We start from the raw sequence: 56,298 nt of genomic DNA, 5'->3' as shown, positions 1-56,298 counted from the left end.
CGCCCCAGCTCCGGCGGCTCACCCGTCGGGTACGGCCTGGTGGGCCGCATCCGGCTCGGTCGTTCGAGGTCGAAGCGCGCCTCCGGGGCCTGCCTCGGCTGGTAGTCGTCGTCCTCCCACGGGTACCGCGTCGGCGGTTCCCGCCGGGGTGGTGGCTGCCGCCTCGGGGGCGGCGGTGGCGCTTGCCGGGGGGCGGCCTGGGGCGGCGGGCTCGGCGGCCACTCGGTGATGCCCGTCGGCTGCTCCGGCCCGCGGCGGGACCTGCGCCCGCCGCTCCAGCCGCGCCGGGCACGGGGTGTGCCGTGCGGGTCGTCCGAACCGGAGCGCTTCACGTGTCAATCCTGCCTCACGCGGAGGCCGGGCGTGCGCGAACGGACGAACGGCCGACCGGAATCACCCGCTCCGGGGCACCGCGCGGTGGCTCACTCGACGAACCGGACGCGGAACACGCTCGGCCAGTTCTTCCCGGTCACCAGGAACTCGTCCGTGCCCGGCACCGCCGCGATCCCGTTGAGCACGTTCGCCCTCGGCACGTCGGCGGGGCGCAGCGACCCGGCGTCGACGCCGGCCGTCACCTTCCCGCTGCCGGGGTCGATGCGGACGATCTCGTCGGTCTGCCACACGTTCGCCCACACGACGCCGTCGACGCACTCCAGCTCGTTGAGCATCGGCAGCGGCTGCCCGTCCCTCGTCACGCCGACCGTGCCGGTCTCGGCGAACGTGGTCGGGTCGCGGAACGTCAGCTCGGCCGTGCCGTCGCTCATCACGAGCCGCCCGCCGTCCAGGCAGAGGCCCCAGCCCTCGCCGTCGTAGGTGACCCGTTTCACCTCGGCCAGCGTCGTGCGGTCCCGCTCGATGGCGATCCCGTCCTGCCAGGTGATCTGCCAGACGCGGTCGCCCACGAGCGTGATGCCCTCGCCGAACAGGGGACCCGGCAGGTCGACCCGCTGCTGGACGGTGCCCGTGTCCGGGTCGACACGCCGCACCGAGGACTCGCCTTCGAGGCCGGTGCCCTCGTAGAGGACGCCGTCCCGCAGCTCCAGACCCTGCGTGAACGCGGTCGGGTCGTGCGGGATCGTGGCCAGCACCTCCACCTTCGACGGCCCCTTCGACGGGCCTCCCGAGGGGGCGGGCGCGGTCGAGCACGCGCCGACGAGGACCAGTCCTGCCAACGCCGCAAGCCTCCGCACGTCCAGAAGGGTGACACGAGTGCACGCGGCTGTGTAGTCGTGCGGCACAATTCACCTGTGACCCCAATGCCCACTCAGCAGCCGCAGCCGGTGCTCGCCGATTCCGAAGCCGTCGATCTCGCCCGCGCCGCCGCGCAGGAGGAAGCAGGCCAGGAACGCATCGGCGCGCACGTGGGTGTGCTCGGTGAGGACGAGGTCTCGGTCACCCACCTCTTCGAGGCCAACCACGCCGGGTACCACGGCTGGAACTGGGCCGTGACGGTCGCGTTCGCCGGGGAGGGCACGCCCCTCTCGGTGAGCGAGGTCGTCCTGCTGCCCGGCAACGAGGCCCTGGTCGCCCCGGACTGGGTGCCGTGGGAGGACCGCGTCCGCGCGGGCGACCTCGGTGTGGGCGACCTCATGCCCACCCGCCGCGACGACCCGCGGCTGGTGCCCGGCTACCTGGAGTCCGAGGACCCGGCGATCGAGGAGGTCTCGCGGGAGATCGGCCTCGGCCGCGTGCGCGTGCTCGGCCGCAACGGCCGCCTCGACGCCGCCGAGCGCTGGCACGGCGGCGACTTCGGCCCGCTCAGCGACATGGCCCGCAGCGCGCCGGCCACGTGCGGCAGCTGCGGCTTCTACCAGCAGATCAAGGGCTCGCTCGGTGCCGCGTTCGGCGTGTGCGCGAACGAGCTGACGCCCGCGGACGGCCGCGTGGTGCACGTGGAGTACGGCTGCGGCGCGCACTCCGAAGTCGAGATCGACATGAGCGTCGGCATCCCCGTCTCGGACGTGGTCTACGACGACGCCCAGCTCGACGTGGAGCCCAACGAGCAGCGCACCCCGGTCGCGGAGGCACCCGCACCCGCCGTGGACGAGGCACCTGAGGCCGAGGCACCCGTCGTGGACGAGGCGCCTGCCGTGGATGAGGCGCCCGTCGTGGACGAGGCGCCTGTCGTGGATGAGGCGCCTGCCGTGGACGAGGCGGCCGTCGTGGACGAGGCGCCCGCAGTGGACGAGGCGCCTGTCGTGGACGAGGCGCCTGTCGTGGACGAGACGCCCGTCGTGGACGAGACGCCCGCTGCCGAGGCGGCCGAGGCTCCCGAACCCGCTGCCGAGGTGTCCGAGGCTCCCGCGGTCGAAGCAGCCGACGTGCCGGCAGCCGAGGTCCCCGAGGACGGGACTCCCGCGGCCGACGTGGCGCAGGACGAGAACGAGACCACGACCCAGTGACCCAGGAGCCCGCCGTGCCCTCGGACCCCTTCGGCACGGAGGCGCTGCGCGACTCCGTGCTGGCCTCGTGGCGCGGTTCGCCCACCAGGTTCCGCGAGGACGCCAACGCCGAGGAGGACCTGCGCCTCGGGGGCTACCGCGACCGGCTGCTGGTCGAGCTGGCGCAGAACGCCTCCGACGCCGCGGGCGCCGAGCCCGGCGTGCTCCGCCTGTCCGTTGTGGACGGCGAGCTGCGCGCGGCGAACACCGGCGTGCCGCTGGACGCCGCCGGTGTGACGGCGCTCGCGTCGCTGCGCGCGTCGACCAAGAACTCCGGCACCATCGGCCAGTTCGGCGTCGGCTTCGCCGCGGTGCTGGCCGTGACCGACGCCCCCAGGGTCGTGTCGACCTCCGGCGCCGTCGCCTTCTCCGCCGAGCGCACCCGTGCCGCCGTGCCGGACTCGGCCGAGCAGCGCGGCGGCGACGTGCCGGTGCTGCGGCTGGTGTGGCCGAGCGACGAGACCGACGTGCCCGCGGGTTTCGCGACCGAGGTCCGGCTGCCGCTGAAGGTGGACGGGGCCGCGCTGCTGGCCGAGTTCGCCGACCAGGCGGGCGACCTGCTGCTGGCGCTGCCCGGCCTGAACCGCGTCGAGATCGCGGACCGGGTGTGGACCCGCGAGGACGTCGACGACGACGTGGTGGTCCTGCACGGCCCGGACGGCTCGACCCGCTGGGTCCTGCACCGCGTCTCCGGTGAGCTGCCCGCGTCGCTCGTGGCGGGTGTCGAGACCCGGCCGCAGTGGTCGATCTGCTGGGCGTGGCCGTCCGACGGCGTCCTGGCCGACGAGGTGCTGCACGCGCCGACCCCCACCGACGAACGCCTGTCGCTGCCCGCGAGGCTGCTCGCCACGCTGCCGGTCGAGCCGTCGCGCCGCCGCGTGCAGCCCGGCCCCGCCGTGGACGCCGTGCTCGCCGAGGCCGCCGCGCACTACCCGGCCCTGGTCGCGAAGCTGCCCGCCGTGCAACGGACGACGCTCGTCCCCCTGCCCGGCTTCCCTCTGTCCGAAGTGGACGGTGTGCTGCGCGCCGGCGTGCTGAAGGCCTTGCGCACGGCCGAATGGCTGCCGCTCGCGAGCGGCGAGTGGGCCTCGCCCGCGAAGGCGAAGGTGCTCGACGCGGGTTCCGAGGAACTGGTCGAACTCCTGGAAGAAGTGATCCCCGGCCTGCTCGACGCCGAGCTCACCCTGCCCGAGCACGCGAAGGCGTTGGCGGCGCTGGAGGTTCGCCGCCTGACCATGCGCGACGTCGTGGACGCGCTGGCGGGCCTGAGCGGCGACCCGGACTGGTGGCGTCGGCTCTACGCCGAGCTGGACCCGATCGCCGAGGTCGACTCGAAGGCCCGCGAGGACCTGGGCGGCCTCCCGGTCCCGCTGGCGGACGGCCGGACCGTCACGAGCCCGCGCGGCGTGCTGGTCCTCGACGCCGACCAGGAGACCCTGGACCTGCTGGCGGGCGTGGACGTGTCCGGGCTGCGGATCGCGCACCCCGAGGCCGTGCACCGGCTGCTGACCCGCCTCGGCGCGGTCGAGGCCGGGCCGGTGGAACTGCTGGACTCCGAGGCCATCCGCGAGGCCGTGCACCGCAGCGCCGACGAGGTCGACGCGGGCATGGACGGCCACGACCTCGTGCGCGCCGTGCTGCGCCTGGTCGACCGCTCCGGGATGCGCTCCGGCGACCGGCCGTGGCTCGCGGAACTCGTGCTGCCCGACGCCTCCGGCGACTGGCGCCGCGCGGACGAGCTGGTGCTGCCCGATTCGGCGCTGCTGGACGTGCTGGAGCCGGACGCCCCGATCGGCGTGCTGGACGCGAAGGTCGCCGAGCAGTGGCCCCGGTCGGTGCTGACCGCGATCGGCGTGGTCGACGGGTTCAGCGTGGTCGTGGACGAGGACCCGACCGAGCCCGACCACGACCTGGCCGACGAGGGCTACTGGTGGGCCGCGTCGCCGGAGCCGCCGACCCGCGTCGTCGGCATCCGCGACCTCGACCTGGTGGCCCGCGACGCGTGGCCCGCCGCGCTGGCGATGCTGGCCGCCGACCCGGTGGCGTGGCGGGCGGTGCGGGAGCCGGACGGCTACACCGGCTGGTGGCTCTCGCAGTACGCGACGCTCGACGGCGTGCCGCTGTGCGACTGGCGGCTGCCGACCGCCGAGTCCCTCGCCGGGCTCTACGACGTGGTGCCGGACGTCGGCCTGCCCGAGCACGTGCTCGTCGCGGTCGGCGTGCGCACCGAGCTGGACGTGCGCGGCGACGACGACGTGCGGGACCTGCTGCGGCGCCTGGGCGACCCGGAGCGGACGCCCGCCGACGCGCTGGTGTTCACGGCGCACGCGGCGCTGGCCGAGGTCGCGCACCTGCTCGACTCCGGCGGCATCACCCCGCCGGAGAGGGTGCGCGTGCTGACCGGCGCCGCCGTGCCCGCCGACGACGTGGTCGTGCTCGACCTGCCGTGGCTGCTCGGCGTGCTGCCCCCGGAGGGCGTGCTGGCCGCCGACGGTGGAGCCGACGCGCTGGCCGAGCTGCTCGCGCTGCCGCTGGCGTCCGAGGAGGTCGACGGGGTGCCGACGACCGGGGGCGACGCCGTCCCGTGGCACGAGCTGGGCGCCGTCCGGCTGGCCTGCGAGCTGCTCGGCGTCGACCTGCCGGACGGGTCCGTGGTCGTGCACGACGAGCTGCGCGTGAGCGTCGACGGGACCGAGCACGAGGTCTCGTGGTGGCTGGTCGACGACGTGGTGCACGCCGTCGACACCCCCGAGGGCCTGGCCCGCGCGCTGGCGTGGACCAGCGACCGCTGGGCGGACCGGCACGCGTTCGCCGCCCTGATCACCGACCCGACCCCGGTCACCCTGCTCGGTTAGGGACCGGCCGGTCAGAAACCGGTCTGCGCGCCCCGCGACCCGCGGCGCGCGGCCCGGCGCTGCCACGCGAACAGGCCGTACCCCAGGATCCCGAGCACCATGCCCGTGAAGCAGCACCACAGCCACAGGGTGTTGTCCACGTCGAAGACCAGGAAGTAGAGGAAGGCCAGAGCCCACACCGCCGTGCCGCCGAGGATGGTGGGCACGGGGTCGGCCAGCCTCGCGGGCAGCGGGGGAGGACTCGGCAGCGAGTCGTGTTCGGACTGTTCGGCCACGTCAGGCAGGCTACCTCCCGGAAACAAGGATCGGGCACGCTCACCGGGCACCGGTCCAGGTACCGATTGGGGTAGACATGGCCACCCGAGGGACGTCCGCGGAGTCGACGACGCCGCCACCTTCGAAGCTCGACGGTTTCTTCAAGATCTCCGAACGCGGCTCGACCGTTTCGCGGGAGCTGCGCGGCGGACTGGTCACGTTCGTGACGATGGCGTACATCGTGGTGCTGAACCCGTTGATCCTGGGCAGCTTCGCGGCCGACGACGCCGGGGCGAAGAAGGACGTGCTCGGCGCGATCCTGCCGGTCACCCAGGTCGCGGCGGTGACGGCGCTGGTCGCGGGCGTGATGACCATCCTCTTCGGCCTGGTCGCGAACCTGCCGTTCGCGATGGCCACCGGCCTGGGCATCAACACGTTCGTGGCGGTCACGATCGTGCCCCAGATGACCTGGCCCGAGGCGATGGGCCTGGTCGTGCTGAACGGCCTGGTCGTGCTGCTCCTGGTGGTGACCGGGGTGAGGCAGGCGGTGTTCAACGCCGTGCCGAACGAGCTGAAGGCGGCCATCGCGGTCGGCATCGGCCTGTTCATCTGCTTCATCGGCCTGGTCGACGCGGGCTTCGTGCGCAGGCTCCCCGACGCCGCGGGCACGACCGTCCCGGTGGGCCTCGGCATCAACGGCTCGATCGCGTCGTGGCCGACGCTGGTGTTCGTGGTCGGCCTGCTCGTCACCGGCATCCTGTTCGCCCGCAGGGTGAAGGGCGCGATCCTCATCGGCGTGCTGTCGGCGACGGTGCTGTCCATCGTGGTCGAGGCCGTCTTCCACGCGGGCCCGTCGAAGGGCGTCGACCCGCTCGGCTGGAACCTCGGCTACCCGGCCCTGCCGAGCGAGTTCCTCAGCCTCCCCGACCTGTCGCTCGTCGGTGAGGTCTCCTTCGGGGCGTGGACCCGCGTGCCCGCGATCACCTGCGCGCTGCTGGTGTTCACGCTCGTGCTGACCGACTTCTTCGACACCGTCGGCACGATGACGGGGCTCGGCAAGGAGGCCGGTCTGATCGACCGGGAGGGCCAGTTGCCGAACGTCAACAAGGCCCTGTTCGTCGACGGCGTCGGCGCGGTCGCGGGCGGTGCGGCGTCCTCGTCGTCGAACACGGTCTACATCGAGTCCGCCTCCGGCATCGCCGAGGGGGCGCGCACGGGCCTGGCGAACGTCGTGACGGGGCTGCTGTTCCTCGCCGCGATGTTCCTGACACCGCTGTACGCGGTGGTGCCGGTCGAGGCCGCCGCGCCCGCGCTGGTCATCGTCGGCGCGCTGATGATGATGCAGGTCAAGGAAATCGACTTCGGCGACTTCTCCATCGCGCTGCCCGCGTTCCTCACCATCGTCGTGATGCCGTTCACCTACTCGATCGCCAACGGCATCGGCGCGGGCTTCGTCAGCTACGTGCTGCTGCGGGCGCTGACGGGTCGGGCCAGGAGCGTGCACCCGCTCATGTGGGTGGTCGCGGCGGCGTTCGTCGTGTACTTCGCCATCGGCCCCATCCGGGCCCTGTTCGGGGCGTAAGTCCGATTCGGCCACTCGGACGGGCGCGGAGGTTCATATCGTGAGGTATGCTAACTACGTGACGGACATCGTGGGGGAGCAGGGACTGGCGAGCAGGTTGAGGCTCGCCGTCGTTCGGCTCAACCGCAGGCTCCGCGCCCAGCGCACCAATTCGTCGATCACCCTCACGCAGGTCTCGGCGCTGTCCACACTGCACAAGTGCGGGCCGCTGACGCCCGGCGAGCTGGCCGCCAAGGAAGGCGTCCAGCCCCCGTCGATGACCAGGGTGATAGCCGCGCTGGAGGAGTTCGGCTTCGCGACCCGCAGGCCTCACCCCACCGACGGCCGCCAGGCCATCGTGCAGCTCAGCGAGTCCGGTCTCGCGTTCGTGAACGAAGAGGTGGGGGCCAGGGAAGCCTGGCTCGACAAGCGCTTGGCTGAACTGACGGCGGAAGAGCGGGAACTCCTCTCCCGCGCGGCGGAGATCATCGACAGGATGGCGGGGCAGTAACAAGGTGCCGGCTTACGCGGGTGGTAGCGAGACGGATCGGATCGACCGGGACATCGCGCTACCTCCCCCGCGGGAGAAGGCACCGAAGCGCTCCGGCATGTTCGAGTCCCTCAAGGTCCGCAACTACCGGTTCTACGCGTCCGGCCAGGTCGTCTCCCTCATCGGCGTGTGGATGCAGCGCGTCGCCCAGGACTGGCTCGTGCTGGAGCTGTCCGGCGGCAGCCCGGTGGCGCTGGGCATCGCCGCCGCGCTCCAGTTCGCGCCCACCCTCGTGTTCTCGCTCTACGCGGGCGTCCTCGCGGACCGGATGGACAAGCGCAAGCTGCTGCTGGTGCTGGAGACCGGCCTGGCGCTGTGCGCGCTGACGCTGGGGCTGCTGGACGTCACGGGGCTCGCGGAGCTGTGGCACGTGTACCTGCTGTGCCTGCTGCTCGGCTGCGTCTCGGCGACGGAAACGCCGGTGCGGCAGTCGTTCGTGATCGAGATGGTCGGCAAGGACCAGCTGCCGAACGCCGTGGCGCTCAACTCGATGACCTTCAACCTGGCCCGCATGGTCGGCCCCGCCGTCGCGGGCGTCGGCATCACCCTCATCGGCACCGGCTGGATGTTCCTGATCAACGCGGCCTCGTTCGTCGCCGTGATCGGCGGGCTGCTGCTGATGGACGTCTCCCGCCTGCACCGCTCCGTGCCCGTGCCCCGCGAGCGCGGGCAGCTGCGCGAGGGGCTGCGGTACGTGAAGGGTCGGCCGGACCTGGTGATCCTGCTGGTGCTGGTCTTCTTCATCTCCACGTTCGGCCTGAACTTCTTCCTCACCCTGGCGGTGATGGCCCGCAACGTGTTCGGCGGCAACGCCGACGCGTACGGCCTGCTGACGACGCTGCTCGCCGTCGGCACCCTCGCCGGGGCGACGCTCGCGGCCAAGCGCAGCACGCGGGGCAAGCCCCGGCTCGGGCTGCTGATCGGCGGCGCGCTGGCGTTCGGCTTCCTGGAGGTCGCGGCAGGCCTGATGCCGAACCTCATCACCGTCGGCCTGATGCTGATCCCGGTCGGCATCGCGATGATGACGTTCACGACCACCGCCAACGCCACCGTGCAGATGTCGGTGGCACCGGCCATGCGCGGTCGGGTGATGGGCCTCTACATGCTGGTGTTCCTCGGCGGCACGCCGGTGGGCGGCCCGGTGATGGGCTGGCTGGCCGAGCACTTCACCGGCCGGGCCCCGCTGGTGGCGGGCGGCGTCATCTCGATCGTCACGGCGCTGGTCGGCTACGCCGTCCTGGTCCGCCGCGGCGGCCTGGTGCTGCCGAAGTTCCCGGTCCGCAACCGCCGCACGTAGATCCGCAGGCCTCCGAGGTGCGGGAACGAACTTCTCCCGCACACTTTCGGGCTACCCGCTTCCCAAGTGAGAGAGCTTAGGCTAACCTAAGTCTCGTCACTTCGTGGTGGGAGTGGCAGTCAGTTCGGGAACAGACGAGGCCCCGCCCCCGGTCGTACCGCCGGGGGCGGGGCCTCGTCGTTATGTGGTCCGGGAGTGCCGGGGCACCGCATTCCGCGCGGCACCCCGACGCTCCCGATCGGCAGCGTCGGCTTGTCGGAGCACCCACTGCCGAGTCCTGTCAGGCGGTGGGGAGCAGCAGCCCGTTCTGCCCGGCCCGCGCCGCCTCGAAGCGCGCGTTCACGTCGTCCCAGTCGACGATGTTCCACAGCGCGTTGATGTAGTCCACCTTCAGGTTGCGGTACTGGAGGTAGTACGCGTGCTCCCAGATGTCGAACGCCAGCAGCGGCGTGGTCGCGATCGACAGGTTGGAGTGGTGGTCCTTCAGCTGCTGCGTGATCAACCGCTGCCCGACCGGCTCCCAGGCGAGGATGCCCCAGCCCGACCCCTGGATCGAGCTCGCGGCGGCGTTGAGCTGGAGGCGCAGCTTGTCGAACGAGCCGAAGAACTCGTCCACCGCCGCCGCCAGCTCGCCGACCGGCTTGTCGCCGCCGTTCGGGCTGAGGTTCTTCCACCACACCTGGTGCAGCGCGTGCCCGGCGAGGTGGAACGCGAGCGTGGTCTCCAGGCCGACGATCGAGCCGAGGTTCTCCTTGTCGCGGGCCTCGTCGATCTGCTCCAGCGTGTCGTTCGCGCCCTTCACGTACGCGGCGTGGTGCTTGCCGTGGTGCAGCTCGTTGATCTCGCCGATGATCGCGGGCTCCAGATCGGCGTAGTCGTAGTCCAGATCCGGCAGCACGTACGGGGCCATCGCGGCTCTCCCCTTCAGCTTTTTGCAACTATCTATTAGTTGCAACTTACTGGCATCAAGCTCGGTGTGCGAGGGTGGGACCGATCCCGGGCGGAAACTCGGTTGCCCGGTGCACCCGCGGCTGGAACGGTCGACCCGTGTCCGTCCTGACGGCCCGCGGGGTCACGCTGTCGTTCGGTCCGAGGACGGTGCTCGTGGGGGTCGACCTCGACGTCCGCGCAGGCGAGCGCACCGGTCTGGTCGCTCCCAACGGCGTCGGCAAGTCGACGCTGCTGCGGGTGCTGGCCGGTGAACTGGTCCCGGACGGGGGTGTCGTCAGCAGGCACCCGCCGTCGGCCGTGGTGGCGTACCTCACGCAGGAGACCCGTCCCCGTCCCGGCGAATCGCTCCGCGCGCACCTGGCCCGCCGCACGGGCGTCGCCGAGGCGTCGGCCGACTTCGAGCGCGCCGCCGTCGCCCTGTCCGAGGGCGCTCCCGGTGCCGACGACCGGTACTCGGCCGCGTTCGACCGCTGGACGACCATCGGCGCCGCCGACTTCGACGAGCGCGCGGACGCCGTGTGCGACCGGCTCGGCCTCGCCGCCGACCTGCTCGACCGCCGCGCCGCGCACGAGCTGTCCGGCGGCCAGTCGGCTCGGCTGCGGCTGGCGTCGGTGCTGCTGACCAGGGCGGACGTGCTGCTGCTCGACGAGCCGACCAACGACCTGGACGCCGACGGGCTCGACCTGCTGGAGACCCACGTCGTGGGCAGCCCGGCCGCGGTCGTGCTCGTCAGCCACGACCGGGAGTTCCTGGCCCGCACCACCACGGCCATCGCCGAGCTGGACGAGTTCACCCGCACCACGACCCTCTTCCGCGGCGGCTGGGACGCCTACGTCGAGGAGAAGGCCGCGGCCGAACGGCGGGCGCGCGAGGAGTTCGAGGCGTACGCGACCAAGCGCGACTCGCTGACCGAGCGGGCGCGGCAGACCCGCGAGTGGTCCCGCCAGGGCGTGCGCAACGTGGCCAGGTCGGGTGAGAACGACCGCAACATCCGGCACCGGGAGAAGCAGCGCTCGCAGGCCACCGCCGCCAAGGCGTCCACCGTGGACCGCGCGCTGGACCGGCTGGAGGAGGTGGAGGAACCGCGCGAGGCGTGGGAACTCCGCCTCACGCTGCCCAGCGCGGGACGGGGGAGCCAGGTCGCGTTCACGTTGCGGCAGGCCGTCGTCCAGCGCGGTGACGTGACGCTCGGACCGGTCGACCTCACGATCGGCGCGGGCGAGCGCTGGCGGATCACCGGCCCGAACGGGTCGGGCAAGTCCACGCTCCTCGGCGCGCTGCTGGGCCGGGTCCCGCTGGTGTCCGGCGACCGGAGCCGGGGCGCGTCGGTCGTCGTCGGCGAGGTCGACCAGCTCCGCGAGGAGTTCGCCACCGACCGGTCCGTGCTCGACGTGGTGGTGTCGGCCACCGGGCTGGAACGGGTCGACGCGCGGACGCTGCTGGCGAAGTTCCGGGTCGGCGCGGACACCGTGCTGCGGGAGGCCAGGACCCTGTCGCCCGGCGAGCGCACCCGTGCCGGACTGGCCCTGTTGCAGGCCCGCGGCACCACCTGCCTCGTGCTCGACGAGCCGACCAACCACCTCGACCTCGCGGCGATCAACCAGCTGGAACAGGCGCTCGACACGTACGAGGGCACGTTGTTGCTGGTCACGCACGACCGCAGGCTCGCACGCGCGGTCTCCGTCGACCGCGAGCTGGACGTCCGCGGGCTGTTCGCCAGCCGACCCGCGAAGGGTGCAAGATAAGAGGATGAGCACCGAGGAGGACTGGCCTGTCGAACAGACCTGGTCCATGCGCAACACGCACTGGCACGCCTACGTCGAGCACACCTCGCTCGACCACGCCTCACCTCGGGCGGAACGGCTGGAACGCACCCCGGAAGAGGTGCTGAGCACGCCCGCGGAGGTCGCCGCCTGGCTGGAGGTGAACCTCCGCAGCGCCACCAAGCCGGAGGAGGCGGGCAAGAAGCGCGTCAAGGACGAGCGCGACTTCTCCGACTCCAACCGGGTGCACACCTCGCTGGCCTCCTGCGGCGAGTCCATCTACACCGGCGTCAAGGGGATGCTGACCCTCGCGGTCGAGGCCGTGACCCCGGACGACTGCCGCAGCTCCCACGACGGCGCCGACGTGGCGCCGCTGAAGTCGGGTCGCCGCCGCTAGCGGGCGGCGGCCCCGGCGTTCGAGGTCAGACCGGCCAGGTGTGCACGGGCCCTCCCCCGTGCATGAGTTCCACGTACCGCTCCAGCATCCCGGTGAGCGCGGTTCCGCGATCGGCGCCGCGCTCCTCCAAGCGCAGCACCGTGTCGCGCTGCCACGACGAGCCCGTGCGCCGGGCTAGGCAGCGCTGCTCGACCACGCCGAGGTACCGCTCGCGGGCCTCGTCGGACACGCCGCACGCGCGCAGCCCGTCGTGCGCCATCGGCAGGAGCCTGCGCAGCACCAGCTCGTCCGGCGGCACCCAGCCGATGCCCGGCCAGTACAGCTGCGCGTTCATGCCGTGCCGCGAACCGGTGTAGAGGTTCTCCTCCGCGGCGTGGAACGACATCTGGGTCCACAGTGGACGTTCCTGGTCGACCAGCGCCCGCTGGGCCCCGTAGAAGAACGCCGCGTTGGCCACGATGTCCAGCACGGTCGGGCCCGCGGGCAGCACGCGGTTCTCGATGCGCAGGTGCGGAACGCCGTCGACCACGTCGTACACCGGCCGGTTCCAGCGCCAGACCGTGCCGTTGTGCAGCCGCAGCTCCGCCAGCTCCGGCGTCCCGCCCGCCGCCAGCAGCTCGACGGGGTTCTCCTCGTCGGTCTCCGGCAGCAGCGCGGGGAAGTAGCGGGCGTTCTCCTCGAACAGGTCGAAGATCGAGGTGATCCAGCGCTCGCCGAACCACACCCTCGGCCGCACGCCCTGGTTCTTCAGCTCCTGCGACCGGGTGTCGGTCGACTGGAGGAACAGCGGGACGCGGGTCTCGTGCCACAGCGCCTTGCCCAGCAGGAACGGGGAGTTCGCGGCGATGGCGACCTGCACGCCCGCCAGGCACTGCGCCGCGTTCCAGTGCGCGGCGAAGTCCGAGGGCGCCACCTGGAGGTGCAGCTGCACCGACGTGCAGGCCGCCTCCGGCAGGATCGACTCCTGGTAGCTCATCAGCCTCTCCGGCGTGCGGCCGGTGAACGGCGAACCCTCCATGTGCAGCAGGGTTTCCTCGCCGCGCGCCGCGAAGATGCTGTCGTTCAGCACCTTGTACCGCGAGCTGTTGGACAGCCACCGCTGGTCGAAGTGCTCGTTGCGCAGGGTCGGCAGCACACCGATCATCACCAGGTTCGCGCCCGCGTCCTTCGCCTTGTCGTCGGCCGCGCCGAGCGACGCGCGCAGGTCCTCTTCCAGGCCAAGGGTCTCGTCGCCCGCCAGCGCGCGCGGCGGGACGTTGATCTCCAGGTTCTGCTGGCCGAGTTCGAGCGTGAACGACGGGTCGTCGATCTTCTCCAGCACTTCCGCGTTCGCCATCGCCGGTCTCATGGAGTCGTCGACGAGGGCCAGTTCGATCTCCAGGCCCATCTGCTGCCTCGGGAAGGAGAAGCTGTCCTCCGCCAGCATCGTCGCCAGTGCTTCGAGACACCTCTGGATCTTCTCCCGGTACCTCTGGCGATCGTCACGGGTGTACGTGCGGCTGGAGACATCCCTACCCATGCCGCCTCCCCTTCGGTCGTGCGACTCCGGCGGCGGAGCGGAGCGCCAACCGTGACACAGCCCGCAGGGGGCCGCCAGCGTCCAAATCGGTGCTCTCTGTCACATGGCCGTAACAGTCGGCGAGGATGTGCTGGTTGGCCGCGTGGATGTTGATCCCTCTGGTCTACGTGCCCGGCTCACATGGCGGGAGGTGCGAGAATTCCACCCGTGGTGATCGAGATCGACGACCCGGCCGACCCGCGACTGGATGATTTCCGCGACCTGTCCACCGCTGATCGCAGGCCTGACCGGCCGGGTGGCCGGGGTCTCGTGATCGCGGAGGGTGTCGTCGTGGTCGAACGGCTGCTCGCCTCGCCGTTCCCGGTCAGGGGGTTCCTCGGCGTGCGCAGGCGCATCGAGGCGCTCGGCGACCTCCCGGCCCCCGCGTACGTCGCGTCCGCCGACCTGATGGCCGAGGTGGTCGGCTTCCACCTCAACCGCGGCGTGCTCGCCGCCGCCGACCGCGCCGTCCAGCCGTCCGCGGCCGACATCGCCTCCACCGCACGCCGCCTGGCCGTGCTGGAAGGCGTGGGCGACCACGAGAACCTGGGGTCGATCTTCCGCAACGCCGCCGCCCTGGGTGTCGACGGCATCCTGCTGGGGCCGGGGTGCAGCGACCCGCTGTACCGGCGCAGCGTCCGGGTGTCGATGGGCCACGTGCTGCGGGTGCCGTTCGCCCCGCTCGACCCGTGGCCCGGCGGGTTGGACGTGCTGCGGGAGAAGGGCTTCCGGGTCGTGGCCCTCACGCCGAGGGAGGGTTCCGTCGGCCTGGCCGACGCGGGCCTGCGCGGCTCGCGCGTCGCCGTGCTGCTCGGCTCGGAGGGGCCGGGTCTCACCGAGGAGGCCATCGCCGCGGCGGACGTCGCGGTCCGCATCCCGATGGCACCGGGCGTCGACTCCCTCAACGTGGCCACCGCCGCGGCCGTGGTGTTCTACGCGACCGCGTGAGTGATGGCCGCGGTGCGCCGCGCACTCGGCTCGACCTGGTTGTCGCGGGGCGGCGGCAGCGGCCGGAGAGCTGTTGTCGCGGTGTGTGGCGGGTGCTGTGACCGCCGGGCTCCGGATGGTGGTGCGGAAGGTCGGAGCGGCCGTCGCGCTGTCGTGCTCCACGCGATCACCTGAAGGAGCGGCCGACACGATACGTTCTTCCCGGAAGCCGTGACCGTGGAAGGGACCGTTCGTGGAGTTGCGTGTGCAGGCGGGCCGCGCCGTGCTCGCGGGCGAGAGCGAGTCCGGGGAACTCGAAGTGGATCCGCACACCCTCCCCCTGGGCGCGGGTCTGGCTGAAGCGCTGCACGAGTGGGCCAAGGTCGCCGAAGCCGTGCAGCGCACCAACGCCCCCGCCGACGGTGCCGCGGGCGCGCTCGTCACCAGGCGCGGCCGTCAGCTGGCAGGCCGCCTGGCCGCCGACATGGGCACCCCGGTCGCCTTCGCCGACCCGGTCACCGGCGAACGCCACCTGGTCGACGCCTCGCAGTCCGGCGTCCGCCCGTCTCCCCGCCGCCCCGAGGTGGTCGTGCCCGAACCGGAAACCGAAGACCTCGAACCCACCCCGTGGGGAACAGGCCTGACGGTCAGCGTGTTCAGCGGCGCGGTAGCCGCCTTCCTGGTCGTCACCCTCTCCCTCGGCCTGGGTGAGACCAACCGCTGGCTGGCCCTGGTCGCCAACGTCCTGGTGGTGGGCGGCATCGCCCCCTCGGTCTGGCTGGCCCGCAAGGTGATCATCTGGCGCTGGGTCGCCTACGGCGTCACAACCGGCGTGGTCCTGGCCTGGATCGCCCTCATCCTGACCCTCTTGGAACCCTGAAAGCCGGGGGTTGTGACGGCTGGGTGAGGGCCAGCGCAAGCCGTTCTCACCTATAAACCCGCACCCCTCCCGAACGCAGCCTGGCTCGACGCAATCCGCCCCCGTGCGCAACCGGGCCTCTTTCTCTCGCCCGCGCCCTCTCGGAGCGCAACCTGGCCCGACCCAACCTGCTCCTGTGCGCAACCGGGCCTTTTGGTCTTACTCGCGCCCCTCCGAGCGCAACCTGGCCCAGCGCAACCCGCCCCGTGCTCAGCCGGCCTTTGGTCTTGCCCGTGCTCCTTCCCAGCGCAACCTGGCTCAACGCAACCCGCCCGCGTGCGCAACCGGGCCTCTTTGATCGCACCCCACCCCACCCCACCCAACCCGGCCCCAAAGAACCACCTACCCCGGCAACGCCATCCGGAACTCCCCCTCCACCACTAGCAACCCGGCCCGACACGCCCAATCCAGCGCCTCCCGAACCTCCCCCTCCGACACCAGCGTGCGCTCCGCCAACGCGGCCGCGGTCTGCTCACCCCCTCCCCACAGCGCGACCGTGATCAGGTCGGACGCGAACGAGGCGAAGCGGTTGTGCTCGTCCTGCTGCCGCAGCGCGGCCCGGCGGGCGGCGGGCAGGTCCAGCACGTCCTCCGCCCGCGGCGCGGGCAGGTGGGTGCGGTAGCCGCCGTCGTCCTCGTCGAGCACGCCCGCGGCGACGAACACGTCCAGCACCTCGTGCGCCGACCGCGGCTCAGGCAGGCCCAGTCGACGGGCCAGCGCGGCCGGGTCGAGGTCGCTGTCCGGCTTGTGCGGCAGCGGTTCCGCGAGCCAACCGGGACCGCCGAAGCGCGGCTCTCCCCAGCGCGCCAGCGCGTCGAGCGATGTCCGGCCGGTCTCGTCCCGCGCCATCGACACCACGGCGAGCAGCTCGGCGGCGGGGGAGTTCCTCAGCACCTCCCACCCGGCACCGCCGGAACGGACCGCGGGCTCGGAACGGCGCAGCCACCGGGGCGGGGTGGGGGTGGCGTCCGGCCAGAACCGCAGCACCCACAGGGCTTCCGGCCCCTCGGCCGACGCGGGGAGCGCCTTGGTCGCCACCCGGACCCGGTAGTCGCCGACACCGCCGAGGCGCAGGTGGTCCTCGGGAGGACTGCCCGTGACGTACGTCAGGTACACCGCGCCGCTCCGGCTCCGGTACGGCGTCTCCACGACCTCGGACCAGTCGTCCGACTCGGCGGGCGGCGCGGAGTCGTGCACCTCCAGCCGCACGACGAGCGGCCCGTCGCCCGCCGAACCCTCCAGCCAGCCGTAACCCGCGCGGGCCACCGTGCCGCACGGCTGACCGCCCAACCCCCACTGCTCGAACGGTCCGGCGTCCTCGTCGCCGTTGTCCGTGTCGTGGATCGTCAACGTCCCGAACTCCGGCCAGTGCTCGTCGTCCTGGTAGAACCCCAGCACCGCCATCACCACTCACCCCGCACGCACCGCGCCACCAGCGCGGCGTGGGTCAGCGGGCTGGACAGGTCGGTGACGTCCGCGCCGTCGAACACCTCCAGCGCCTGCCGGATCCCCTCCACCGACTCGCCGGTCGCCGAGGGCGAGAAGGGCACCGGGATGCCGCCGTGCGGGTGGAACGGGCTCAGCCGCAGCCACGGCGCGGGCCCCTTCGACGTCACGTCGACCACCGCGGCGCCCGGATGGTTCTTCGCCGCCCAAGCCGCTCCGCGCCTCTTGCCCACCACGTGCACCACCATGCTCAGCAGGGTGCCGGCAGGGTCTGACAATTGTGGGTGGAGGAACCGAAACCGCAGGTGGAACGTCTGATCGGCATGGGTGAAGCGCGGTGGTGGGTGCTGGTCGAGGAGGTCCGCGGCATGGGCGACGGGCGGGAGTGGAAGGTCTCGCACGTCGCCCCCGTCGGTGACGAGGAGGCGGCACGGGCGGAGGCGCTGCGCCTGGCGCGCGAGTTCACGCCCACCTACCCGTGGTCCCCGAAGTCGCGGAAGGTCCTGCGGGTCGGCGACGACTCCTACCTCGTGATCGTCGAGGGGCGGACGTCGTCGTTCCACTTCCGCACCCGCGTCGGCGAGCTGGTCGACTGACAGCACGACCGTGCCGCCCTCGGCGATCCGGACGGCACCGCCAGCCTGGCCCTCGTGCGCGGCAGCGAGGACCTGCGCGGTGTCGAGAGCGTCGAACTCGTGCGGGAGGAGCCGGTCGCCCTCCTGCCCCCACCACCAGCGCGGACCTCCGCCGCGAGGACGCGTGCACCGCGAGTGCCCGCCGATCCCGTTCGACGAGCTGGTGGGCCTGGTCGCGCTGGGGAGACTGGTCGTCGTCGCAGGTCACAGCGCCGCCGCCCGCCTCGGTCACGCGGTCGTCGCGGTTCCGGTCACCGACCTGCCCACGACCGCCCTCGTGGTCGGCTGGCCCCGCCACGACCCGTCCGCACCGCCCAGGACGTGACCGCCCGTCTCCTCAGCCGCACGGCTTCTTGAGGAGCATCCGGCCTGGTCACCGGCCGGTGACGGCTCGCGGCCCCGGTTCGGTCACCTTGCGAGCCCCGCTGGTTCCCAAAAGGGGCGATAATGGTCGGTCCACCTTGCGCTAGGGCGCACGGTGCCCACCGACCAGCGGAGAGGGGTGGCGAGCGATGAGCTGGAACGTGCTGCTGAGCGTGGTGCCCGAAGGCTTCGAGTCGATGGAGGACCTCCCGAGGGACTTCCGACCCCCGCCGATCGGTCCCCACGGCGCCGTCGAGGACGCGCTCCGCAGAGCCGTGCCCGCGATCGACCTGGCCGACGTGAACTGGGGCGTCATCGACGGCCCCGGCTGGTCGGTCGAGGTGAACATCGGCAGGGCCGACCCGGTCGACACGATCATGCTGCACATCAGGGGCGGCGGTGACGACGCGCTGCCCGTGGTGTTCCAGGTGGCGGGGGAGCTGGGGTGCCGTCCGCTGGACATGTCGACGGGCGAACTGCTGGAGTCGGACAGCGCCGCCGACGGTTGGTGGGGCTTCCAGGAGTACCGGGACGGGGTCGTGCGGGAAGACGAGCGGTGAGCCGGCCGGACGCGCGGGGGTGGAGGCCCCGGTGTGCCGGGGCCTCCACCACGACCCGCTCACGCCAGCGAGTCGGTCCAGGCGTTGTGCAGCGCCGCGAAGCGGCCGTCCTCGCCGATCAGGGCGGCCGGTGAGCCGTCCTCGACGATCCGGCCCGCGTCGACGACCAGGACGCGGTCGGCGATCATCACGGTGGACAGGCGGTGGGCAATGATGAACGCCGTCCGGTCCGCCAGCACCGTCTCCAGGGCCGCCTGCACGGCCCGTTCGGTGGGCACGTCGAGGCTCGACGTGGCCTCGTCCAGGACCAGCACCGCCGGGTCGGCGAGGAAGGCCCTGGCGAAGGCGATCATCTGGCGCTGGCCCGCCGACAGCCTGCCGCCCCGCTTGCGGACGTCCGTGTCGTAGCCGTCCGGGAGCGCGGCGATGAACTCGTGCGCACCGACCCCGGCCGCCGCGGCCTCCACCTCGGCGCGCGTGGCGTCGGGCTTGGCCAGGGCGATGTTGTCCGCGACCGAGCCCGCGAACAGGAAGTTCTCCTGCGTCACCATGACCACCGCGCGGCGCAGGTCGGCGTCGGCCAGGTCCCGCAGGTCCTCGCCGTCCAGCGTCACCGCCCCGCCGGTCGGGTCGTAGAAGCGGGCCACGAGCTTCGCCAACGTCGTCTTGCCCGCACCGGTCGCGCCGACGAGCGCCACCGTCTGCCCCGCCGGCACGTGCAGGTCGAACTCCGGCAGCACGAGCGCCGTGCCCGCGGAGTAGCGGAACTCCACGTCGGCGAACCGGACGTCGCCGGTCGCGCGCCCCAGCGGCTTCGGGTGCTCGGGCTCGGGCACCGACGGCACCTCCTCCAGGACGCCGGAGATCTTCTCCAGCGCGGCCTGCGCCGCCGAGTACGCGTTGGTGAACATCGCGATGTCGTCGAACGGGTCGTAGAACCGCCGCAGGTACAGGGTGAACGCCGCCAGCGCGCCGATCTCCAGCTGACCCTCCGCGACCCGCCACGCGCCGAACGCGAGGATGACCGCCAGCGACACGTTGCCGATCAGCCGCACCAGCGCCGTGAACGTCGCCATGACGCGGAACGCGTCGGCGTTCGCGTCGCGGAACGTCCCGTTCAGCTCACCGATGATCTTCTCGTTGCGGTCCTCGCGGCGGAACGCCTGGACCGCGCGGATGCCGTTCATCGTCTCGACGAACTGCACGATGATCTTCGCGATGGCGCCCCGCGTGCCCCGGTACGCGGTCGTCGAGCGGGCCCGGAACCACCGCACGAGCAGCAGCAGCGGCACGAACCCGAACAGCACGACCAGTGCCATCGGCACGTCGAGGTACAGCAGCACCACGGAGATGCCGACCACCGACAGCAGTGACGTCAGCAGCCCGTCCAGGCCCTCTTCGAGCAGGTCCTGCAACGTGTCCACGTCGCTGGTCATCCGCGAGATGACCTTGCCGGAGGTGTACTTCTCGTGGAACCCGATCGACAGGGTCTGCACGTGCCGGAACACCCGGCCGCGCAGGTCGAGCAGCAGGTCCTGGCCGACCCGGCCGGTGAGCCGGACGAACGAGTACCGCAGCACCGTCGCCAGCAGCCCGGTCGCCGCGTACGCGCCGACGCACCAGGCCAGCACCGTCGGGTCGCCGCCGACGGCCGCGGGCACACCGCGGTCGATGGCGGCGGCGATGATCAGCGGCCCGGCCAGGTTCGCCACGTTCTCCAGCACCACGACCACCAGCGCCAGCACCGCGAGCCCGGCGTGCGGGCGCAGCAGCGACCCGAGCAGCCTGCGCGACCGCGCCTGGAGCTTCAGGCCGGTGCGGTAGTCCAGCTCGTCGATCTCCTCGGCCGCGACGCCGCGCCACGACTCCTCGTCGGCCGGAACAGCCGTCGTCTCGGTGCTCACAGCGCCGCCACCTCCTCCTCTTCGTCCATCGTGGACAGCAGCCTGCGGTACTCCGCGTTGTCCGCCAGCAGGTCGTGGTGCCTGCCGACCGCCGCGATCCGGCCGTCGACCAGCATCGCCACCCGGTCCGCCAGCTGCACCGTGCTCGGCCGGTGCGCCACGACCAGCGCCGTCACGCCGTGCAGCACGCGCCGCAGCGCACCCTCCACCTCGGCCTCGGTGTGCACGTCGAGCGCGGACAGCGGGTCGTCCAGCACCAGCACCGCCGGGTGCCCGACGACCGCGCGCGCCAGCGCCAGCCGCTGCCGCTGACCGCCGGACAGGGACATGCCCTGCTCGCCGATCCGCGTCTCCAGGCCCCACGGCAGCGCCTCGACGAACTCCTCCGCCTTCGCCACCCGCAGCGCCTCGCGCACCTTGGCGTCGTCCAGCTCGTCGCTGCCCAGAGCCACGTTCTCCCGCACGCTCGCGGAGAACAGCACCGGCTCCTCGAACGCCGCGCCGATCGTGCCGCGCAGGTCCTCCAGGCTCAGGTCGCGCACGTCGACCCCGTCGATCGTCACGCGACCCGACGTCACGTCGTACAGCCTCGGCACGAGCGCCGTCAGCGTCGTCTTGCCCGAGCCCGTCGCCCCGACCAGCGCCACGGTCTCGCCGGGCACGAGGTCGAGGTCGATGCCGCGCAGCACCTCCTCGTCGGCACCCGGATAGGCGAAGCGCACGTCCTCGAACCGCACGTGGCCGCGCACCGGCTCGGCCAGCGCCCTCGGCTCCGCCGGGCTGGTGATGGTGATCGGCGCGTCCAGCACCTCGTGGATCCGCTCCGTCGCCGACGACGTCTGGTTCGTCTCGGCCAGCAGCCAGCCGATCGAGTCGACCGGCCACCGCAGGTACGCGCTCACCGCGACCGCCGCGACCAGCGTGCCGATCGTCGTCGTGCCGTTGGTGATCCCGATCGTGCCCACGGCGAGCTGCGCGGCGATGCCCAGCTCGGGCATCACGATCAGCACGGCCCACAGCAGCGCGAAGATCTTCACCTTCGCCAGCTCGGTGTCCCGCAGCTCCCGCGCCCGCGCGGAGAACCGCTCGCTCAGGGCCGGTCCGCGCCCGAACGCCTTGAGCACGCGGATCCCGAGCACGGACTCCTCGACGGTCGTGGTCAGGTCGCCCGCCTGGTCCTGCGCGCGCCGGGCCACGACCTTGAACCGGGACTCGAACAGGTACGACATGAGCACCAGCGGCAGCGTGCAGCACAGCGCGACCGCCCCCAGCAGCGGTGACAGCCAGAACAGCACGCCGAGGCCGATCACGACGATCGTCGTGTTCACCACCAGGAAGATCACCGCGAACGCCACCCAGCGCCGCACCGTGGCGACGTCGGTGGAGGCCCGCGACAGCAGCTGACCCGACTGGTAGCGGTCGTGGAACGACACCGGGAGCCGCTGGAGCTTCCGGTAGATGTCCGCGCGCAGGTGCGCCTCGACCTCGGCGGCCGGGCGCGCGATCAGCCTGCGCCGCGCGTAGAACAGCGCCGCCTCCGCGCAGCCCAGCACGAGGACGAGCAGCACGAGCCAGGGCAGCGACGACAGGTCGCGCTGGGCGATCGGCCCGTCCACGATCCGTTGGGTGATCAGCGGAATGCCGAGGCCGCACAGCATCGCCACCAGGGTGGCGCACATGCTGAGCAGCAGCGGCTTCCGCACCGGCTTGACGTACGGCCACAGCCTGCGCAAGGTGGCGGCCGTGGAAGTACTTTGGTCCTTCACGAGCTTGGTCCCCCTCTGATCCACCACGACAGTACGAAGGAGGACCGACACTCGGCATCCGCTTTTCCGCTCAGCCGTACTCTGCAAGCTCGACCAAGCTGGAGGTCAAGAGCCGATGACGAGCGTTGACGAGGTCCGCTACCTCAGAACTGAGCCGAGCATGGCTTTTCCGCACGGCAGGCTGCTGGCGCTGCGCGGCGAGACCCTGCACGTGCTGGCCCCGGACGGGTGGGACCGGGTCGCGCGCACGGCGGCGGGCGCGCGCTCGATCACCCGCGAGGAGGCGGAGGACTGGTGCGAGAGGGAGGGCTGGAACCCGGACCTGCTGGACGCGGTCCCGTACTAGCGTCCCGTGCCGGTCAGGACTTCTTCTTGCGCAGCATGGCGGGCGCGGTCAGCAGCGCGGCCAGCCCGTAGCTGGCGCCCGCCAGGATCGCCTGGACGGTCCACTTGCCGCCCATCCACGCCAGCTCGTCGGGGAGCTTGAAGTACTGCACGAGGCCCATGACCACCGGTCCGAGCAGCACGATGGGCCACACCGGGCGGATCTTGAGCAGCCACAGCACCGGTCCGGCCAGCAGCACGCTGACCAGCAGCGCGACCGGCAGCCCGATGAGGAGCAGCAGGACGAACTCGCCCAGGTCCGTGCTGTCGAGGATGGACCGGAGCTTCTCGGACTGGAACGCGGCCACCCAGCCCAGCAGCAGCGCGGCCCCGACGGCGGCCGACACCACGACCCGGAGGAACACCTTCAGGGCGAGCCTGTTCGAGGTGGGACGGGGTGTGTCAGTCACGGGCAGCAGTCTCGCTCACTCGTCGGGTCCCTGTCACTGCCGCCGCGACCGCGAAGCCCAGGGCTCCGGTCACGATTTCGCCAGCCGGGACGGTGATCCAGATGGTCAAGAGCATGAGGATGGCTGTCAGGAGGGTGCCGGTGGTCGCGGCGAGCGCCGGACGGGTGAGGTGCGTTGCCCGGTACACCAGGTAGGCGACCAGACCACCCAGGACGACGGCGATCGGCATCGCTATGACGCCCATGCCGAGGCAGTCGAAGTCGTCCGTCGAGCAGACGGCGCCCGAGGCGATGAGTTCTCTCGTTGCCCACCAGAGGGCTCCGAGTAACGCGCCTGTCGCTGCGGCTATCGCTGTTCGTCGGCCGTCCATGGGATTTGCTTACCCGGATGGGTGATGAGTTAAACGTGGGTCTCGGAGGCCTGGGGTGGGGGCTTGGTGCGAGGGCTTGGTGCGGGGGTGTGGTCGATGTGACTTGGGGCCCCTTGATTTGCCCCTTCGTCGGGCCAAAAGGGGCAGGTGGGAAGCCCTTGGCCCGACAAATTTTAAGGGGCAAATCCCCCAAGTCACATCGACCACGCTTGCGTGCTGACGGAAAAAGCAGGCGACTTCGCCCAGGTAGATACCCTGGCTCTGTGGTTGATTGACCGACTTGTCGTCACGTGCTGGACGCGAAGCGGTCGATTTTACTTGGGGATTTGAGCCTTGAAATTGATGATCGGGCAGGCTTTCGGGGCTGCCGTTTGTCCCGATCAAAGGCTCGGATGAGGGGTCCCCAAGTCACATCGGCCGAACACCCGACCACCTCAAGCGAACCGGCCGGACCTCCGAAAACGAACCGGCCAGACCTCCGAAAACGAAACGGCCCGCCACCGGAACCCCGGCAGCGGGCCGCTCCCCACGTCGAACTCAGCCGCGATGCGACCGAACTCCCAACAGCACGTCCTCCCACGACGGCACGATGGGATGCGTCTTCTTGCCCCTCTTCGGCGGTTCCTTCCGCACCGGAGGAGCAACGGGCACCTCGGCGGCCGGAGCCTCGACCACCGGCTCGGGCTCCGCGACAGGCTGCTCGGGCACCACCGGAGCCGGAGCGGGCTCCTCCTTCGCGAGGATCTCCGGCTCCACCTCCTCCCTCGCGGGCTGGGCTTCCAGCGCCTGCCTGGCCAGTTGCGTCACCGGGCGAACGGTCCGCAGGGTTCGGTTCGGGTTCGGGTCCATGAGGTCCACGGCCGCCTCGTCGAGCGCGGTGACCGTGCCGCCGTGCGCGCCGGGGTGGAAGGCCCAGTGCGCGATGTTGTCCGAACGGCCCGCGGTCCAGTGCATCTGCACGACCCACTTGCCGTCCTCGCCCCGCCACGAGTCCCAGCCGACGTCGGTGTAGTCCTGGCCGCGCAGCCCGAAGGAGTGCGCGACGACCTCGCCGAGCGTCTGCACGTCCGGACCGTCCTCGCGGACGGGGTGGGCGCGCTGTGCCAGGTCAGCGGTGCGGGAGCGCTCCAGCAGCACGGGGTAGGCGTACCGCTCGACGCGGTGCGACGGCAGACCGGACGCGGCGGCCACCTGCTCGACCGACTCGCCCGCGCGGATGCGGGCCTGGATCTCCCGAGGACGCATCTGGCTCTCGACCTCGATCTGGATCTGCCCGAGCCGGGTCAGGTCGCCGCGCGCGGCGGCCCTGAGGCGCTCGTCAGCGGGAAGCAGAAAGCGCTCGCCGCCGGACGGGTCCTCGCAGATGACGGACTTGCCGTCTTCGTCGAGCCCGATGACTCGCAGCGCTCGCATCCTGGCCTCCCCTATTTTGTTCCACCTCGCCAAGCAAAGACGTTAAACCGGCGAGCCTCCTTGACGAGGGAGACTCGCCGTGCCCATGGGTCTACTTCACCCGATCTTGCCGTAGATCGGTGGTACGCGCACGTCCGTTACCGGAAGGTTCACCTCCAGGAGCAGCCCTCCGCCCGAGTTGGGCCTTGCCGTGACGGACCCGTCGTGGGCTGCGGCGATGGACCGGACGAGCGAGAGGCCCAGTCCCGTCCCCTCAGCGGCCAACCGCTCGGTCCGGTACCGCCGAAAGGGTTCGAACAGGCCGGGGACCACCTCGGCCGGGATCGGTTCACCCGTGTTGACCACCCGCAACGCGGGTTCGGAGCCGATCTCGACGCGCACCGTGCCGCCCGGTTTGTTGTAGAGGATCGCGTTGCGGACGAGGTTCGACACGAGGTGCGAGAGCAGCACCGGGTCGCCGGTGACGACCCGCCGGGCCGACGAGACGAGCACCCGCACGTGGCGTGAACTGGCCGGCTCGGCACAGGTCGCGACCACGTCCGCCACGACTTCGTGCAGCCGAACCGGCTCCCGGCTGCTCAGTCCCCGGTCGCTCCGCGCGAGCAGCAGCAGCCCGTCGATGAGCCTCTCGCTCCGCTCGTTCGTGCCGAGCAGGTGCGTGCCGAGCCGCGTCAGCTCCGGCGGGGCGTCCGGCGCGCCCATCGCGACCTCGATCAGCGTCCGCTGCACGGCGAGCGGTGTGCGCAGCTCGTGCGAGGCGTTCGCGACGAACCGCTTCTGGCTGTCGAACGCCCCCGCGAGCCGGTCCAGCATCCCGTCGAACGTGTCGGCGAGGTCCTTCAGCTCGTCGTCCGGGCCCTCGTGGTTGATCCGCCTGCCCAGGTTGTCCGCCCCGAGCTGGTGGGCCGTGTTGGTGATCGAGTGCAGCGGCTGGAGCACCCGGCTCGCCATGAGCCAGCCCAGCCAGACCGCGAGCACGACCGTGATCACCAGCGCGACGGCCGACTGCACCAGCAGGGTGCTGAGCGCCGACTCGCGGTAGTCCTCGACCGTGGTGAGCGCGGTCGACGTGTCCGTCCGCTCGGGGTAGGTGGGCCCGCCGACGGGGTAGCCGGGCAGCGCCTCGGCCGCGCGCACGGCGAGGAAGTTGTCCGGGTCCGGCAGTGTCGCGGCGACCAGCAGGTAGTTGGTGAGCAGCAGCGCCGAGCCCGCCAGCGCGAACAGACCGCCGTACCAGGCCGTGAGCCGGGTGCGGACCGACAGCCGCAGCTCCCTCACGACGTGAACCGGTAGCCCGCGCCGGGCACCGTCTCGATCACCTGGGGCGTCCCGAGCTTGCGGCGCAGCGTCATCATCGCCACCCGGACCGCGTTGGTGAACGGGTCGGCGTGCTCGTCCCAGGCCTTCTCCAGCAGCGACTCCGGGCTCACCACCGCTCCCTCCGCCCGCATCAGCACCTCCAGCACGGCGAACTCCTTCGGGGACAGCGCCACGAACCGGCCGTCGCGCGACACCTGGTGGCGGGGCAGGTCCAGGACGACCCCCGCGCGCTCCAGGACGGGCGGCAGCGCGGGCCGGGCCCGGCGGGCGAGCGCCCGCACCCGCGCCACCAGCTCGGCGAACGCGAACGGCTTGGTCAGGTAGTCGTCGGCGCCGACACCGAGACCCGCGACCCGGTCGTCCACCTCGGCCGCCGCGGTGAGCATCAGCACCCGCGCCTCGCCGCCCGCCGCCAGCACCGCCTCGCACACCCGGTCGCCGTGCACGACCGGCAGGTCGCGGTCCAGCACGACCACGTCGTAGTCGTGCACGCCGACGCGTTCCAGCGCCTCCCCGCCGTCGTAGCAGACGTCGACCGCCATGGAGAGCCTGCGCAACCCCTCGGCGATCGAGTCCGCGAGCAGACGTTCGTCCTCGACCACCAGCACGCGCATGGGCCCAGTGTCGCGGAAAGGGGCATAAGCGCTGGATAAGGCACTTCGCTTAACGCCCCGAAATCCCCCTCTCCGTAGAACTTCAACCGCGGCGGGGCCGAGATCGGGGAACGGCCCCGCCGACCACCACGAGGAGGAACGCATGAAGGTGAAGTTGGCCGCAGGCCTGCTGGTGCCCGTGCTGTTCGCGCTGGTCACGGGATGCGGGAGCGGTGACGGCGGCAGCAGGGTCGCGTCGGTGAACTCCGGTGCCCCGTCGTCGAGCGGGGAACAGCCGAAGGGCGCCAACCTCGACCCGGCGGACGAGGACAAGATCCGCGAGTTCGCCAAGTGCATGAGGGAGAACGGCGTCGACATGCCGGACCCCCAGGGCGGCGGGATCGTGGCAGCGGCGCCCGCCGAGGGGGACGTGGAGGCCATGAACAAGGCCCACGAGGCGTGCAAGGAGTTCCTCCCGAACGGCGGCGAGTACAAGGAGCCGAGCCAGGAGGAGAAGGACAAGATGCGCGAGCAGGCCAAGTGCATGCGCGAGCACGGCATCGACATGCCGGACCCGGACTTCACCGGCGGCGGCGGCGAGGGCCGCACCCTCGACTTCGGTGACGACACCGAGAAGTTCGAGGAGGCCGTGAAGGCCTGCGGCATGGGCGAGGGCGGCATGGTCGCGGTCCCGGCGGTTCCGGGGAATGGCTGACCCGGCCGGGCCGACCGCACCGCGGAGGCGCAGACGGGGTCGTTGGCTGGTCGTGGTGCTCGTCGCCGTGGCCGTGCTGGGCACCGGGTCGGTGGTCGTGCTGACCAGGATCGCGGCGAACACCGCCAACGCCGCCCCGCCGAAGGCGGAGGCCCCGGAGACCGCCGAGGTCCGCAAGGGCGACCTCGCCGACCGGCAGACGGTCACCGGCGTGCTCGCCCACGGCGCCGAGCGCCCGCTCGCGGGCCGCAAGCCGGGCACCGTGACCGGGCTGCCGGACGTGGGCGCGGTGGTCGAGCGCGGCCAGACCGCGTACTCGGTGGACGCCAAGCCGGTGCCGCTGTTCTACGGCTCCCTGCCGCTCTACCGGGACCTGGCCGACGGCACCACCAGCGGACCGGACGTGAAGATCGTCGAGGAGAACCTGGAGGAGCTGGGGTTCGCCGACTTCGGCGAGCCGGACGAGCGGTTCACGGTCTGGACCGCCGCCGCGATCAAGAAGTGGCAGAAGTCGCTCGGCCTGGAGCAGACCGGTGCGCTCGGCGTGGGCGACGTCGTCGTCCAGCCCGGCCCGATCCGGGTCTCCTCCGTGACCGCGCAGCTCGGCGCCCCCAGCACCGGCGACCTGATGAAGGTCACCGCCACGACCCGCGTCGTCACCGTGCAGCTCGACTCGTCGAAGCTGCGGATCGCGAAGGTCGGCGAGAAGGTCGGGCTGACGATCACCGGCGGTGGCACCACCACCGGCACCACCGCCTCCACCAGCAAGCCGACCGAGGGCGACCAGGGCAACGGCCAGGCCAAGTCCACCGTCACCATCACCCTGGACGACCCGGCCGCCGCCGGCGGGCTGGACGCGGTCTCCGTGAGCGTCGAGTTCACCACCGGCAAGAGGGAGGGCGTGCTGGTCGTGCCGGTCGGCGCGCTGCTGGCGCTCGCCGAGGGCGGCTACGCCGTCGAGTCCGCGAGCGACCGCACCCTGATCCCGGTGAAGACCGGCCTGTTCGCCAGGGGCGAGGTCGAGGTCAGCGGCGAGGGCCTCACCGAAGGCCTGAAGGTGGTGACGACCTCGTGACGCCCGTCCTGGACGTGCGCCGGGCGGGCCGCACGTACCCCGGCGGCGTCCGGGCGCTGCGCGAGGTGTCGCTGAGCGTTCGCGACGGCGAGATGCTGGCCATCGTCGGCCCGTCCGGGTCGGGCAAGTCCACCCTGCTCCAGCTGATGGGCACGCTGGACCGGCCCACCACCGGGCACGTCCTGGTGCGCGGCCACGACGCCGCGGTGATGCCCGACCGCACGCTGTCGGCGCTGCGGTCGCGGTGGATCGGGTTCGTGTTCCAGCAGTTCTTCCTCACCGAGGGGCTGCCCGCCGTGGACAACGTGGCGTCCGGGCTGCTGTACGCCGGGGTCGCGCACCGCGAGCGGCGGCCGATGGCCCTGGAGGCGCTCGACCGGGTCGGCCTGTCGCACCGTGCCTGGCACCTGCCGAGCGAGATGTCCGGCGGGGAGCGCCAGCGCGTCGCCATCGCGCGGGCCGTGGTGAACCGGCCGTCGATCCTGCTCGCCGACGAGCCGACCGGGAACCTGGACAGCCGCAACGGCGTCGGGGTGCTCGACCTGCTCGGCGAGCTGAACGCCGACGGCACGACGATCGTGATCATCACGCACGATCGGGAGATCGCCGCGCACGCGCCCCGCCGGGTCGAGATGCTCGACGGCGCGCTGCAACTGGACACGGGGGTGGTCGTGTGACCACCACCCTGCCCCCGCCGACCAGGCTCGGGCCGCGCGACGTCGGCCGCCTCGGCGCGCACGGCATGCGCACCAAGCCGATGCGGGCCGTGCTGTCCGCGCTCGGCATCGCGATCGGCATCGCGGCGGTCGTCGCGGTCATCGGCATCCCGGCGTCGAGCGCCAGGGCGTTGAGCGACCAGCTCGCCACGCTGGGCACGAACCTGCTGCGCGCCGAACCGGGCCAGACGTTCGGCGGCGACGCGGCGAAACTCCCGACCACGGCGGTGGGGATGGCCGAGCGCATCGAGCCCGTCCAGTCCGCCAGCGGCATCGGCAAGACCGGGAAGACCGTGCGGCGCAACGACCACGTGCCCGAGGACGAGACGTCCGGCCTGGCCGTGCTCGCCGCGACGCCCAACCTGCTGGGCACCATCGGCGGGCGCGTCCGCGACGGCCGGTTCGTCGACGGCTCGACCTTCCCGTCCGTCGTGCTCGGCTCGGTCGCGGCCACCAGGCTCGGCATCACCGGGCTGGGCGGCCAGGTGTGGATCGACGGCCAGTGGTTCACCGTCGCGGGCATCCTCGACCCCATGCCGCTGGCACCGGAGATCGAGCGGTCGGTGCTGGTCGGCTGGGACGTCGCCGTCGAGCGGCTGGGCTTCGACGGCCACCCCGGCACGGTGTACGTGCGGGCCGAGGAGAACGCCGTCGAGGACGTCCGCACCGTGCTCGGCCCGACGCTGAACCCCCGACAGCCCAACGAGGTCAAGGTGGCCCGCCCGTCGGACGCGCTGGCCGCGAAGCAGCTCACCGAGAACGCCTACAGCGGCCTGTTCCTCGGACTGGGCGGGGTCGCGCTGCTGGTAGGAGGGGTGGGCGTCGCCAACACCATGGTCATCTCCGTGCTGGAGAGGCGCAGGGAGATCGGCCTGCGCCGCGCGCTCGGGGCGACGCGGCGACAGGTGCGCGGGCAGTTCCTCGCCGAATCGGTGCTGCTGTCCGGGCTCGGGGGCCTGGCGGGAGTGCTGATCGGGGTGGCGGTCACCGCAGGGTACTCGGTGAGCCAGGGGTGGCCTGCCGAGATCCCGCTGCCTGCGGTGCTCGGCGGGGTCGCGGTGTCGATGCTGGTGGGAGCCATCGCCGGGGCGTACCCGGCGGTGCGGGCCGCCAGGCTGTCACCGACGGAGGCGCTCGCGTAGTCGGTCCGGGTAGGAGGGCTTTCGCGGGGAGAGCCCTCCTGCCCGACCGCAACGCCGACGATTCCGGACTCCCCACCGCACAAGGAGAAGAGGGGGCCTCCGGCGCGGGAGGCCCCCTCTTCTCGTCCACGGGGTCAGCCGAGCTGGGAGACGACCCAGTCCACGGCCTTCGTCAGCGTGGTGACGTCCTCGGGCTCGATGGCCGAGAACATCGCGACGCGGAGCTGGTTCTTGCCGAGCTTGCGGTACGGCTCGACGTCGACGATGCCGTTGGCGCGCAACACCTTCGCCACCACGGCGGCGTCGACCTCATCGGTGAAGTTGATCGTGCCGACCACGTTCGAGCGGTGGTCGGGGTTTTCGACGTACGGGGTGGTGTACGCGGTCTTCTCGGCCCAGGAGTACAGGCGCCGCGCGGAATCCGCGGTGCGCTCGGCCGCCCAGGAGAGGCCGCCGTTGCCGTTGATCCAGTCGATCTGGTTCGCCAGCAGGAACAGCGTCGTCAGCGACGGCGTGTTGTAGGTCTGCTCCTTGGTGGAGTTGTCCAGCGCCGTCGGCAGCGACAGGAACTCCGGCACCCAGCGGCCGGACGCGCCGATCTCGCCGACCCGCTCCAGCGCAGCCGGGCTCATCAGCGCGATCCACAGGCCGCCGTCGGAGGCGAAGTTCTTCTGCGGCGCGAAGTAGTAGACGTCCGTTTCGGACACGTCGACCGCGAGGCCGCCCGCGGCGGAGGTCGCGTCGATCGCGATCAGCGCGCCGTCGGAGCCCTCGGGACGCCGCACCGGGGTCGCGACACCGGTCGAGGTCTCGTTCTGCGCCCAGCCGACGAGGTCGGTGCCCGCCTCGTAGAAGATCTCCGGCGCGGAACCCGGCTCGGCCTTCGTCACGTGCGAGTCGGCGAGGAAGGGGGCGTCGTTGGTGACCTTCGCGAACTTCGAGGAGAACTCGCCGTTCGTGAAGTGCTGCGCCCGCTCGCGGACCAGGCCGAACGCGGCCGCGTCCCAGAACGCCGTGGTGCCGCCGTTGCCGAGCACGACCTCGTAGCCCTCGGGCAGCGAGAACAGTTCGCGCAGGCCGGAACGGACCTGGCCGACCAGGGACTTCACCGGCTTCTGGCGGTGCGAGGTGCCGAGCAGCGCGGCACCCTCGGTCACCAGGGCCTGCAAGGCCTCGGGACGCACCTTGGACGGACCGCAGCCGAACCGGCCGTCGGACGGCTTCAGGTCGGCGGGCACGATCAACGTGGTCGGATCGGCGGTCTGGGTCATGTCGACGCCTCCGGGGGCGGGTTCAGGGGACTGCCTGACCGGCGCCGTTGCCGGGGGTACAAGTGTTGCAGCCGGGTGGCCGGCACGTGACGTCCGGGTGTCCCTGGTCACTCATCCGAGCACGCCGAGCGCCATGGCGGTGGTCACGGCGGCCGTCCGGTCGGACACGCCCAGCTTGCCGAACGCGCGCAGCAGGTGCGTCTTCACGGTCGCCTCCCCGATGAACAGCTCGCGCCCGATCCCCGCGTTGGACAAACCCCGTCCGACCAGCCGCAACACCTCGACCTCGCGGGCCGACAGCGCAGGTCGCACCGGGGTGCGGACCCGGCCGACGAGCTTGCCGACCACGGACGGCGCGAGCACCGTCTCCCCGCGCGCGGCGGCCCGGACCGCGGCGACCAGCTCCACCAACGGGGAGTCCTTGAGGAGGTACCCCGCCGCCCCGGCCTCGACGGCCCGGAGGATGTCGCTGTCCGTTTCGTACGTCGTCAGCACGACCACGCGACTCCGGGAACCCGAAGCGACGATCCGCGCCGTGGCCGTGGCACCGTCCACACCGGGCATCCGCAGGTCCATCAGCACCACGTCGGGCGGGTCGACCGCGACGAACTCGACCGCCTCCGCGCCGGAGGACGCCTCGCCCACGACGGTCAGGTCCGCCTCGGCGTCGAGCATCGCGTGCAGCCCCTGCCGCACCACCGGGTGGTCGTCCACCAGCAGCACCGTGATCACCGCGGCACCCGCACCGTCAGCGCCGTGCCCCGCTCGCCCACCACGTCCAGCGTCCCGCCGACCTGCTCCGCCCGCGCCCGCATCCCGCGCAGGCCGAACCCCTCCGCGCTGCTCCCGAGCCCGCGCCCGTCGTCGCGCACCGACAGCCGCACGAACTCCTCCTCGAACGCCAACTCGACCTCCACCTCGCTCGCCCCCGCGTGCTTGCGCACGTTGTGGAACGCCTCCTGCGCCGCCCGCAGCAGCACCACCTCGACCGACGTCGGCAGCGCCGCCAGCTCTCCGGTCGTCCGGTGCCGCACCACGACGCCCGCCTCCTCGCCCAGCCGTTCCGCCTGCCTGCCGATCGCCTCCACCAGCGTGGACCCGCTCAGCGCGGCGGGAGCCAGCGCGGCGACCAGCGTCCGCGCCTCCACCAGGTTCTCCCGCGCGGTCCGCAGAGCCAGGTCCAGCAGCCTCGGCGCCCCGACCGGGTTGCCCTGCGCGGCCTGCACCAGCGTGACGATGCTGGTGAAGCCCTGCGCCAGGGTGTCGTGGATCTCGCCGGACAGCCGTTCCCGCTCGGTCGCCGCGCCCGCCGCGCGCGACAGCTCCGCGTTCAGCTCCTGCGACCGCCGGAGTTCGGCCACCAGCTGCTCCTGCTCCCTGTTCTTCACCTGGATCGTGGTGATCACCCAGGCGAAGACCTGCGACAGGACGATGATCAGCAGCACGATCGGCAGGAAGTCCGCCAGCCGGTCGTGCCTGCCGAACAGGCCGATCCACGGCAGGAACGAGAGCACCGCCACCGGGGCGAGCGCCCACCGCAGCGGCAGCACCAGGTAGAACTGCGGGATCACCGCGAACAGCAGGAACGCCGCCGACGGCGTCAGCCACAGGGCCACCAGGAACAGCGCCGCCACGACCGACAGGTAGGGCACGGCCCGACCCGGCCGGTACTCGTGCCGCCACGTCGCGGCGCCCGGTCCGAACCGGAACTCCCAGGCCGCGCAGACGACCACCAGCCCGGCCGCGCCCAGCCGGTGCGGCAGCGGCGAAGCGCTGATCAGCACCATGACCGCGGCGACCAGGTAGGCCGCCGCGGCCATCCGCCGCCACGGGTCGATCACTCGTCGGTCCACCGGAAGGTCACCAGGCACAGCCCCAAGCCGACCACGCACCACGCCCCGAGCACCAGCGCGGTCGTCCCGTGCTCCCAGGTCCCGGCCATCTCCAGCGCCGCGGCCCCGTCCGGCAGGAACACCGACCGCATGCCCTGCGCGATCCACTTGAGGGGGAAGAACGACGCCACGGTCACCATCGCCGCGGGCAGCGCCACGATCGGGTTGATGAACACGCCGGAGATGAACTGGAGCCCGATGTACGGCAGGTTCATCACGGCGGGCGCGCTGCGCGCCGACCTCGCCACCGCGCTGGCCGCGATCCCCAGCAGCGAGCACGAGACCACGCCGAGCCCGAACACCCACGCGAACACCAGCCACCGCGCCGGGTCCGTCGGCAGCTCCACCCCGTGCAGCCCGACGCCGACCGCCAGCAGCAGCACCACCTCGGCCGCGCTCGCCACCGCCACCAGCGCCAGCTTGCCGAGGAAGTACGCCGCCACCGGCATCGGCGTGCCGCGCAGCCGCTTCAGCGTCCCGTCCTCGCGGTCGTTCGCCACGCTCACGCCGAGCGTGATGAACGACGTCGAGATGATGCCCGCCCCCACCATGCTCGCCGTGAAGACCTGGCTCATCGACACGTCGCCGGGCAACGCCCTGCCGCTGAACACGCTCCCCAGCAGCACCAGGATGAACGCGGGCAGCGCGAACGTGAACACGACCGCGTCCCTGCGCCGGAAGAACTCCCGCAGTTCGAGGCGGCCCCGCGCCGCGCTGGTGGTCGCCGTGCTCACGCGCGTTCTCCGATCAGGTCCAGGTAGACGTCTTCGAGGGTGGGACGCGACACCACCAGCTCGGCCGGTTCACCGTGCCGGGCGAGTTCGGCGATCAGCAGCGCGGGCTCCGCGGTGCGCCGCACCTGCGGCCCGTCGGACCCGAGCCACCGCACCGTCGCCTCGGCCGTTGCCCGGCCGCCCAACGTCGTCGGCGCGCCCTCGGCGACGATCCGCCCCCGCGCGATCACGGCCACCCGGTCGGCCAGCGCCTCGGCCTCGTCCAGGTAGTGCGTCGTCAGCAGGATCGTCGTGCCCTCGTCCGCCAGCAGCCGGATCAACCGCCAGAACCGCCGCCGCGCCTCGGGGTCGAACCCCGTCGTCGGCTCGTCCAGGAACAGCAGTTCCGGCCGACCGACGATCCCCAGCGCCACGTCCAGCCGCCGCCGCTGCCCGCCCGACAGCGTCCCGGCCCGCGCCGCGGCCTTCCCGGTCAGCCCCACCAGGTCGATCACCTCGTCGGTGGCGCGCGGGTCCGGGTAGTACCCGGCGAAGTGCGCCACCGCCTCCCGCACCGTCAGCTCGGCCGCGTCCTTCGAGGACTGCAACACGATCCCGATCCGCGCCCGCCACGCCCCCGACGGCCTGCCGGGGTCCTGCCCGAGCACCAGCACCTCACCACCGTCCCGCCGCCGGTGCCCCTCCAGGACCTCCACCGTCGTGCTCTTGCCCGCCCCGTTCGGCCCGAGCAGCGCGAACACCTCACCCGACCCGACGTCGAGGTCGATCCCGTCCACCGCGACGGCCCCCCGGTAGGCCTTCCGCAGCCCCCTGACCCTGATTGCGCTCATGGGACGAGCCTCGCGTCCCCGGAGCGTTCCGGGGACGACCTGACGACGGACCGCCGGTGTCCACCGATCGGTGGACACCGGCGGGCATCGGGCTTCCGCACGAGTTCGGGTGACTCCCACCCCGTTCGGATCAACGCAGGTGGTTTCGACGCGGTGGGTAACCACGAGCAGGCAGAAGATTGGTCCGTCCGAGATGACCGTCATGCGAGACGATAGTCGTTTCGACGGCCAGGAGGTCGAGGTGCACCAAGTTCTCTTCCTCGTGAGTGTGCTCACCGGAGCAATGGGCTTATGCCTGGTGCGCTGGGGTGGCTCAAGGCGATCACCACGCTCGTCGATCGGGCCGGCGAAGTCTTCCCAACGCCAGGTGACAAGGAAAGTACCGAGAGAAGTATTCGAAGCGGCGGAATCCGATGTGGAACGGACAAGGCCACCAGCGCCCCCGCCAGCGGAGACGCACGCCGACCGTCGCGTTTCCAAGCCACAAGGCTCGCCGCCGTCGGATGCGGGGTCCATCTCCGCGAATGACTTCCCACCCATGCCGGTGGACATCCTGTCGATCCTGGGTAGCTTGGCGCCGCGCAACGACTTTCCGCGGTTGCCGGAGTCGATGTTCGCGCACGGGGACGAGGTCCGAGTGCCTGGCAGGTGCAGGGTCGATCTTCAGCACGGTGTTCCGCCATTTCCGCCTGGACTCCCCTCCTGGTCGCCACCACGTCGCCTTGCGGGAAAACTGGGCCTTTCGCGAAAACCACTGCGCATCATCATCGTCGTTGATCCGCTGAAATCCGAGCCGGAGGACCTGCTCGGCTCGGGTCGCCGGAAGAAGGTCAGGCTCCGAACCGTCAAACTCGCCGTCCTCGGCGACGACAACAGGACGGTGACTTCCACAAACTACGTGATCCGAAAGGTGGAGGTCGAGCTGAACGGCTTCTTCGACGACCTTTCGCCCTCATCGCGGCGGGCGTTGGGCAGACTCGTCGAGTCGCCGGACGATCGTGGTGCGAATCGGGAGTTCCGCGGCAGCCTGCCCGAGCCGCCGAAGGTGAAGATCCCTGCGAGGCAGGAGCGAACGCTCGCCGAGGACGAGGCGGTGGAACTCGGACTTTGTGATGTCGTGGTGCAGGGCGATGGCAACAACGTCAGCAGCAAGAGTCGTCACGTGATCAGCAAAGCGGACATGCCGCTCGGTGTGTTGTTGAAAAACCATCCAGAACTGGCGAAAAAGTGTGCCATGGCGCTCGCGGATCCAGAACTTCGCACGGACTTCGCCAACGAAGTGGAGAAAATTGCGAAGGCAGGTGACGTCGTGGGTTGGCTCGAAGATCGCGTCTTGACGCCCCGGCTGCCATCGCCTCGCCACCAAGTGGATTCTGCGGTGATCGGCCATAATTCGACGTTCTCGAACAAGTCGAACGCACGCATACGCGCTGTTGAAGCTGGCGGCATGCGCTCTTTGCCTGCCCCAGGGGACCCGAGGAATCCTGGGTCGGCCATCGATGGAATCGCGAATCGTCGAGATCGTTTTTGATGTACTTACTATAGGAGGCTGGTGTGCGTTCTCTGGCTTGGCGTACCGCGGCGGCTCTGCTGGTCACGGGTTTGATCGTGTTCCTGGTCGTCGAAGGACTTGAACGAGCGGATCAGTGGGCGAGTGTGTTCGCGCTCTTCGTCGCTCTCGCCGCGACCACCGCTTCGATCGTGGGTAGAACCACGAGTGGGCAGAGCCAGGAACCTTCACACAGGACCACCCAGATCGGCACGGTCCACAACTACGTCCAGGGTGACCGCAACCGGGTGCGCATCACCTACGACTGATCGGTGGACACCGGCGGGCGGAATTAGGCCACCCGGCGCACCAGCACCTGGGGGACGATGGGTGTTTCGACAGGTCAGGGGCTGGCCGTGCACTACGTTCTCTTCGCCATCAGCGCGTTGGCGGGAGCGGCGGGTTTCGCGCTCCTGCGGTGGAGCGCGTCGCGCGAACAGCCCGCCGCGCCGGGGGCGGGCACCGAGCCCGCGCCTCCGCCGGTGGTGCCGGAGCCCGCCACCGAACGTCCGCCGCCGCCGAAACCGCTGCGGATCACCGTCGTCGTCGAACCGGCCGACCGGGAAGAACCTGGTCCGACGATCACGCTGCCGCCCGTCCACCTCGCCGTGCTCGGCGACCACGGCCCGAAAACCCCCACCACCTACCTCATCGAGCGCGTGCAGGTGGAGCTGAACGACTTCTTCGACGGCGTCACGGCGACACCCCGGCGGACCGCGGCCGACCTCCGCCACTGCGACGTGGTGGTGCGCACCGACGGCCCCCACAGCAGGCAGGTGGTCACCAGGGCGGCCATGCCCGTGGCGGTGCTGGTGGAGGACGAGGCCCTGGTGGAGACGTGCGCCCGCGCACTGGCCGACCCGACCCTGCGCCCGGCGTTCGCCGACCAGGTCGTCGAAGCCGTGCGCGAGGGCGGTGTGCTCGGGTGGCTGGAACGGCACGAACGGGCGCTCAGCCCGCCGCGGAGGACACGCGGACCCGGCGGACCGACGCCCGCCCACGACCTCCGACCGGCCACCGAACACCACCGGACCTGAGCCCGCACCGCACGGAGCCGGACCTGATCCCCGCACCGCACAGAGCCGGACCTGAGCCCGCGCCGCGGAGCCGGGCCTGATCCCCGCACCGCACAGAGCCGGGCCTGAGCCCGCGCCGCGGAGCCGGGCACGATCCCGCTCGGCTCGGAGCCGGACCTGAGCCCGCGCCGCGGAGCCGGGCCTGATCCCGCTACGCGGAGCCGGACCGGACCCCGACCCCGCGCGGAGCCGGACCTCGCCCCCACCCCGCGCGGAGCCGGGCCTGACCCTCACGCCGGGCGCAACCGCCCGAGCAGGCCAGGCCCGCCCGCTACGCGATCGTGTCCCAGCCCTCGACGGCCTCCGGGCCGCGGGGTGCCGGGCCCACGTACTTCGCGGACGGCCGCACCAGCCTGCCGGTGCGCTTCTGCTCCAGGATGTGCGCGGCCCACCCGGCGGTGCGGGCGCAGGTGAACATCGCGGGCATCATGTGCGGTGGCACCTGGGCGAAGTCGAGGATGACGGCGGCCCAGAACTCGACGTTGGTCTCGATGGCGCGGTCGCTGCGGCGCTCCCGCAGTTCGGCCAGCGCGGCCTGCTCCAGCGCCGCCGCGACCTCGTACCGCTCAGCCCCGAGCTGCTGGCAGGTCCGCCGCAGCACGCGGGCGCGGGGGTCCTCGGCCCGGTACACGCGGTGCCCGAAGCCCATCAGGCGGTCGCCGCGGTCGAGGATGGCGGACACGACGGCCTTCGGGTCGCCGGTCTTCTCGACCTCGTCGATCATCGGCAGCACGCGGGCGGGTGCGCCGCCGTGCAGCGGGCCGGACATCGCGCCGATGGCACCGGACATGGCGGCGGCCACGTCGGCGCCCGTGGAGGCGATGACCCTGGCGGTGAAGGTGGACGCGTTCAGGCCGTGCTCGGCGGCGGAGACCCAGTAGGCGTCCAGCGCCTGCACGTGCGCCGGGTCCGGCTCGCCGCGCCAGCGGGTCAGGAAGCGCTCGGTGACGGTCGTGCACTCGTCGATCCGCGACTGCGGGACGGCGGGCCTGCCGATGCCGCGCGCCGACTGGGCGGCGTAGGACAGGGCCATCACCGACGCGCGGGCCAGCTGCTCGCGGGCCACGTCCTCGGGGATGTCCAGCAGCGGCTGGTAGCCCCAGATGGGGGCGACCATGGCCAGCGCGGCCTGCACGTCCACCCGCACGTCACCCGTGTGCACGGGGATGGGGAACGACTCGGCGGGCGGCAGACCGGGGCCGAAGCGGCCGTCCACCAGCAGCGCCCAGACGTTGCCGAAGGTCACCCTGCCGACCAGGTCCTCGATGTCGACCCCGCGGTAGCGCAGCGCGCCGCCGTCGCGGTCCGGTTCGGCGATCTCGGTCCGGAAGGCGACCACGCCTTCGAGTCCTGGACGGAATCCGTCCGAGTCGTCCTTGGCTTCCTGCACCACCTCGTGCACGCCTCCTCCACAGACAAAACGCGGTGCGGCAACACTGCTCCCGGATCAGGGGTTCGGCAATCGCGCCGGGCGGTGTCTTGGGTCACGATCCAGTCAACGATTCAGACCAGGTCGCCCGTTCGGGTTGGTTAACGGCCTGTTTCGGGAGCCCACACCGAACGGGTCAGGTGATAGACCATGACCCATGCACCTCACACCCCACGAGCGGGACAAGCTCCTCGTCCACGTGGCGGCCGACGTGGCACGCCGGCGGCTCGAACGCGGGGTGCTGCTGAACTACCCGGAGTCGGTCGCGCTGATCACCGACCACGTGCTCGAAGGCGCGCGGGACGGCCGGACGGTGAGCGAGCTGATGCACAGCGGGCGCGCGGTGCTCAGCCGCGCCCAGGTGCAGACCGGCATCCCGGAGATGATCGAGTCCGTGCAGGTCGAGGCGACCTTCCCGGACGGCACCAAGCTCGTGACCGTGCACGACCCGATCAGCTAGAGGGGGAGCGGTGCGTCCAGGAGAGATCATCCCCGGCGCCGAGCCGGTGGAGCTGAACCCCGGCAGGCCGCGGACGGCGCTGGTCGTGGTGAACACCGCGGACCGGCCCGTGCAGGTCGGGTCGCACTACCACTTCGCGGCGGTCAACCCCGGTCTGGAGTTCGACCGGGAGGCGGCGTGGGGGCAGCGGCTGGACGTGCCCGCGGGCACGGCGGTGCGCTTCGAACCGGGCATCGAGCGCGAGGTCGTGCTCGTGCCCATCACCGGCCGCCGCGTGGTGCCCGGTCTGCGACCGGAGTGGGCGGGAGAACTGTGACGCACATCGACCGCGCGCGGTACGCCGAGCTGTTCGGGCCGACCACGGGAGACCGGATCCGCCTGGCGGACACCGACCTGCTCATCGAGGTGACCGAGGACCGCAGCCGGGGCGCGGGCGCCGGTGACGAGGTGATCTTCGGCGGCGGCAAGGTGATCCGCGAGTCGATGGGCCAGGGCGTGGCCACCCGCGCCGAGGGAGCGCCCGACCTCGTCATCACCGGCGCCGTGATCCTCGACCACTGGGGCGTCGTCAAGGCGGACGTGGGCGTGCGCGACGGCCGGATCGTCGGCATCGGCAAGGCCGGGAACCCCGACGTGATGGACGGCGTCGACCCCGCGCTGGTGATCGGCCCGTCGACGGAGGTGTTGGCGGGCAACGGGAAGATCCTCACGGCGGGCGGCATCGACTGCCACGTGCACTTCATCTGCCCGCAGATCGTGGACCAGGCGCTCGCGTCCGGCCTCACGACCCTGGTCGGCGGCGGCACCGGTCCGGCGGAGGGCACGAAGGCCACCACCGTCACGCCCGGCGCGTGGAACCTCGGCCGGATGCTGACCGCGATGGACGGCATGCCGATCAACGTGATGCTGCTGGGCAAGGGGAACACGGTCCGCGACGACGCCCTGCGCGAGCAGCTCGTCGGCGGCGCGGGCGGGTTCAAGCTGCACGAGGACTGGGGCACCACGCCCGCCGCGATCGACGCCGCGCTGCGCATCGCCGACGAGTCCGGCGTCCAGGTCGCGATCCACACGGACACGTTGAACGAGGCGGGTTTCGTCGAGTCCACCCTGGACGCCATCGGCGGCAGGTCGATCAACGCCTACCACTCCGAGGGCGCGGGCGGCGGGCACGCGCCGGACATCATCCAGGTGGTGTCGGAGCCGAACATCCTGCCGTCGTCGACGAACCCGACCCGGCCGCACACGATCAACACCCTCGAAGAGCACCTCGACATGCTGATGGTGTGCCACCACCTCAACCCGTCGGTGCCGGAGGACCTGGCGTTCGCGGAGAGCCGCATCCGGCCGACCACGATCGCCGCCGAGGACGTGCTGCACGACATGGGCGCGATCTCGATGATCAGCTCCGACTCGCAGGCCATGGGCCGCGTCGGCGAGGTCATCATCCGGACGTGGCAGACCGCGCACGTGATGCACGGCCGCCGCGGCGAGCTGGAGACGAACCTGCGCGCCCGCCGGTACGTCGCCAAGTACACGATCAACCCGGCCATCGCGCACGGCATCGACCAGGAGGTCGGCTCGGTGGAGGTCGGCAAGCTGGCCGACCTCGTGCTGTGGGAACCGAAGTTCTTCGGCGTGCGGCCGTCGGTCGTGCTCAAGGGCGGCTTCATCGCGTGGGCCGCGATGGGCGACGCGAACGCGTCCATCCCGACGCCGCAACCGGTCCTGGCCCGCCCGATGTTCGGCTCCTACCCGAGCGCCGCCGCCGCGAGCAGCGTCCACTTCGTGTCGCAGGAGGCGATCGACTCGGACCTGGCCGGACGGTTGAACCTGATGCGGACGATGCTGCCGGTGAGGAGCACCCGCCGCGTCGGCAAGGCGGACATGCTGCTCAACGACGCCATGCCGAGGGTCCGCGTCGACCCGGACAGCTTCGCCGTGCACATCGACGGCGACCTCGTCGAGCCGCAACCGGTGACCGAGCTGCCCATGGCCCAGCGCTACTTCCTGTTCTGATGGACGTCTCCGGACTGCTGCTGGCGGACTCGCGGTTCCCCGGCGGCGGGCACGTGCACTCCGGCGGCCTGGAGGAGGCCGCCGCGCGCGGGCTCGTGACGGGCGAGGCCGACCTGGCCTCGTTCCTGGTCGGCAGGCTGCGCACGGCGGGGGAGCTGGCCGCCGTGTTCGCCGCCGCGGCGGCGAGCGCCGTCCTGCGCGGCAGGACCCACTGGCTCGAACTCGACGCCGAGCTGGACGCCCGCACGCCCTCGCCCGCGCAGCGGAAGGCGTCGCGGGCGCAGGGCAGGGGCACGGCGCGGGCCGGTCTGAGGGCGTGGCCGTCGCCCGCGCTCGACCGGCTGCTCGCCGACACCCCGCGCCCGCACCACCCGGTCGTCCTCGGCGCGCTGACCGCGCTGGCGGGCGGCGAACCGCGCGACGCCGCGCTGAGCGTCTGCTACCTCGCGGTCAGCGGCCCGGCGAGCGCGGCGGTCCGGCTGCTCGGCCTCGACCCCTTCGGCGTCAACGCCGTCATCGCGCGGCTGGCCGCCGAGATGCGCGAGGTCGCCGCCACGGCGGCGAAGACGGCCGACCACGACCCGCGGGACCTGCCCGCACCCGGCGCGCCCGGCCTCGACCTGCTGGCCGAGGCGCACGACCGGCATCACCGAGAAGAGGTGCGTCTCTTTGTCAGCTGACCACGAGCACCCGGTCAACTTCGACCCCACCGACGCGGGGCACGACCCCCATCACCACCACGCGCCGATGGGGCGCGCGGTGCGGATCGGCATCGGCGGGCCGGTGGGCAGCGGCAAGACCGCCCTCACGGCCGCGCTGTGCCGGGCGCTGGGCGACACCGTGAACCTGGCGGTGGTGACGAACGACATCTACACCACGGAGGACGCGGACTTCCTGCGCAGGGCCGGCGTCCTGGCCGTCGACCGGATCGAGGCCGTGCAGACGGGCTGCTGCCCGCACACCGCGATCCGCGACGACATCACCGCGAACCTGGACGCCGTGGAACTGCTGGAGGAGCGCATCCCCGGCCTGGAACTGGTGATCATCGAGAGCGGCGGCGACAACCTCACCGCCGTGTTCAGCCGCGGCCTGGTCGACCGGCAGATCTTCGTGGTCGACGTGGCGGGCGGCGACAAGGTGCCGCGCAAGGGCGGTCCCGGCGTCACCACGGCCGACCTGCTGGTGATCAACAAGATCGACCTCGCGCCGCTGGTGGGCGCCGACCTGGTCGTGATGGCGGCCGACGCGCACCGGATGCGCGGCGACCTACCGGTGATCAGCCAGTCGCTGGTCGAGACGCCGAACGCGCCCGACGTGGCGGGCTGGGTCCGGACCCAGCTGCACGACTGCACCGCGGTGGCGGTCGGTTGACCCCCGCCCTCCGCGCGGCGGGCCGCGGCGGGAGCGGAGCCGAAGACCGGTTCCGCGCGGGCTCCGCGCGTCCCGACCCGCGAGGCCGGTCGGTCGCCCGCGCTCGCGCGGGTGGCCCGGTCGGTGACGGCGTCGCGGCAGTGCGGGCGGCACCGTGAGGGCGCGGGCCCGCCTGGTGGTGGAGCGGGACGCCGACGGCCGCAACGTCGTCCGCGACCTGCGGTCGATGGCGCCCATCACGCTGGTGCCGCACCGCGGTCGCGTGAGGTCCGCGAACGAGCCAGCGCTGGTGCACCTCGTCAGCTCGGTGACCGCCCCGCTCGGCGGCGACGACCTCGAACTCGTCGTGGAGGTCGGCGAGGGCGCGCACCTCGTCCTGCGGGGCGTCGCGGCCACGCTGGCGCTGCCCGGCCACCTCCCCGGCGGGAGCCGCGCCCGCGTCCGGATCGAGGCCGGGCCCGGCTCCGCCGTGCAGTACGTGCCGGAGCCGACGGTCGTCACCCAGCGTGCTCGCCACGAGGCCGAGCTGGTCGTCGAACTGGCCGGGAGCGCGCTGCTGCGGACGCGCGAGGTGCTGGTGCTCGGAAGGGCCGGTGAACGGCCGGGGTCGCTGACGAGCAGCGTGCGGGTCCGCCGCGACGGGGGGCCGCTGCTGGCGCAGTCGCTGCGAATCGGCGAGGCCGAACTGGACGCCAGCGCGGCCCACCTGGCGGGCAGTCGCGTGGTCGGTACTGAAGTCCTTTGCTGGGGCGAAGATCCGACCGACGCGATTTCACACGATTGGTGGTCACTCGTTCCGTTGGCGCGTGGCGGCAGCCTCGTGACCTCGCTCGCGAGCGACGCGGTGACCGCTCAAGCCCGGCTCGACGCGGCACTGGATGTTCACCCCGGATGGCGTTCACGTGTCAACTGATCATCTGACTCGATCACGTTCACGATTCCGAAGAGTTGATCACACACACAGTGACCATCCAGGTGGGACGGATCACCAGCCAGGCGGTTCCGTGCGGGCCTCCGAACCCGTACGGTCCCCACCCACGGGGTGCCACGAGTGCCTGCTCTCCCAGGGAGGTTTCGCCGATGTCGGAGACGAATATCGCACTGCCGTCCATGCGCGTGTCGTACGAACAGGGCTCGCTGACGGAGGACGATCTCGCCGCCACGTGGCACGAGCAGTTGCAGCTGTGGCTGGACCAGGCGACCGGTGCCGGTCTGCCCGAGCCCAACGCGATGGTGCTCGCCACGGCGGACACCGAGGGCCGCCCGTCGTCCCGGACCGTGCTCGCCAAGGGCCTCGACGTCCGGGGTCTGGTCTTCTTCACCAACTACACCTCCTCCAAGAGCCACGACCTGATGGCGACCCGCTACGCCTCCGCGACGTTCCCGTGGTTCGCCATGCAGCGGCAGGCGCACGTGCGCGGCACCGTCGAGAAGGTCGGCCCGGTCGAGACCGCCGAGTACTGGAACAGCCGTCCGCGCGGTTCCCAGATGGGCGCCTGGGCGTCGCCGCAGTCGCGCGTCGTGTCGGGTCGCTCCACTTTGGAGAGCGCCCTGCACAAGATCGAGCGCCAGTTCGCCGACTCCGACCGGATCCCGGTACCCCCGCACTGGGGCGGCTGGCGCATCCGGCCCGAGGAGGTCGAGTTCTGGCAGGGCCGTCGTGACCGCATGCACGACCGGCTCCGGTTCCGCCTCGGGCGCGACGGCTGGGAGTTGCAGCGCGTGGCCCCGTGACGTCCGCGACTCCAGCCGCTCACGACTCGTTAGTTGTCCTAAGCTAACGAGTCGTGAGCGGACTGCTGCGCAAGGTCGCCATCGACACCAGGCCACTGAAGATCGTCGCCTACCGCCGGTTGTGGGTCTCGACGATCATCACCGCCGTGGGCAGCCAGCTCACCGCCGTCGCCGTGCCCAAGCAGGTCTACGACCTCACCGGCTCGTCCGGCTGGGTGGGCGTCGCCGCGGCCGTCGCGCTCGTCCCGCTGCTGGTCTTCGGCCTGTACGGCGGCGCGGTCGCCGACGCGGTCGACCGCCGCAAGCTGCTCGTCGTCACCAACGCGGGCATCGCCGCCACCTCCGTCCTGCTGTGGCTCCAGGCCGCGTTCCGCGTCGAGTCCGTGTGGGTCATCATCGCCCTGCTCGGTCTCCAGCAGGTCTTCTTCGCCCTCAACGCCCCCGCCCGCAGCGCCGTCGTCGCCAGGCTGGTGCCCGGTGAGCTGATGGCCTCGGCCGTGGCCCTGAACAGCACCGTCATGACGTTCGGCGCCGTGCTCGGCCCGATGCTCGCGGGCGCGCTGATGCCCCTGGTCGGCCTGTCGACGCTCTACCTGGTCGACGCCGTCCTGCTGACCGCGACGATCTACGCGGTCTGGCGGCTGCCCTCGATGCCGCCGCTGAGCGGCACGTCGCGCCGGGCGGGCGTCCGCGACGTCCTGGAGGGCTTCCGCTACCTCGGGATGCAGAAGCTGCTGCTGGCGTCGTTCCTGCTCGACATCATCGCCATGGTGTTCGGCATGCCGCGCGCCCTCTTCCCGGAGATGGCCGAGAACACCTTCGGCGACCCGCCCGGCGGCGGGCTGGCGCTCGGCTGGCTGTTCGCCGCCGTCCCGCTGGGAGCGATGGCCTGCGGGCTGCTCTCCGGCTGGCTGACCCGGTTGAACCGGCACGGCGCGGGCGTCGCCATCTCGGTCGTCGCGTGGGGCGTGGCCATCATCGGCTTCGGCCTGTCCCGGTCGCTGTGGCTCGCCGTGGTGTTCCTGGCGCTCGCCGGGGCTGCCGACATGGTGAGCATGGTGTTCCGCGGCGCCATCCTCCAGAACGCCGCCACGGACGAGATGCGCGGCCGGATGCAGGGCGTCTTCATCGTCGTGGTGGCGGGCGGGCCCAGGCTGGCCGACCTGCTGCACGGCACCACCGGCGCCATCGCCGGACCGGGTGCCGCGGTCGCGGGCGGCGGGGTGCTGGTCGTGGTGTTCACCGTCCTCGCGGTGCTCGCCCTGCCCGCCGTGTGGCGCTACCGCTACTCGCCCGAGGACACCCCCGAAGCCGTCCCCGAGTCCCGTTAGCGGCTCGGCGCAATCGGCTGAGCAGCCACGACGCCGGTCCGGACGGGCCGGGAAACCTTAAGGAATGCCCAATCCGCGCCGGGTCGACTACCCACCGTTGATGTGATCGGGCACACTCCCGGACCATGGCGGACGCGACGAGCGCACCGGCGCAACCGGAACTGAAACGGGCCATCGGGCCCAAGCTGCTGCTGTTCTTCGTGATCGGGGACATCCTCGGCACTGGCATCTACGCCCTCACCGGCAACGTGGCGGGCAAGATCGGCGGCGCTCTCTGGCTGCCCTTCCTCCTGGCGTTCGTCGTCGCCTTCCTGACGGCGTTCAGCTACCTCGAACTCGTCGGCAAGTACCCGAGGGCAGCGGGGGCTGCCCTCTACGCGAACCGCGCCTTCAAGATCCAGTTCCTGACGTTCATGGTCGCGTTCGCGGTGATGAGCTCGGGCATCACGTCCGCGGCGTCGGCCGCGCTGGCCTTCGGCAGGACCTACCTCCAGGCGGTGCTGCGCGAGTTCTTCTCCGACTCGATCGCGGTGCCCGCGACGCTGGTCGCGATCCTGTTCATCGTCGGGCTGGCCGCGGTCAACTTCCGCGGCGTCTCGGAGTCGGTCAAGGCGAACGTCGTCCTGACCTGCATCGAGCTGTCCGGGCTGCTGATCATCATCGCGATCGGCATCTGGGCGGTCCTCCAGGGCGACGGCGACCCGAGCCGCCTCACCCAGGTCGACCCGGCTCCGGGGCAGAGCGCGATGCTGGCGATCACGTCGGCGACCGCGCTCGCGTTCTTCGCGATGGTCGGGTTCGAGGACTCGGTGAACATGGCGGAGGAGTGCCGCGAACCGGTCCGGATCTTCCCCCGCGCGATGCTCATGGGCATGGGCGTCGCGGCCGTCGTCTACGTGCTGGTGGCGATCACGTCGTCGCTGCTGATCCCGGCCGACGAGCTGGCGAAGGCGGGCAGCGGCGCGCTGCTGAAGGTCGTGACGGTGGGGGCGCCGGGCTTCCCGCTGTGGCTCTTCTCGCTCATCGGCCTGTTCGCGGTCATCAACTCCGCCCTGATCAACATGCTGATGGCCAGCAGGCTGATCTACGGCATGTCGAACGAGCGGATCATCCCGCAGTTCTTCGCCACGGTGCACCCGTTCCGGCGCACGCCGTGGATCTCGATCATCTTCACCAGCGGCATCGCGATCATCCTGGTGTCCTTCGTGGACATCGCCGCGCTCGGCGGCACGACCTCGCTGCTGCTGCTGATCGTCTTCACCATCGTCAACATCGCCGTCCTGGTGCTGCGCAAGGAGAAGTCGGACCACGAGCACTTCAGGGCCCCGACGTGGGTCCCGGTGCTCGGCGCCGTCACGTGCGCGTTCCTGGCCAGCCCGCTCTCGGGTCGGCCGATGGGCGACTACAAGATCGCGCTGTACCTGCTCGGCGCGGGCCTCGTCCTCTGGCTCATCAACTACTTCGTCCACGGCAAGGCCGAGGAGTTCGACCCGGAGAAGCTGTCGAAGTAGTCCGCACCGGTGTGGTCCGGGGGCCGTTCCGCGTCGCGGAGCGGCCCCCGGCTCGTCGCGCTAGAGCTTCTTGCCCATCTGCAACGACCGCACGGCGAACCCGGCCGACCGGTAGAGCGCCTGCGCCGTCGTGTTGTCGCCGAACACGTTCAGGGCCAGCTCGACGGCACCGTGCGCCCGCGCGTCGTCCTCCGCGAGCGCCACCGCAGCCCTGCCGTACCCGCGCCCGCGCACGGCCTCGTCGACCCGCACCAGGTAGATCCACTCGACGCCCGCCCGCCGGTTCGGGCCTGGTCCGAGCCACAGCTCCCCTACGCGGGCGTCCCCGTCGACCACGGCGTGCACCCGGTGGCCCGGCTCGGGGAACGACGCGAACTGCGCCTCGGCGACCTCCCTGGCCACCGACTCGGTCTCGCCCGCCGACACCCGCGCCGCGACGTAGACCTCGAACTGCTCGGCCGCGAACGCGGTGAACTCGTCCTCGGTCATGGGCCGGAGGGACACGGCTCCGATCTCGTCCATGGCCGCAGCCTAGGCCGGGCACCCCACTAGGCTTCGCCCATGCTGGAGATCTCCTACGGTGCCTCGCGGGCCGTGATCGCTCGTACCGGAGCCGGACTTCGATCCTTCGAGGTGGGCGGTGCGCCGTACGTCGAGACCTACGACGAGCCACCGCCGCCGATGGGCTGCGGTTCGGTGCTCATCCCCTGGCCGAACCGGACCGCGGCGGCCACGTGGCGGCTCGACGGCGAGGTCCAGCACCTGGAGGTCACCGAGACCGCGCGGGGCAACGCGATCCACGGGCTGGTCCGGCACTCGGAGTGGACCGTCCTGGAGCACACGGGGTCGCTCGTGTCGCTGGAGACGACCGTGCTGGCGCAGGCCGGGTGGCCGGTGCCGCTGCACGTGACCACGAGCTACGCGCTGGACGACAACGGCCTCACGGTGGCGCACGGGGTGCACAACGTGGGCGACCGCCCGACGCCGTTCGGGGTCGGGACGCACCCGTACCCGAGGGCAGGGCTGTCGGAGAGCGACGACTGCACGCTGGAGCTGGCCGCGACGACCGTGCTGCCGCTCGACGCGGACACGATGGTGCCCAACGGTCCGCCGCGGCCGGTCGGGGGCACGGAGTTCGACTTCCGCACGCCGCGCTCGCTCAGGGGCGTGCACCTGGACACGCCGTTCGGCGGGTGCGAGCCGGGGCCCGACGGGCTGGTGCACCACGAGCTGCGCGGACCGGAGCAGGCCGTCGAGCTGTGGGCCGACGCGGTGTTCAAGTGGGTGCAGGTGTACACGCCGGACTCGTTCCCCGGCCGCGGCCGGGCGGTGGCGATCGAGCCGATGACGTGCCCGCCGGACGCGCTGAACTCCGGGGTGGACCTCATCGAGCTGGCGCCCGGCGAGTCGTGGGCGGCGCGCTGGGGCGTTCGTCCGTTGGCGTAGGACGTCGAATACCGTTAGCGTCGCTAAGTATGAATGTCGCTATCACGGGTGGATATGTCGTCCCGGTCGACGGGGATCCCATCGAGGGCGGGACCGTCCTGGTCCAGGACGGGAAGATCGTCGCCGTCGGGACCGACGTGGAGGTGCCCGACGGCGTCGAGGTCGTGGACGCCGCCGGGTCCTGGGTGCTGCCGGGCTTCGTCGAGGCCCACGGCCACATGGGCGTCCACGAGGAGGGCGAGGGCTGGGCGGGGCAGGACACCAACGAGATGACCGACCCCAACGGCGCCCGGATGCGCGCGCTGGACGCGATCAACCCGGACGACCTCGGCTTCCGCGACGCGCTGTCAGGAGGGGTGACCACGGCCGTCGTCAAGCCCGGTTCGGGCAACCCCATCGGTGGCCGGACGGTCGCGGTCAAGATGTGGGGCCGCACCGTCGACGAGATGCTGATCCGCGAACCGGTCAGCGTGAAGAGCGCGCTCGGCGAGAACCCGAAGCGCGTCTACGGCGACCAGACGAAGATCCCGTCGACCCGGCAGGGCGTGGCCGCGGTCATCCGCGACGCGTTCACCAGGGCGCAGGACTACAGGGCGAAGCGCGAGCACGCGGCGGCGGAGAACAAGCCGTTCGACCGCGACAACACCCTCGAAGTCCTGGTGCGGGTGCTGGACCGCGAGATCCCGTGGAGCCAGCACTGCCACCGCGCCGACGACATCGCCACGGCGCTGCGGCTGGCCGACGAGTTCGGCTACCGGCTCGTCGTCCACCACGGCACCGAGGGCCACAAGATCGCGGACCTGTTGGCGGAGAAGGGGATCCCGGTCGTCATCGGGCCCCTGTTCACCACCCGCTCCAAGGTCGAGCTGCGCGAGCGGTCGCTGCGCAACCCCGGCATCCTGGAGCGCGCGGGCGTCGAACTGGCGATCACCACCGACCACCCGGTGATCCCGATCCACTTCCTGGTGCACCAGGTGACCCTCGCCGTGAAGGAGGGCCTGGAGCGGTCGACCGCGCTGCGCACGATCACCACGAACCCGGCGCGGATCTCGGGTCTCGACGACCGGGTCGGCTCGCTCAAGCCCGGCCTCGACGGCGACGTGGTGATCTGGTCCGGCGACCCGCTCGACGTGCTCAGCCGCGCGCTGAGGGTGTTCGTCCAGGGCCGCGAGGTCTACACGTTCAACCACGCCACCGGCGTCGGTGACGTGGTCGACCCGTTCTACCAGGACACCGTCTAGAGCTTGCGGAGCGCGCGGCCGATCACCAGGCGCTGGATCTGGTTCGTGCCCTCGAAGATCTGGAGCACCTTGGCCTCCCGCATGTACCGCTCGACCGGGAAGTCGCGGGTGTAGCCCGCGCCGCCCAGCACCTGCACGGCGTCGGTCGTCACCCTCATCGCCACGTCCGTGGCGACGAGCTTGGCGATCGACGCCTGCCGCTGGAACGGCAGTCCGCGATCCCGCCGCCGCGCCGCCTCCAGGTAGGTCGCCCGCGCGGACTCGACCCCCGCCGCCATGTCGGCCAGCAGGAACTCCAGGCCCTGGAACTCGATGATCGGCTTGCCGAACTGCGTGCGCTGCTTGGCGTACGCGACGGCCTCGTCCAGCGCGGCCTGCCCGAGGCCCACGGCGCACGCGGCGATGCCGAGGCGGCCGGAGTTCAACGCGTCCAGCGCGATCTTCAGCCCGTCGCCCTCGGCGCCGATGAGCCGGTCGCCGGGCACCCGCGCGTCCTCGAAGCTCAGCTGCGCGGTGGTGGATCCGGTCAACCCCATCTTCCGCTCGGGGGCCGCGGCGGTGATGCCGGGGCCGTTGTCCACCAAGAAGCACGTGATGTCCTTTTCGGACGTTCGCGCCATCAGCGTGTAGAAGTCGGCCGCGCCCGCGTGGGTGATCCACGCCTTGGTGCCGTTGACGACGTAGTCGTCGCCGTCGCGCACCGCTCGGGTCGCCAGCGCGCCCGCGTCGGAGCCGGCGTGCGTCTCGGACAGCGCGTAGCCGCCGAGCAGGTCGCCCTCCAGCAGCGTCGGCAGCCAGCGGTCGCGCTGCTCCGGGGTGCCGAACGTGGCCAGCGGGTACGCCGACATCACGTGCACGGACACGCCGACCGCGACGGACATCCACGACGACGCGATCTCCTCAAGGGCCTGGAGGTACACCTCGTACGGCTGCTCGCCGCCGCCGAACCGCTCCGGGTAGGGCAGGCCCAGCAGGCCGGACTTGCCGAGCAGGCGGAACACGTCGCGCGGGAAGCGCTCCTGCTCCTCGGCCTCCGCCGCGCGGGGCTTCAGCTCGTCCCTGGCGATCTCGCGGACGAGCGAGATCAGGTCCTCGGCCTCGGTGGTGGGCAGCAGGCGTTCGGCGGGCATCGACGACCTCCGTTGAGTACTGGTAGCAGTACTGTAGGACGTACCCCAGTACTACTCCTAGCCGTGTGGGACAGTTCGCACCATGACCTCGATGGTCCGCAGGCCGCTGACGGGGCGGCAGACCGAGCTGCTCGCGCGCCTGGAGGCGCTCGTGCTGGCCGAGGGGTTCGCGCACTTCACGCTGGACGACCTCGCCGCCCGCCTGCACTGCTCGAAGTCCACGCTGTACGCGCTCGCGGCCAGCAAGGAGCAGCTCGCGGTCCGCGTCGTCGGCCGGTACTTCAAGGGCGCGGCCCAGCGGATCGAGGAGCGGGTCGCCGCCGTCGACGACGTCCGGGGCCGCATCGGCACCTACCTCGCGGGCGCCGCCGACGAGCTGCGCCGCGCGTCCGCCCAGTTCATCGCCGACGTGTCCGCGTTCGCGCCGACCCGCGACACCTACGAGCGCAACGCCCGCGCCGCCGCCGAGCGCCTGCGCGCGTTCATCGCCGACGGCGTCCGCGAGGGCGTGTTCCGCGACGTCCATGCGACCCTGTTCGCCGAGATGGCCGGACTGCTGATCGAGGGCATCCAGACGGGCGTGCTGACCAGGAGGGCGGGCGTCACGGACTCGGAGGCCTTCACGGCGCTCGGGGAACTCCTCCTCGACGGGTTGCAGAACGAACGGAGACGCGCGTGATCGTGGTTGCTGGTGAGGCGTTGGTCGACCTCGTCCCGTCGCCCTCGACGGCGGTCGGGCGGTTGGCCGACCTGGTGCCGCGCCTCGGCGGTGGGCCGTACAACGTGGCCATCGCGGCGGGCAGGCTGGGCGCCCCGGTGAGCTTCCTCTCGCGGGTGTCGACCGACCTCTACGGCGACGCGCTGGTCGAGCGGCTGCACGGCTCGGCCGTGCGCACCGACCTGGTGCAGCGCGGCGACGAGCCGACGACGCTGGCCGTCGTCGGCATCGGACCGGACGGGTCGGCGCGGTACTCGTTCTACGTCGAGGGCACGGCCGACCGGCTGGTGACCGACCCCGGCCCGCTCGCCGACGACGTGACCGCCGTGTCGTTCGGCACGCTGTCGCTGGTGCTGGAGCCGGGGGCGAGCGCGTACGAGGAGGTGCTGCGCCGCGAGGCCGCCCGCGGCGCGTTGACCGTGCTGGACCCGAACATCCGCGCCGCCCTGATCCACGACCCCGCCGCCTACCGCGCGCGGTACGCGGCGTGGCTGCCGCACGTCGGGCTGCTCAAGGTGTCCGTGGAGGACGCGAGGTGGCTCGCCGACCTGCCGGAGGACGCGTCCGAGGACGCCGTGCTGGAGGTGGCGCGGACGTGGGCCGCCGCCGGGCCCGCCGCGATCGTGCTGACGAGGGGCGGTGACGGGCTGGCGGTGCTGACCGGCGCCGGTGAGGTGCTGCGGGTGCCGCCGCGCAAGGTCGAGGTCGTGGACACGATCGGGGCCGGGGACACGGTGCAGGGCGCGCTGATCGCGTGGCTGCACCAGCACGGCGCGCTGAGCGCCGCCGCCGTCGGGGAGCTGACCTCGACGCAGTGGGAGGAAGCGCTGACCCACGCGGGCGACGCGGCCGCGTTCACCTGCACGAGGGCCGGGGCCGAACCGCCGTACACCGAGGAGCTGGCGGCGTTCGTGGAGTAGCGAAACGGCTCCACCCCGAGAAAATTCGGGGACGAGCCTCGGCGCCCCGGCGTGGTTGGCCGGGGCACCTTCGGTTCGTCGCGACCCCCACTGGTGAGTGGTGGCCCGATTCCCAAAGCTATCGCTCCCCGATGCCGTTTGTCGTCGCTGGAGCGTGTGACGTGTCATCACTCACAGTGCCGGGGGTGTGCGACGGGTGATCGGACGAGCACGAGAATGGCCTAGCTCTCACCCCCGATGAGGTGGCGAAAGGTGCCGGACGGGCTACCGTGGAGCGCAACGCATCCACGGGTCGGTCGACCACCGTCCGCCCGTGGATCGTGCACGCTGGCCACCGTGCGGATTACGCGATAGTTGCGTGTGATGCCGGTCCCACCTCACGGAATCGGTTCACACCAATGCTGCGAGGCGGTCAGGCCGCCGACTAGCGTGGGAGAACTGACAGGACCCCAACGGGGTGGTGCTGCGGTGCGGAGACCCATATCCGCCTACCGGCGAGTGAGACCTGCACGACCGGTCGAGCCCATGCCGCCACCCCGCCCTAGCGTGAGAGGGACTCTGAATGCCCGACGCGACGACTGCGCCGAACGACACCCGTACCGTCGCGCTGCGCCATGAGGGCGGAGAGCTCGAGATGGATCTGGTGCAGGCCACCGAAGGTGCGCCTGGCATCGAACTCGGGAAACTGCTGGCGAAAACCGGTCTGGTAACACTGGACTCCGGGTTCGTGAACACAGCCTCCTGCTCCTCTGAGATCACCTACATCGACGGTGACGCGGGAATTCTGCGTTATCGCGGGTACCCGATCGAGCAGCTCGCCGAGAAGTCGAACTTCAACGAGGTCAGCTACCTGCTGATCTACGGGGAGCTTCCGACGCAGGCGCAACTGGACGACTTCACGTCCAAGATCAGCAGGCACACCCTGCTGCACGAGGACCTCAAGAGGTTCTTCGACGGCTTCCCGCGCGACGCCCACCCCATGCCGGTGCTGTCCTCGGCGGTCTCCGCGCTGTCCACGTTCTACCAGGACAGCCTGAGCCCGTTCGACGCGACGCAGGTGGAGATCTCCACGATCCGCCTCCTCGCGAAGGTGCCGACCATAGCGGCGTACGCGTACAAGAAGTCCGTGGGCCAGCCGTTCCTCTACCCGGACAACTCGCTCGGTCTCGTGGAGAACTTCCTCCGCATGACCTTCGGTTTCCCGGCCGAGCCGTACGACGTCGACCCCGACCTGGTGAAGGCCCTCGACCTGCTCTTCATCCTGCACGCCGACCACGAGCAGAACTGCTCCACGTCGACCGTGCGCCTGGTCGGCTCGTCCGAGGCCAACCTGTTCGCGTCCATCTCCGCGGGCATCAACGCCCTGTTCGGCCCGCTGCACGGCGGCGCCAACAGCGCGGTCCTGGAGATGCTGGAGAAGATCCGCAACGACGGGGGTGACGTCGCCGCCTTCGTGAACAAGGTCAAGAACAAGGAGGAGGGCGTTCGCCTGATGGGCTTCGGCCACCGGGTCTACAAGAACTACGACCCGCGTGCCGCGATCATCAAGAAGACGGCGGACGAGATCCTCGCCAAGCTCGGCGGCGACGACGAGCTGCTGGAGATCGCCAAGAAGCTCGAAGAGGTGGCGCTCGCGGACGAGTACTTCGTGTCCCGCAAGCTCTACCCGAACGTCGACTTCTACACCGGCCTGATCTACCGGGCGATGGGCTTCCCGACGAAGTTCTTCACCGTCCTGTTCGCACTGGGCCGCCTCCCCGGCTGGATCGCGCACTGGCGCGAGATGATCCAGGACCCGGCCACCAAGATCGGCCGTCCGCGGCAGATCTACGTCGGCCCGGCGGAGCGCGACTTCCTCACGATGGACAAGAGGTAGTTCGCCCCGTTCGCGCACAAGGCCCGTGCCTCGGTGGAGGTGCGGGCCTTCGTCGTTCGCGGGGTCGGGTGGGTGGTGCCGTGGGTCGGGCGGGTGGTGGTGCCGCTGGTCGGGTGGGTCGTCATGCGATCGTGCGGTGGGTGCGCTTCCGTTGTGCGACGGGGCGTGGGCGGATCTAGCGTTGGGCGGTGGCTCCTCCGACTGTCATCTGGTTCCGCCGTGACCTGCGCACCGCCGATCACCCGGCGTTGCTCAGCGCCGCCGAGCGTTCGTCGTCCGCCCTCGGGCTGTTCGTGCTGGACGACCGGTTGCTGGCTTCGGCCGGGCCTGCTCGCACCGAGTACCTGTACCGGTGCCTGCGCGGGTTGGACGCGCAGTTGGGTGGGCGGCTGCACGTGGTGCGCGGCAACCCCGTCGAGGTCGTGCCGCGGGTCGCCGCCGGCGCGGACAGCGTGCACGTCTCCGCCGACTACGGGCCCTACGGGCGGGTGCGGGACGCGGCTGTGGAGGAGGCGTTGGGGGACGTCGAGCTCGTCCGGTCCGGGTCGCCGTACGCGGTGGCCCCCGGTCGGGTGCGCAAGGGCGACGGGACGCCGTTCAAGGTGTTCACGCCGTTCCGCCGGGCTTGGGCCGAACACGGTTGGCGCGAGCCCGCCCGCACCGATTCGTCCACTGTGGACTGGATTTCCCGGTCGGGTGGGGAGAAGCTCCCCGGCGGTGAGGCCGTCGCGGATCCGATGCCGTTGTGGGAGAAGTTCCGGGACGAGCGGTTGCCGGACTACAAGACGGCGCGCGATCGTCCCGACCTGGATGCGACCAGTCGGCTCTCGCCCTACCTGCGGTGGGGGGTGTTGCACCCGCGCACGCTGTTGGCGGAGTTGGGTCAGGGTGAGGGGGAGGCGACTTTCCGGTCCGAGTTGGCTTGGCGGGAGTTCTACGCGGACGTGCTGTGGCACCGGCCGGAGACCGCTACCAAGAACTACGACCCCCGGTTCGACCGGATGGAGCACGACGAGGACGACGGGCGGTTCGCTGCCTGGCAGGAGGGGCGGACCGGGTTCCCGATCGTGGACGCCGGGATGCGGCAGCTGCTCGCGGAGGGGTGGATGCACAACCGGGTGCGGATGATCGTCGCCAGTTTCCTGGTGAAGGACCTGCACCTGCCCTGGTGGTGGGGGGCTCGGCACTTCATGAATCACCTGATTGATGGTGATTTGGCCTCTAATCAGCACGGGTGGCAGTGGGTTGCCGGGTCCGGGACTGATGCTTCTCCTTATTTTCGGGTTTTCAACCCCGTTGTGCAGGGGGAGAAGTTCGATCCGTCCGGGGATTATGTGCGTCGGTACGTGGAGGAGTTGCGGGGGGTGGAGGGGAAGGCCGTTCACCAGCCTCGGGATCCTATTGTGGATCATGCTCATGAGCGGCAGGTGGCTTTGGCCCGGTATGGGGTGGTGAAGGGGTGAGGTCCCTTGCCCC

General features: G+C 71.5%; 57 protein-coding genes (1 of these 57 only partly in view). 35 read left to right on the top strand and 22 right to left on the bottom strand.

The genetic code is table 11. The annotated features are described in order from the left end of the window. Both VFZ92_RS23445 and VFZ92_RS23440 read right to left on the bottom strand, forming a co-directional pair. A protein-coding gene (locus VFZ92_RS23445; RefSeq protein WP_414719984.1) for an MFS transporter crosses the window boundary here: on the bottom strand, positions 1-332 show its beginning. 1,411 nt of this gene lie to the left of the window's left edge; the window shows 332 of its 1,743 coding nt (coding positions 1-332); it begins with the start codon at positions 330-332; the stop codon falls past the left edge of the window. Between the two features lie 90 nt (positions 333-422). Beyond that, positions 423-1,190: a glutaminyl-peptide cyclotransferase gene (locus VFZ92_RS23440; protein ID WP_330878163.1), complete on the bottom strand. Its 768-nt coding sequence runs from the start codon at positions 1,188-1,190 to the stop codon at positions 423-425. 66 nt (positions 1,191-1,256) lie between these two features. Here VFZ92_RS23440 and VFZ92_RS23435 point away from each other — a divergent pair, with 66 nt between their 5' ends. Both VFZ92_RS23435 and VFZ92_RS23430 read left to right on the top strand, forming a co-directional pair. Then, a complete protein-coding gene (locus VFZ92_RS23435) occupies positions 1,257-2,402 on the top strand; it encodes a DUF3027 domain-containing protein (protein ID WP_330878247.1) in 1,146 nt (381 codons plus the stop codon). A gap of 14 nt (positions 2,403-2,416) precedes the next feature. Next, positions 2,417-5,296, top strand: coding sequence for a sacsin N-terminal ATP-binding-like domain-containing protein (locus VFZ92_RS23430; protein ID WP_330878162.1), 2,880 nt, complete (start codon positions 2,417-2,419; stop codon positions 5,294-5,296). 11 nt (positions 5,297-5,307) lie between these two features. On the opposite strand, the gene VFZ92_RS23425 is transcribed toward VFZ92_RS23430, so the two are convergent. Further along, entirely contained in the window at positions 5,308-5,571 is a 264-nt protein-coding gene (locus tag VFZ92_RS23425; protein ID WP_330878161.1) for a DUF2530 domain-containing protein, read from the bottom strand. A gap of 77 nt (positions 5,572-5,648) precedes the next feature. Between VFZ92_RS23425 and VFZ92_RS23420 the strand changes: the two genes are divergently transcribed. From VFZ92_RS23420 to VFZ92_RS23410, 3 genes are all read left to right on the top strand, one after another. After that, positions 5,649-7,133, top strand: a complete 1,485-nt coding sequence (locus VFZ92_RS23420; protein WP_330878160.1) for an NCS2 family permease — start codon at positions 5,649-5,651, stop codon at positions 7,131-7,133. A 70-nt stretch (positions 7,134-7,203) separates the two neighbouring features. Further along, positions 7,204-7,623 (top strand): MarR family winged helix-turn-helix transcriptional regulator, encoded by a 420-nt coding sequence (locus VFZ92_RS23415; protein ID WP_414719989.1) that lies wholly within the window; start codon positions 7,204-7,206, stop codon positions 7,621-7,623. 4 nt (positions 7,624-7,627) lie between these two features. After that, positions 7,628-8,959: an MFS transporter gene (locus VFZ92_RS23410; protein ID WP_330878158.1), complete on the top strand. Its 1,332-nt coding sequence runs from the start codon at positions 7,628-7,630 to the stop codon at positions 8,957-8,959. A 280-nt stretch (positions 8,960-9,239) separates the two neighbouring features. Here the strand turns inward: VFZ92_RS23410 and VFZ92_RS23405 are convergent, their stop codons facing one another. Beyond that, entirely contained in the window at positions 9,240-9,869 is a 630-nt protein-coding gene (locus tag VFZ92_RS23405) for a superoxide dismutase (protein ID WP_330878157.1), read from the bottom strand. Positions 9,870-10,006: 137 nt separating this feature from the next. Here VFZ92_RS23405 and VFZ92_RS23400 point away from each other — a divergent pair, with 137 nt between their 5' ends. Together VFZ92_RS23400 and VFZ92_RS23395 are read left to right on the top strand one after the other, a co-directional pair. Next, positions 10,007-11,656 (top strand): ABC-F family ATP-binding cassette domain-containing protein, encoded by a 1,650-nt coding sequence (locus tag VFZ92_RS23400; RefSeq protein WP_330878156.1) that lies wholly within the window; start codon positions 10,007-10,009, stop codon positions 11,654-11,656. A gap of 4 nt (positions 11,657-11,660) precedes the next feature. Continuing rightward, entirely contained in the window at positions 11,661-12,071 is a 411-nt protein-coding gene (locus tag VFZ92_RS23395; protein ID WP_259624433.1) for a hypothetical protein, read from the top strand. A gap of 25 nt (positions 12,072-12,096) precedes the next feature. On the opposite strand, the gene VFZ92_RS23390 is transcribed toward VFZ92_RS23395, so the two are convergent. After that, entirely contained in the window at positions 12,097-13,590 is a 1,494-nt protein-coding gene (locus VFZ92_RS23390; RefSeq protein WP_330878155.1) for a glutamate--cysteine ligase, read from the bottom strand. Positions 13,591-13,800: 210 nt separating this feature from the next. Here VFZ92_RS23390 and VFZ92_RS23385 point away from each other — a divergent pair, with 210 nt between their 5' ends. Continuing rightward, the gene (locus VFZ92_RS23385; protein WP_330878246.1) at positions 13,801-14,577 is read left to right on the top strand and encodes an RNA methyltransferase; all 777 of its coding nucleotides are present in this window, start codon (positions 13,801-13,803) and stop codon (positions 14,575-14,577) included. 232 nt (positions 14,578-14,809) lie between these two features. Beyond that, positions 14,810-15,436: a DUF2537 domain-containing protein gene (locus VFZ92_RS23380; protein ID WP_330878154.1), complete on the top strand. Its 627-nt coding sequence runs from the start codon at positions 14,810-14,812 to the stop codon at positions 15,434-15,436. Positions 15,437-15,817: 381 nt separating this feature from the next. Here VFZ92_RS23380 and VFZ92_RS23375 read toward each other — a convergent pair whose 3' ends face one another. Next, positions 15,818-16,879 (bottom strand): DUF6042 family protein, encoded by a 1,062-nt coding sequence (locus tag VFZ92_RS23375; protein WP_330878153.1) that lies wholly within the window; start codon positions 16,877-16,879, stop codon positions 15,818-15,820. Further along, positions 16,879-17,169, bottom strand: a complete 291-nt coding sequence (locus VFZ92_RS23370; protein ID WP_330878152.1) for a DUF6939 family protein — start codon at positions 17,167-17,169, stop codon at positions 16,879-16,881. The genes VFZ92_RS23375 and VFZ92_RS23370 overlap by 1 nt, the downstream gene beginning before the upstream one ends. Positions 17,170-17,226: 57 nt before the next feature. On the opposite strand from VFZ92_RS23370, the gene VFZ92_RS23365 reads away from it, so the two are divergent. The 3 genes from VFZ92_RS23365 to VFZ92_RS23355 all read left to right on the top strand — a co-directional run bounded on the left by VFZ92_RS23365 (position 17,227) and on the right by VFZ92_RS23355 (position 18,479). Beyond that, positions 17,227-17,517, top strand: coding sequence for a hypothetical protein (locus VFZ92_RS23365; RefSeq protein WP_330878151.1), 291 nt, complete (start codon positions 17,227-17,229; stop codon positions 17,515-17,517). Between the two features lie 163 nt (positions 17,518-17,680). Then, positions 17,681-17,881 carry a hypothetical protein gene (locus VFZ92_RS23360; RefSeq protein WP_330878150.1) on the top strand — a complete coding sequence of 67 codons (201 nt, stop codon included), beginning with the start codon at positions 17,681-17,683 and terminating at the stop codon, positions 17,879-17,881. A gap of 187 nt (positions 17,882-18,068) precedes the next feature. Then, a complete protein-coding gene (locus VFZ92_RS23355; RefSeq protein ID WP_330878149.1) occupies positions 18,069-18,479 on the top strand; it encodes a hypothetical protein in 411 nt (136 codons plus the stop codon). 59 nt (positions 18,480-18,538) lie between these two features. On the opposite strand, the gene VFZ92_RS23350 is transcribed toward VFZ92_RS23355, so the two are convergent. Together VFZ92_RS23350 and VFZ92_RS23345 are read right to left on the bottom strand one after the other, a co-directional pair. Next, entirely contained in the window at positions 18,539-20,383 is a 1,845-nt protein-coding gene (locus tag VFZ92_RS23350; RefSeq protein WP_330878148.1) for an ABC transporter ATP-binding protein, read from the bottom strand. Next, a complete protein-coding gene (locus VFZ92_RS23345; protein WP_330878147.1) occupies positions 20,380-22,173 on the bottom strand; it encodes an ABC transporter ATP-binding protein in 1,794 nt (597 codons plus the stop codon). Before VFZ92_RS23345 ends, VFZ92_RS23350 begins: the two co-directional genes overlap by 4 nt. A gap of 91 nt (positions 22,174-22,264) precedes the next feature. Between VFZ92_RS23345 and VFZ92_RS23340 the strand changes: the two genes are divergently transcribed. Further along, positions 22,265-22,495, top strand: coding sequence for a hypothetical protein (locus VFZ92_RS23340; RefSeq protein WP_330878146.1), 231 nt, complete (start codon positions 22,265-22,267; stop codon positions 22,493-22,495). Positions 22,496-22,508: 13 nt separating this feature from the next. Here the strand turns inward: VFZ92_RS23340 and VFZ92_RS23335 are convergent, their stop codons facing one another. The 5 genes from VFZ92_RS23335 to VFZ92_RS23315 all read right to left on the bottom strand — a co-directional run bounded on the left by VFZ92_RS23335 (position 22,509) and on the right by VFZ92_RS23315 (position 26,660). Further along, positions 22,509-22,943, bottom strand: a complete 435-nt coding sequence (locus VFZ92_RS23335) for a hypothetical protein (protein WP_330878145.1) — start codon at positions 22,941-22,943, stop codon at positions 22,509-22,511. Beyond that, positions 22,936-23,313 (bottom strand): hypothetical protein, encoded by a 378-nt coding sequence (locus VFZ92_RS23330; protein ID WP_330878144.1) that lies wholly within the window; start codon positions 23,311-23,313, stop codon positions 22,936-22,938. Before VFZ92_RS23330 ends, VFZ92_RS23335 begins: the two co-directional genes overlap by 8 nt. Positions 23,314-23,850: 537 nt before the next feature. After that, positions 23,851-24,726 carry a septation protein SepH gene (sepH, locus tag VFZ92_RS23325; RefSeq protein WP_330878143.1) on the bottom strand — a complete coding sequence of 292 codons (876 nt, stop codon included), beginning with the start codon at positions 24,724-24,726 and terminating at the stop codon, positions 23,851-23,853. Between the two features lie 96 nt (positions 24,727-24,822). Beyond that, positions 24,823-26,004 carry a sensor histidine kinase gene (locus tag VFZ92_RS23320; protein ID WP_330878142.1) on the bottom strand — a complete coding sequence of 394 codons (1,182 nt, stop codon included), beginning with the start codon at positions 26,002-26,004 and terminating at the stop codon, positions 24,823-24,825. Next, on the bottom strand, positions 26,001-26,660 hold the full coding sequence (locus tag VFZ92_RS23315; protein ID WP_330878141.1) for a response regulator transcription factor: 660 nt from the start codon (positions 26,658-26,660) through the stop codon (positions 26,001-26,003). The genes VFZ92_RS23320 and VFZ92_RS23315 overlap by 4 nt, the downstream gene beginning before the upstream one ends. 142 nt (positions 26,661-26,802) lie before the next feature. Here VFZ92_RS23315 and VFZ92_RS23310 point away from each other — a divergent pair, with 142 nt between their 5' ends. The 4 genes from VFZ92_RS23310 to VFZ92_RS23295 all read left to right on the top strand — a co-directional run bounded on the left by VFZ92_RS23310 (position 26,803) and on the right by VFZ92_RS23295 (position 30,287). Next, positions 26,803-27,354 (top strand): hypothetical protein, encoded by a 552-nt coding sequence (locus VFZ92_RS23310; protein WP_330878140.1) that lies wholly within the window; start codon positions 26,803-26,805, stop codon positions 27,352-27,354. Further along, a complete protein-coding gene (locus tag VFZ92_RS23305) occupies positions 27,347-28,429 on the top strand; it encodes a peptidoglycan-binding domain-containing protein (RefSeq protein ID WP_330878139.1) in 1,083 nt (360 codons plus the stop codon). The genes VFZ92_RS23310 and VFZ92_RS23305 overlap by 8 nt, the downstream gene beginning before the upstream one ends. Beyond that, a complete protein-coding gene (locus VFZ92_RS23300; protein ID WP_330878138.1) occupies positions 28,426-29,106 on the top strand; it encodes an ABC transporter ATP-binding protein in 681 nt (226 codons plus the stop codon). Before VFZ92_RS23305 ends, VFZ92_RS23300 begins: the two co-directional genes overlap by 4 nt. Positions 29,107-29,171: 65 nt before the next feature. Next, complete coding sequence (locus tag VFZ92_RS23295; RefSeq protein ID WP_330878245.1) at positions 29,172-30,287, top strand: ABC transporter permease; 1,116 nt, start codon at positions 29,172-29,174, stop codon at positions 30,285-30,287. 134 nt (positions 30,288-30,421) lie between these two features. Here the strand turns inward: VFZ92_RS23295 and serC are convergent, their stop codons facing one another. The 5 genes from serC to VFZ92_RS23270 all read right to left on the bottom strand — a co-directional run bounded on the left by serC (position 30,422) and on the right by VFZ92_RS23270 (position 35,014). Continuing rightward, positions 30,422-31,558: a phosphoserine transaminase gene (serC, locus tag VFZ92_RS23290; protein WP_330878137.1), complete on the bottom strand. Its 1,137-nt coding sequence runs from the start codon at positions 31,556-31,558 to the stop codon at positions 30,422-30,424. Between the two features lie 111 nt (positions 31,559-31,669). Further along, the gene (locus tag VFZ92_RS23285) at positions 31,670-32,290 is read right to left on the bottom strand and encodes a response regulator transcription factor (protein WP_330878136.1); all 621 of its coding nucleotides are present in this window, start codon (positions 32,288-32,290) and stop codon (positions 31,670-31,672) included. After that, on the bottom strand, positions 32,287-33,411 hold the full coding sequence (locus VFZ92_RS23280; RefSeq protein ID WP_330878135.1) for a sensor histidine kinase: 1,125 nt from the start codon (positions 33,409-33,411) through the stop codon (positions 32,287-32,289). Before VFZ92_RS23280 ends, VFZ92_RS23285 begins: the two co-directional genes overlap by 4 nt. Beyond that, positions 33,396-34,184, bottom strand: coding sequence for an ABC transporter permease (locus VFZ92_RS23275; RefSeq protein WP_330878134.1), 789 nt, complete (start codon positions 34,182-34,184; stop codon positions 33,396-33,398). The genes VFZ92_RS23280 and VFZ92_RS23275 overlap by 16 nt, the downstream gene beginning before the upstream one ends. After that, a complete protein-coding gene (locus VFZ92_RS23270; RefSeq protein ID WP_330878133.1) occupies positions 34,181-35,014 on the bottom strand; it encodes an ABC transporter ATP-binding protein in 834 nt (277 codons plus the stop codon). Before VFZ92_RS23270 ends, VFZ92_RS23275 begins: the two co-directional genes overlap by 4 nt. 538 nt (positions 35,015-35,552) lie before the next feature. Between VFZ92_RS23270 and VFZ92_RS23265 the strand changes: the two genes are divergently transcribed. From VFZ92_RS23265 to VFZ92_RS23255, 3 genes are all read left to right on the top strand, one after another. Further along, positions 35,553-36,545, top strand: a complete 993-nt coding sequence (locus VFZ92_RS23265; protein ID WP_330878132.1) for a hypothetical protein — start codon at positions 35,553-35,555, stop codon at positions 36,543-36,545. Between the two features lie 23 nt (positions 36,546-36,568). Continuing rightward, on the top strand, positions 36,569-36,832 hold the full coding sequence (locus VFZ92_RS23260) for a hypothetical protein (protein WP_330878131.1): 264 nt from the start codon (positions 36,569-36,571) through the stop codon (positions 36,830-36,832). Positions 36,833-36,919: 87 nt separating this feature from the next. After that, the gene (locus VFZ92_RS23255) at positions 36,920-37,600 is read left to right on the top strand and encodes a hypothetical protein (RefSeq protein WP_330878130.1); all 681 of its coding nucleotides are present in this window, start codon (positions 36,920-36,922) and stop codon (positions 37,598-37,600) included. A 310-nt stretch (positions 37,601-37,910) separates the two neighbouring features. Here the strand turns inward: VFZ92_RS23255 and VFZ92_RS23250 are convergent, their stop codons facing one another. Continuing rightward, positions 37,911-39,041, bottom strand: coding sequence for a citrate synthase 2 (locus VFZ92_RS23250; RefSeq protein WP_414719983.1), 1,131 nt, complete (start codon positions 39,039-39,041; stop codon positions 37,911-37,913). Positions 39,042-39,225: 184 nt separating this feature from the next. Here VFZ92_RS23250 and VFZ92_RS23245 point away from each other — a divergent pair, with 184 nt between their 5' ends. The 9 genes from VFZ92_RS23245 (at position 39,226) to VFZ92_RS23205 (ending at position 47,491) form a co-directional block, all read left to right on the top strand. Then, positions 39,226-39,528, top strand: a complete 303-nt coding sequence (locus VFZ92_RS23245; RefSeq protein ID WP_330878129.1) for an urease subunit gamma — start codon at positions 39,226-39,228, stop codon at positions 39,526-39,528. Positions 39,529-39,538: 10 nt separating this feature from the next. Further along, entirely contained in the window at positions 39,539-39,844 is a 306-nt protein-coding gene (locus VFZ92_RS23240; RefSeq protein ID WP_330878128.1) for an urease subunit beta, read from the top strand. Beyond that, a complete protein-coding gene (locus VFZ92_RS23235; RefSeq protein ID WP_330878127.1) occupies positions 39,841-41,544 on the top strand; it encodes an urease subunit alpha in 1,704 nt (567 codons plus the stop codon). The genes VFZ92_RS23240 and VFZ92_RS23235 overlap by 4 nt, the downstream gene beginning before the upstream one ends. Then, complete coding sequence (locus VFZ92_RS23230; protein WP_330878126.1) at positions 41,544-42,224, top strand: urease accessory protein UreF; 681 nt, start codon at positions 41,544-41,546, stop codon at positions 42,222-42,224. The genes VFZ92_RS23235 and VFZ92_RS23230 overlap by 1 nt, the downstream gene beginning before the upstream one ends. After that, positions 42,214-42,915, top strand: coding sequence for an urease accessory protein UreG (gene ureG / locus VFZ92_RS23225; RefSeq protein WP_330878125.1), 702 nt, complete (start codon positions 42,214-42,216; stop codon positions 42,913-42,915). The genes VFZ92_RS23230 and ureG overlap by 11 nt, the downstream gene beginning before the upstream one ends. A 154-nt stretch (positions 42,916-43,069) precedes the next feature. Continuing rightward, a complete protein-coding gene (locus VFZ92_RS23220) occupies positions 43,070-43,828 on the top strand; it encodes an urease accessory protein UreD (RefSeq protein WP_330878124.1) in 759 nt (252 codons plus the stop codon). Positions 43,829-43,995: 167 nt separating this feature from the next. Next, complete coding sequence (gene pdxH / locus VFZ92_RS23215; protein ID WP_330878123.1) at positions 43,996-44,649, top strand: pyridoxamine 5'-phosphate oxidase; 654 nt, start codon at positions 43,996-43,998, stop codon at positions 44,647-44,649. Positions 44,650-44,702: 53 nt separating this feature from the next. Beyond that, positions 44,703-45,980 carry an MFS transporter gene (locus tag VFZ92_RS23210; protein ID WP_330878122.1) on the top strand — a complete coding sequence of 426 codons (1,278 nt, stop codon included), beginning with the start codon at positions 44,703-44,705 and terminating at the stop codon, positions 45,978-45,980. 125 nt (positions 45,981-46,105) lie between these two features. After that, positions 46,106-47,491, top strand: coding sequence for an APC family permease (locus VFZ92_RS23205; RefSeq protein WP_330878121.1), 1,386 nt, complete (start codon positions 46,106-46,108; stop codon positions 47,489-47,491). Positions 47,492-47,551: 60 nt separating this feature from the next. On the opposite strand, the gene VFZ92_RS23200 is transcribed toward VFZ92_RS23205, so the two are convergent. Then, positions 47,552-48,013: a GNAT family N-acetyltransferase gene (locus tag VFZ92_RS23200; protein ID WP_330878120.1), complete on the bottom strand. Its 462-nt coding sequence runs from the start codon at positions 48,011-48,013 to the stop codon at positions 47,552-47,554. 39 nt (positions 48,014-48,052) lie between these two features. On the opposite strand from VFZ92_RS23200, the gene VFZ92_RS23195 reads away from it, so the two are divergent. Continuing rightward, positions 48,053-48,937, top strand: a complete 885-nt coding sequence (locus VFZ92_RS23195; RefSeq protein WP_330878119.1) for an aldose 1-epimerase family protein — start codon at positions 48,053-48,055, stop codon at positions 48,935-48,937. A gap of 29 nt (positions 48,938-48,966) precedes the next feature. Beyond that, entirely contained in the window at positions 48,967-50,178 is a 1,212-nt protein-coding gene (locus VFZ92_RS23190; protein ID WP_330878118.1) for an amidohydrolase, read from the top strand. Here the strand turns inward: VFZ92_RS23190 and VFZ92_RS23185 are convergent. After that, positions 50,175-51,308: an acyl-CoA dehydrogenase family protein gene (locus tag VFZ92_RS23185; RefSeq protein ID WP_330878117.1), complete on the bottom strand. Its 1,134-nt coding sequence runs from the start codon at positions 51,306-51,308 to the stop codon at positions 50,175-50,177. The genes VFZ92_RS23190 and VFZ92_RS23185 overlap by 4 nt on opposite strands. An 82-nt stretch (positions 51,309-51,390) precedes the next feature. Between VFZ92_RS23185 and VFZ92_RS23180 the strand changes: the two genes are divergently transcribed. The 4 genes from VFZ92_RS23180 to VFZ92_RS23165 all read left to right on the top strand — a co-directional run bounded on the left by VFZ92_RS23180 (position 51,391) and on the right by VFZ92_RS23165 (position 56,285). Beyond that, complete coding sequence (locus VFZ92_RS23180; protein ID WP_330878116.1) at positions 51,391-51,987, top strand: TetR/AcrR family transcriptional regulator; 597 nt, start codon at positions 51,391-51,393, stop codon at positions 51,985-51,987. Continuing rightward, complete coding sequence (locus tag VFZ92_RS23175; protein WP_330878115.1) at positions 51,984-52,946, top strand: carbohydrate kinase; 963 nt, start codon at positions 51,984-51,986, stop codon at positions 52,944-52,946. Before VFZ92_RS23180 ends, VFZ92_RS23175 begins: the two co-directional genes overlap by 4 nt. A gap of 562 nt (positions 52,947-53,508) precedes the next feature. After that, the gene (locus VFZ92_RS23170; protein ID WP_330878114.1) at positions 53,509-54,822 is read left to right on the top strand and encodes a citrate synthase; all 1,314 of its coding nucleotides are present in this window, start codon (positions 53,509-53,511) and stop codon (positions 54,820-54,822) included. A 248-nt stretch (positions 54,823-55,070) separates the two neighbouring features. Then, positions 55,071-56,285 (top strand): cryptochrome/photolyase family protein, encoded by a 1,215-nt coding sequence (locus VFZ92_RS23165; RefSeq protein WP_414719981.1) that lies wholly within the window; start codon positions 55,071-55,073, stop codon positions 56,283-56,285. Positions 56,286-56,298: the final 13 nt, after the last annotated feature.

This window comes from Umezawaea sp., assembly GCF_036375055.1.
Lineage (GTDB): Bacteria > Actinomycetota > Actinomycetes > Mycobacteriales > Pseudonocardiaceae > Umezawaea.
This window is presented reverse-complemented; position numbering and strand designations above follow the sequence as displayed.

What these genes read in the sequence shown, in the direction of transcription:
- VFZ92_RS23295 (WP_330878245.1), top strand. Translation starts at nt 29,172, where the DNA reads ATGCGCACCAAGCCGATGCGGGCCGTGCTGTCCGCGCTCGGCATCGCG.
- VFZ92_RS23420 (WP_330878160.1), top strand. Translation starts at nt 5,649, where the DNA reads ATGGCCACCCGAGGGACGTCCGCGGAGTCGACGACGCCGCCACCTTCG.
- VFZ92_RS23405 (WP_330878157.1), bottom strand. Translation starts at nt 9,869, where the DNA reads ATGGCCCCGTACGTGCTGCCGGATCTGGACTACGACTACGCCGATCTG.
- VFZ92_RS23310 (WP_330878140.1), top strand. Translation starts at nt 26,803, where the DNA reads ATGAAGGTGAAGTTGGCCGCAGGCCTGCTGGTGCCCGTGCTGTTCGCG.
- pdxH (WP_330878123.1), top strand. Translation starts at nt 43,996, where the DNA reads ATGTCGGAGACGAATATCGCACTGCCGTCCATGCGCGTGTCGTACGAA.
- VFZ92_RS23355 (WP_330878149.1), top strand. Translation starts at nt 18,069, where the DNA reads ATGAGCTGGAACGTGCTGCTGAGCGTGGTGCCCGAAGGCTTCGAGTCG.
- VFZ92_RS23395 (WP_259624433.1), top strand. Translation starts at nt 11,661, where the DNA reads ATGAGCACCGAGGAGGACTGGCCTGTCGAACAGACCTGGTCCATGCGC.
- sepH (WP_330878143.1), bottom strand. Translation starts at nt 24,726, where the DNA reads ATGCGAGCGCTGCGAGTCATCGGGCTCGACGAAGACGGCAAGTCCGTC.
- VFZ92_RS23185 (WP_330878117.1), bottom strand. Translation starts at nt 51,308, where the DNA reads ATGCCCGCCGAACGCCTGCTGCCCACCACCGAGGCCGAGGACCTGATC.
- VFZ92_RS23370 (WP_330878152.1), bottom strand. Translation starts at nt 17,169, where the DNA reads ATGGTGGTGCACGTGGTGGGCAAGAGGCGCGGAGCGGCTTGGGCGGCG.
- VFZ92_RS23265 (WP_330878132.1), top strand. Translation starts at nt 35,553, where the DNA reads ATGCCGGTGGACATCCTGTCGATCCTGGGTAGCTTGGCGCCGCGCAAC.
- VFZ92_RS23170 (WP_330878114.1), top strand. Translation starts at nt 53,509, where the DNA reads ATGCCCGACGCGACGACTGCGCCGAACGACACCCGTACCGTCGCGCTG.
- VFZ92_RS23180 (WP_330878116.1), top strand. Translation starts at nt 51,391, where the DNA reads ATGACCTCGATGGTCCGCAGGCCGCTGACGGGGCGGCAGACCGAGCTG.
- VFZ92_RS23270 (WP_330878133.1), bottom strand. Translation starts at nt 35,014, where the DNA reads ATGAGCGCAATCAGGGTCAGGGGGCTGCGGAAGGCCTACCGGGGGGCC.
- VFZ92_RS23305 (WP_330878139.1), top strand. Translation starts at nt 27,347, where the DNA reads ATGGCTGACCCGGCCGGGCCGACCGCACCGCGGAGGCGCAGACGGGGT.
- VFZ92_RS23315 (WP_330878141.1), bottom strand. Translation starts at nt 26,660, where the DNA reads ATGCGCGTGCTGGTGGTCGAGGACGAACGTCTGCTCGCGGACTCGATC.
- VFZ92_RS23435 (WP_330878247.1), top strand. Translation starts at nt 1,257, where the DNA reads ATGCCCACTCAGCAGCCGCAGCCGGTGCTCGCCGATTCCGAAGCCGTC.
- serC (WP_330878137.1), bottom strand. Translation starts at nt 31,558, where the DNA reads ATGACCCAGACCGCCGATCCGACCACGTTGATCGTGCCCGCCGACCTG.
- VFZ92_RS23230 (WP_330878126.1), top strand. Translation starts at nt 41,544, where the DNA reads ATGGACGTCTCCGGACTGCTGCTGGCGGACTCGCGGTTCCCCGGCGGC.
- VFZ92_RS23190 (WP_330878118.1), top strand. Translation starts at nt 48,967, where the DNA reads ATGAATGTCGCTATCACGGGTGGATATGTCGTCCCGGTCGACGGGGAT.
- VFZ92_RS23245 (WP_330878129.1), top strand. Translation starts at nt 39,226, where the DNA reads ATGCACCTCACACCCCACGAGCGGGACAAGCTCCTCGTCCACGTGGCG.
- VFZ92_RS23340 (WP_330878146.1), top strand. Translation starts at nt 22,265, where the DNA reads ATGACGAGCGTTGACGAGGTCCGCTACCTCAGAACTGAGCCGAGCATG.
- VFZ92_RS23200 (WP_330878120.1), bottom strand. Translation starts at nt 48,013, where the DNA reads ATGGACGAGATCGGAGCCGTGTCCCTCCGGCCCATGACCGAGGACGAG.
- VFZ92_RS23330 (WP_330878144.1), bottom strand. Translation starts at nt 23,313, where the DNA reads ATGGACGGCCGACGAACAGCGATAGCCGCAGCGACAGGCGCGTTACTC.
- VFZ92_RS23205 (WP_330878121.1), top strand. Translation starts at nt 46,106, where the DNA reads ATGGCGGACGCGACGAGCGCACCGGCGCAACCGGAACTGAAACGGGCC.
- VFZ92_RS23375 (WP_330878153.1), bottom strand. Translation starts at nt 16,879, where the DNA reads ATGGCGGTGCTGGGGTTCTACCAGGACGACGAGCACTGGCCGGAGTTC.
- VFZ92_RS23390 (WP_330878155.1), bottom strand. Translation starts at nt 13,590, where the DNA reads ATGGGTAGGGATGTCTCCAGCCGCACGTACACCCGTGACGATCGCCAG.
- VFZ92_RS23195 (WP_330878119.1), top strand. Translation starts at nt 48,053, where the DNA reads ATGCTGGAGATCTCCTACGGTGCCTCGCGGGCCGTGATCGCTCGTACC.